The following is a 57,671-nucleotide window of genomic DNA, read 5'->3' on the forward strand; positions in this document are numbered from 1 at the left end:
CTCTGTCATAAAACCTACCATGACACTTTTAAATAGTTCTCGTTCATCAATTCTCATTTTACGCTCCGTTTCTTTCTTCTGAAAGAGTATCGTAAATGAAAATTGCGAACTTTATTTTACACTATCAATCCTGCAAATTTTTCATACGGGTGGTCAAATCTTGAAGAGAATCTTCTGTGTTTATGGCGAGAGATCCAAAGCATTGAGAATGCACCAAGGTTCGTAAACATAAAGAGTGCATAGTAAAGGAAGATCGCTGTGGTACCTTCTGTATTTAGGATTTAATGTAACTTCAAGTTACAATGCTCTATGCTACTATGCTACTGGACTTTGCTAGTCTAGAGCCTTATTTTTTGTTTACTCACATTTTATTCTTACAGGAAGATAGTCTATTGCTGGATATTCATCAAAATTTATATTTTTCTTATCAATGACACTATCCATTTCAACAATATACCTGTTGATTGTTTTCGGAACAGTACGAATATCTTTATCTTCCTCCCAATATGAAAAGTCTAAATATGCTATGCAGTTCTTAATAGCGAGTTTATTTATGGCATCTCCATAGAGTTTAGAATTTTCAATTGTTTTAGCAAGTTTTTTATGATAATTCTTAGAAATCTTTTTCAATTTATTAACTGAAGTATATACAAACATGTTGTTTATTCTTTTAGGTTGCATGTTAAAATATCTTACAAAATTTGGAAAAGGTGTTGTCCCTTGTAAGAATGTCATCTTAATTAAATGTAATTTCTTTAAATATTTTTCTAGTTTAAAATGGTTAATTAAGTTATTTATATCTATGACGGTCTGCTCAATACTTCTATGTTCTAAACAATTTGAATAAACAGCAACAGTCTCATTTCTCTCTTGATTTAAATCTAAAACTATATTGCATTCATTTTTAGGATAAAAAAGCTTATATACTCCAACTTTTTCATCTTTTTGGTATTTTAATTCATGATTACTACATCCACCCAATATAAAAAGGATCAAAATAAGTATTTTCATTTAATTTTCTATTTCCATAAAATATGTAGACGAATGTTCACTCATATATGTATCAACCATTTCTCCGTTTCCAATCATATATAGATAATCAGACCAAAATCCTTCTCTTGTCTCAAGAAGATCAATATGACCTCCTTTGCTATCATGGAAATATACTATTCCTACTTTGTTATTCATATCAGATGCATTATTTACCTTGTTGGCAGAGCTGAAGACACCTAAATACTCTGCCATCTCAAAAGAGCTATAAATATATCTTTCCCCCGTTGGTTTGTATGCCATAGTTCTATATTTTGTATATTTCCAAGCACTTTGCATTATATTAGCATAACCTGCGCGGTTAAAAGCATTAGATAATCTATAGGCACAAGAGCCGCCACTTGATGCCCAAACTAAATCATATTCATATGGTGCATCATAATCACTTCGTTTTCTACCACTAAAAGCTTGACTTCTTGACTGATATGCATTCTTTAACCTATTAAAGGAATAAAGTCCACTCTCATCCACAAACCTAACCGAATTCCCATTCGCATAAAGGAAAGTATTACTACCACCATCAAACCCAATAGGGTCAGATTGTATGTAGCGTCCTGTGATGGGGTTGTAGTCTCTGTTGATATTATAGTGCGTTTTGGTTTCAGCATCAAAGTACTGCCCAGAGAATCTAAGGTTCAGCGTATAGCTACCTGTAGGCTTGTCTTCTCCAAAGGGTTTGCTTTCCCATGACCATACAATGGTGTTTGTGTTGTCTGTTACTCTTCTAGGTGTGTCTAGGTGGTCAGCGTATATCTTGTGGGTGTCTGTATTGGTTGTTATGGCTATAGGGGTGTCATTGTAATAGACATACTCTTTTACTATGTTCCCTTCTTGGTCATACTCTCCTATGAGTTTATGTGCTTCATAGATGTAGTAGGTGATAGTGTCTCCTACTGTTTTAGAGACTCTTTGGTTGTCGTAGTTGTACTGGTAACTGATGTTATCATCTACTTTAGTAAGTCTGTTTCTGCCATCGTAGGTATAGGTGTGGGTACCGTCGTTTATGATGTTTCCAGTTTTATCATAGGTGTAGTGGATCTCTTTTTCAGTTTGGGTAGTGTTCTCATCTACTCTTAGGGTGTGGATGATTTGTTCTAGTGTATTTGTATTTTCTGTATAGAGGTAGCTTTGGCTTTTGTTGACCTCTTGGTTTTGCGTAAGTCTGTTACCATTGGCATCATAGGTAAATCTTTGGTAGTCAGTAACATTGTGGTCATACTTGATGAGTCTGTCTACCAAGTCATAGTCAAACTGTTTTGTACTCTCATCTGCTGTAATGCTTGTGATATTACTTACTTCGTTGTAGTTCACTGTCTCTGTGTAGTCAGGGTAGATGAGTTTGGTGACTCTGCCATTGGTGTCGTACGCTCTTGTGTGGGTAGTGCCGTCTGTGTAAGTATAGCTGACAAGTCCGTTTTGATTGGTTTGTATGTCTGTGATGAATGGTGTGCCGTCTATACTGATGCTGTTTAGTTCACCTTGGGCGTTGTAGTCATAGGTGAGTACTTTACCGCTTGGGTAGGTTTGTGTTTTTAGCTTGTCTTGTTCATTATAAGTGTAGCTTGTAGTAAATGCTGTACCGTTGATGGTTTGGGTTTTACTAGCTATATTTCCTTTGGCATCATAGGTGAAAGATGTACTACCGCTTGCATCACTTATCTTTGTGAGTTTGCCTTTGGCGTGAGTGCCTTGGTCGTATGCTATGGAGAGATTGAGACTCTCATCTTCGCAGAGGATGTCTGCTGTGTTTGGTGTGAGGTCTAGGGTGCAGGGGTTGGCTAGGAGGGTGAGAGTGCTAAAAAATAATGTTATGACGAGTTTTAACACTGTTTTTGGCTCCCTTTTTTAGTTATTTTAGCGTGGGTTGACTTTGGGGTAGAGGGTTATCGTTATCACCAGTCCCCTTTACTTCCTTTACTTTCCCTTTACTTTATGCTTGTCTATGCTCCTCAACGTGGGAGCCATAAAAAACAATTATAGGCACTCTCGCATCAACTCTTTTGCTTTATTTATTGCAGTGAATTTATCTTTTGAATTATCATAATAATAAACGTTTTCCAAAAGTACCCTACAAACTTTTTTATTCATATCCACATTTTTAGTATATCGAGTTTTCACGACAATACTATGCTCAATAGACAAAGAATCAAATGCAACAAACGGGGCATCGACACTAGAACCTAACTCCCCATTTTTTACCTTACGATACTTATTTTCTGATCTTCTTTCTAAAAACGTAATGATATGCGTATGAGCACCTGATAAAGTAAAAATTGCAAGAATCTGTTTCTCCGATGTATGAAAAAAGAAAATATTTTCAAAAATATCACCCTTAATCTTGATTTTTTCATTGGATATTTTTAAATAAATACCCTTATCTTCACAACGTTTACCATAACTTTTAATAATCTGCCTATTATCCTTCTTGAGTAAAACAGATTCTATACAATGTTTTTGGTCAGCTTGTATAGTAACTGTGAACAACAATACTGACGCAACAATAATCCTCTTTACCATATACTATCCAATAATGAAACTGTTTGATAACCCTTTACATACTTATTCCATTTTTCAAGATACTCAGAAGTTGTTCCTGCTCCACCATATGTATTGTAATATTTTTTCCAATATGCTGCTTGTCCATTAATATCATTAGGAATTTTTCCAGGTTTACTATAGTAAATCAATCTAGCAAGTGCTGTTGCAAATTTGTCATTGTATTGCAATGCATGTAATTTAGATTGTCCATTTCTCAGGGCATCAACCTTTGTTCTAACAACTGAACTATATCTATATCTATCATTCATTGTTGCAGGCTCAATTTGATAATAACTTAATGCTGGTCCACTACCTAACTGTTTTCTCCATTTCAATCCACCACTTTCTTGCAATGCAGTCCCCAATAATAATTGTTCTACCGAAACTCCACCATATCTACTTCCTAGATAATCCAAAGTTGGTCTGATAATATTTTTTGCAAAATTACGCGCCGCTGAGTCAGAGATACTATCTATCCAATCAAGACCAAAGAAATCAACTCGAAAAACTGGATTCCCATTAACATACCCAAACGTATTCACCCCACCATCAAACCCAATAGGATCAGGTTGTATGTAGCGTCCTGTGGTTGGGTTGTAGTCTCTGTTGATATTATAGTGCGTATTGGTCTCCGTGTCAAAGTACTGTCCCGGGAAACGTAGGTTTAGTATATACGTTCCTGTAGGTTTGTCTTCTCCAAAGGGCTTGCTTTCCCATGACCATACGATGTTGTTTGCACTGTCTGCTACTCTTCTAGGAGTATCTAGGTGGTCAGCGTATATCTTGTAGGTATCTGTGCTGTCTATGATGGCTATAGGGGTGTCGTTGTAATATACATACTCTTTTGTAGCTGTGCCATCTTCTTGGTATTCCCCTACAAGCTTATGTGCTTCATAGATGTAGTAGGTGGTTTGGTTGTTTATGGTTTTACTTACTCTCTTGTTATCATAGTTGTACTGGTAAGTGACGTTCTCATCTACTTTGACAAGTCTGTTTCTGCCATCGTAGGTGTAGGTGTGGGTACCGTCACTGATGATGTTACCTGTTTTGTCATAGGTGTAGTTGATGTCTTTGGTAATCGTTGTGGTGTTTTCATCTAGAGTGTGATAATACTTTATGCCCTCTAGGGTATTGGTATTATCTAGGTAGCTAAATCTTCTTGTTTTATTGGTCTCTTGGTTTTGTGTAAGTCTGTTACCGTTGGCATCATAGGTAAAGTGTTGATACGCTGTAGCGTTTTGTTCATAGCTTGTGAGTCTGTCTACCAAGTCATAGTCAAACTGTTTGGTTTTTTCATCTGCTGTAATGCTTGTGATGTTACTTACAGCATTGTAGTTTACTACCTCTGTGTAGTTTGGATATATTAGCTTGGTTACTCTACCATTGGTATCATACTCTCTAGTGTGGGTTGTACCATCTGCGTAGGTGTAGCTAACCAGTCCGTTTTGGTTGGTTTGTATGTCGGCAATGAATGGGTTTCCATCTATGCTGATGCTCTCTAGTTCACCTTGGGCATTGTAGTCATAGGTGAGGACTTTACCACTTGGGTAGGTTTGGCTCTCTAATTTATCTTGTTCATTATAAGTGTAGCTTGTAGTAAAGGTTTTATCTGCGATGACTTGTATCTTGCTTGTTATGTTACCTTTGGCATCATAGGTGAAAGATGTACTACCGCTGGCATCTGTGATTTGGGTGAGTTTGCCTTTGGCGTTGTCACCTTTGTCGTACTCATAGGTTTCGTTAAGTGTCGCATCACTGCTGTAGCTGACTGATGTTTTTCGGTTGGCTACATCATAGGTGTAGCTCTTTGTCTCACCTTTTGCGTTGGTCTCACTGGCTATATTGTCTGAGATGTCATAGGTGTAGGTGGTCTCTCCACGGTCTGGGTTTGCTTTTTTGGTGACTCTTTGCAGGGCATCGTAACTAAAGCCGAATTCTGCTTTGTTAGGTGTGACGACTTTGGTCTTTTGTCCTTTAGTGTTGTAGCTGTACTCAGTGGTTTTTCCTTCAGGGTTTGTCTCTTTGATGAGCTGTCCTAAGGCGTTGTACTCGTATGTGGTGACTCTGCCAAGTGCATCTGTTGTTTGACTCTTTTGCCCTTTGGCATTGTAGGTAGTCGTGGTTTTGTTGCCAAAGCTGTCAATGGTTGCGATGACCCTGTTTTTACTGTCGTACTTTGTTTGGCTCTTGTTGGTGAGTGTACCCTCTTTGTAGCTCTCTGTGGCTATGAGATTGTTGTTGGCATCATAGGTGTTGAGGGTTTTGTTACCCTGGTTGTCTCCACTTTCTATGGTGTTACCTGCTGTATCCATACTTGCTGTAGGTCTCTAGTCCGTCTGGGTAGGTGGTCTTGGTGACTCTCCCGTTGCTGTCATACTCGTAAGTAGTGGTTTGTCCATCTACTGTGGCAGTAAGCACTCTGCCCATAGTGTCATAGGTAGTTGTGGTGACTCTACCGTTGATGTCTATGCTCTCTAAGGGGCGTCCTGCTTTGTCAAACTTGGTGGTCTTTGCAGTGAAGCCCAAAGCATTGGTCTGCTCTGTAGGGTTACCCTCTTTGTCGTATGCAGTTTTGTTTGTAGCTCCGTTTGGCAAAGTTGTGCCGTTTGGCAGTCCCTGGTCGTTGTAGCTGTAACTACTTTCTTTAGTTTGTATCTCTCCTGCACTTTTAAGTGACTTTTTAGAGTAGCCAAACATCTTTTTAGCAGAGACTATTTTATAGCTAGGGTTCACTGAGCCTTGTGTTTTTTTAGTGAGTTGTCCTTTGTCATTGTAACTATAGAAAGTCGCTACACCAGCCTTGACCACTTTGGTAGGCTTGTGGAACTTCTCATGGTAAGACTTCAGGGTGATCTCTTCGGAGTCGGTGCCTGCTTTGTCTATACGGCTGACAAGCAGTCCTCTGTCGTTGTAGGTCGTCAGTGTGGTGACACCCAGTTTGTCTGTTTGGCTGAGTGGGTAGCCGTTGGCATCGTAGGTGTAGGAGCTTACTCCTTCATCTTCTGTAACGGTAGCTACTTTGGCAAGGGAGTGCTGGATGAGGAAATCATAGGCACGCGCTACACCGTTTTTGCTCACAGTCGTACCGCTGGCATCATAGCTGAAGCTCTGGGCATTGGCTCCGTTAGTGTCAGCAGTCTCTATAACTTTATCTGCATCGTTGTAGGTGTAGGTTTTTACCGTCGTACCACTGGCATCTTGGATGGCGGTAAGTCTGCCTTTAGCATCATAGCTGTAAGACTGTGTACTGTTGTCAGCATAGGTGACTGTGGTGAGTTGGTGTTTGTCATTATAGGTGTAGAGAAGTTTTGTGTCATCGTAGCTTTTTAGCGCTTTGAGCAACGAGGTGTTGGTATCGTAACTTAGGGTGACACTTTGATTAAAGTTGTTAGTAAGGGTACTTAGTCTGCCTTTGGCATCATACCCAAGGATGAGACTCTGCGCAGCGTTGTCTATCTTGGTGAGTCTGCCCTTGATATCATAGTGTTCTACTGTGTCATTTGGCAGTGTCAGCGTGTAACCAGCATCACTCTCTTTGAGGGTAAGTGGGGCATGGGTGACACTCTGCCATTTCCCTGCTTTATCTTTGTAGAAGAGTGCTTGTGTACCGTCTGCATTTTGCAGAAGTTTCAGATCAGAAGATGCCAAGGCATGGGTCGAGGCATTTTTGATGAGCATCGAGGCTTTGATCTCGCCTGCCTCATAGATGTCACAGACTGTTTTACTCTTGTCATAGACCGCTTTGGCACCACTTAGCTTGCCTAAGTAGACCTTAGAAGATAAAGCGTCCCATCCATGCTCACAGGCTTCCTGTGCCGTTGCATACTTGGCAGAAACAAGGGGCTCTTTGTCGTAGTCGAATGTTGGATTGAGCTGTTTGTTGAAGCTGGAGCTGAAGTTGCCTAAGGTCTGGTTAGCATCTTTGGTGTTGCTATGATAGACTCTGGCAAAGGAGAGCATTTTTTTCGCTGCGATGTCACTTTGGCTTAGCGTAACATCTCCAGTGACAAGGTCTACGCCTGAGACTTTGGTACTGGCTGTTTGCAGGGGTGTGAGGTAGTAGGCTTTGGTGTTGGCTTGTGTAGCACCGTTATGGTTTGAACCACAGCCTGTTAAAAGTGTCAGTGTTAAGAGTGCTGTACTTAGGAGACTAAACGGTTTAATAGCCCCCCCCTATTTGTCTTTTTGTTTTCATTCTTTTTCCCTTAAAATGATGTAATAGATACACTCATTTTAGTGCAGAAGTATTACTGGTATATTACCTCTGTATTTGATAATATGATAAAAGGGTCTGTTGAAGAGTTGGGGAATATTGCTATAAGGTGGGCTGAAAAGCCTACCCTACGTATTAATATCCGCTTGCGCTGATCATGTAGTAAAGATAAGAGATAAGCGGTTGAATGTAGAAGATCGCTCCTATGGTCGCTACTGTTGCCAAACCGATCACTGCCATAAGAGGCTTCGAGAGGTTATAGTAAACCGTATCTACATCTTTTACAGGCTCTTTTAGGAACATATAAACGATCAACTTCAAATAGTAATATGCTGCAATCGCTGAGTTAAGACCCATCACAATCGCCAACCAAATATACCCTGAATTCACCGCTGCCTGCATTACATAAATTTTACCCCAAAATACTGAGAATGGAGGAACACCTGCAAGAGAGAGCATAAAGAGTCCCATGATCACTGCACCTATAGGCATGATATGGATGAATCCTGCAAATTTTTCATACGGGTGGTCAAATCTTTGGTTAAATCTTCTATGCTTGTGACGGGAGATCCACAACATAGAGAATGCGCCAAGGTTCGTGAACATAAAGAGGGCATAGTAAAGGAAAATAGCTGTTGTACCTTCTGTGGTATCAAGTGCTAATGCCGCCATGATGAAACCGGCATGCGAAATAGAAGAATATGCAAGCATACGTTTGACATCTTCCTGTACCAATGCCATAATATTTGCCAATGTCATTGTCAGCACAGCAAGGATCAAGATAATATCTCTTACCCACTCAACACCAAGGTCAATATACATACCAAATATTCTAATAGAGACGACAAATGCCGCTATTTTAGGAACGACTGACATATATCCTGCCAATGGAGCCGAAGCACCCTCATACACATCCGGTGCCCAGGTATGGAAAGGGAAGAGTGAGAGTTTAAATGCAAATGCTGTAAGTAACAGTACAGATGCACCAAAAATAGCGATCATGATCCCTGTTTCATGCATACGTACTGCCAATATCTCAGCTACTTTATAGAGTTCTATACTTCCAGTCAATCCATAGATGACTGCTGAACCCATAGCATAGAAGGCAGCTGCGAGTGCACCCATAGTAAAGTACTTCACTGCTGCTTCATAGGAATTTGCTCTGTTATGCAACGCAATCAGCGTATAAAGAGCAAGTGATGCTGTTTCAATCCCTACAAAGATAAGAATGAGGTTATCACTGGTCACCATGAACTGGAATCCTGCGATCATGAACAGGAAAAGTGCAAAGAATTCAGGATAGGAATATTCATGAAATCTTTTAGAGGTCAATGAAAGTGGAATAAAGAGCATAGAAGCCACAATAATCATAAGCTGGGAAATAATAGAGATCCCATCAATAAGCATGACATCAAAGAAACCGCGTTCATTAACATTAAGTCCAAGTACGGCACCAAAGTCGATCACCAAGATCAATAGTGTCAACATAACATAAAGAGATTTGTGTAATTTGTTATTAACAAGGTCAAGTATTAAAATGATCAAACCTCCTGCAATTGCAACAAGCATTGGCGCAAGCGTGATAAGATTAAGACTTTCTAAACTTACATTAATAGGCTGTAACATTACTTAACCTCCTTACTTGATTTTGCAACTTTTATCATATCTTTTGCCTCTTGTGTAATGGCTTTTTCATTCATAAATGTCAACATTGCTTTGACTGAATGATCGATCGGTGCAAGTACCGGTTTAGGGTAAATACCCAACCAAACCACAATAAGAACCAACGGTACCAATGACCATGTCTCTTTTGCATCTAAGTCTTTAAGTGTTTTATTGGCCTCATTGGTCACGGGACCAAAGAAACTCTTTTTATAAACGGTTAACATATAGATAGCTCCGATGATGATCGACGTACCCGCCAACACAGTCATTACAGGTGAAACTTCATAAAAACCAAGCAATACCAGAAACTCTCCGACAAAACCGATAGTCAACGGCAAACCTACTGCTGCCATAAGCATGATACCGAAGATCACTGCATATTTTGGCATCACAGAAGCCAGACCACCAAACTCACTCATAAGTTTCGTATGTCTCCTATCATAGATCACACCTACAAGCATGAACAGTGCACCTGAGACAATACCATGAGAGAGCATTTGAAAGACTGAACCACTGATACCCTCCGCATTCATTGCAAAAATACCAAGTATAATGATACCCATATGGGATACAGAGGAATAAGCAATTACTTGCTTCATATCTTTTTGTGCATAAGCAACCATTGCTGTATAGATGATCATAACAATAGCGATCACAGCAATAGGAGTGATCATCATGACTGAAGCATCAGGAAACATCGGAAGCGAGAATCTTACAAATCCGTAAGTACCCATTTTAAGTAGTACTGCTGCAAGTATCACTGAACCAATGGTCGGTGCTTGTCCGTGTGCATACGGAAGCCAGGTATGGAACGGGAACATTGGAACTTTGATCGCAAAACCAAGGAAGAATGCTGCAAACAACCATAACTGGTAATTGACAGGCAATACCAACGCATACCAGTCTGTGATCGCAAAACTCCATACCCCTGTCAAATTATGATAAACATAGGCTACAAAAAGCATACCTACCAACATGATAAGTGATCCTGTAAAGGTATAAAGGAAGAATTTAATTGAAGCATACACTCTAAGCGGTCCACCCCATGCACCGATAATATAGAGCATCGGAACCAATGAAAGTTCCCAGAACAGATAAAAGATGATCGCATCCAGTGCAACAAATACACCTACCATTGTCATTTCAAGGAAAAGGAGTGTAATGATCATATTCTTAATGTCTTTGGTAATACTCATACTTATCATACCAATCAGTGTCATAAGTGTTGCCATAATAAGAATAAATAATGAAATACCGTCAACACCCAAATAATAGGTAATACCGAAATCCGGGATAAGAGGGATCATTTCTACAAACTGCATCCCTGCATTGGCACTGTCGAAACTGAACCATAACCATAGCGAAAGCAAGAACTCTATTGCCGCTACCGTGATACCGTAGGCTCTGGCACTATTCTTATCTACAACAAATCCTAACAATCCAGCGATTGCCGGGAAAAATACTAATATACTTAAAATATTATCCATCTCTACTCCTTAACCTAACATCGCTGAGAGGGCTGCGATCACCAAGAGTAATACTCCACCGACAGCCATCCAATTCAGATAGTTTGAAAGGTTACCTGTTTGCATCTTTCTAGAACTGTCACCACTTTTATAAAGAAGGTTTGCAATACCATCCACAGTTGCATCCACCACACTCATATCTATTTTCCACATATTGTCAGAAAGCATTTTATACGGTTTTGTAATAAATGCTTCATACAATTGAGGAATATAATATTGATTGGCAAGAAGCTTATAGATAAAGCTATTTTCCACTTTCTCATCTCTTTTAAGTCCTGCTGCATATTTTTTATATGCCAAAACAATACCGCTAACAGCAAATGCAAGAACGATCAATCCAAGTATCCATGAAAGATGCTCCGTATGTTCACTCATTTCATATTCAGGTAAAAGCTGTGTAATAAAATGTTCAAATATACCCTTAAAAAAACCTGCAATCACAGCAAGTATTGCCAAAGGAGACATTGCAATAAGTACATAGGTTGGCATTTCATGCGGATGAATACCGAATTTTTTATATCTTTCATCACCATCAAATGTCAAGAATACCTGTCTAAAGCTATAAAACGCTGTCATACCTGCTGTAATAACCAATATAGCCCAAAGTATAAATGTACCTTCGTTCCATGCACTTTCAATGATGGCATCTTTTGAAAAGTACCCTGCAAAGAAAGGAATACCTGCAAGCGCCAATGAGGCAAGACCCATATAGATATATGTCCATTTCATTACTTTTTTCAATCCACCCATCTTAAAGATGTCAAGTTCATCATCCATCGCATGCATGACATTACCTGCACCAAGGAAGAGAAGCGCTTTAAAGAATGCGTGTGCGGCCAAGTGGAAAAGTGCGATCCAGTAAGCTCCCAGACCGGCTGCTGCAAACATATATCCTAACTGTGAGAGTGTTGAGAATGCAATGATTCTTTTCAAGTCTCTGTTCACCAATGCCATAGATGCCGCAAAGAATGCAACAAATGTACCAAGTGCTGCAATAAAATAACTTACTTCAGGGGTTACAGAAAACAGAGGATTGGCTCTGATCACCAGAAATACCCCTGCTGTTACCATTGTTGCTGCGTGGATCAATGCAGAAACCGGTGTAGGACCTTCCATTGCATCGGTAAGCCATGTATGAAGTGGGAACTGTGCTGACTTGCCCATTGCACCAATAAAGAGTGCCACTGCAGCGGCATTTAGAACTGTTCCACTTAACTCAGGAAGAGCAGAGAAAACCACGTCATACTGCAAACTACCTACATTCCAATAGAGTATAAAGAGCCCAATCAACATACCAAGGTCAGCAATACGGTTCATAATAAATGCTTCATTTGCTGCCCATGATGGAGAGATAGAAGGATTCTCTTCTCGTGTTACATCTGCTTTATGATACCAGAAACCGATTAGTAGCCAAGAACAGACACCCACACCTTCCCAACCAATAAAGAGTCCTGCAAAGTTATCTGACATGACAAGGATCATCATGGAAAAAACAAATGCTGAAAGATACGAGAAGAATCTGTTAAAGCTCTTATCGTGATCCATATATCCTATAGAATACACATGTACGACGGTTGATACCAGTGTAACAACTGTCATCATGGTTACAGAAACCTGATCTACTACAAAACCAAACGGAATATGAAGATCTCCTGCTGAGATCCAATCCATCATGGTCACATGGATCGTTTCTCCGGTATGATACACATGATATGCCAATGTCGCGGAAGCGATAAAGGATATAAAAAGCAGTGTCGATGCCACAAGCCCTACAAAGAGCTGTTTTGGACTCATAGCAAAAAGAGCTGAGAACAGTGAACTCACAAATGGAGCAAAAAGTGCTATATATACTAAAGTTTCCATTTCTACCCCCTCATATTCGCAAGATCGTCAAGATCTAAACTACCGTGTTTTTTATATAACACGATCAAAATACCAAGTCCGACTGCTACTTCACTTGCTGCAATAGCGATCACAAAAAATGCGAACATTTGACCTGTAAGATCATTATAATAGTGTGAGATCGCTGCAAATGCAATATTGACTGCATTGAGCATCACTTCTGTTGCGAAGAAAAGCATTAAAAGATTTCTTCTTCTCAGTACACCCACCAATCCTACAGAGAAGATCAGTGCTGAGACGATAAGGTAGTGAGTTAAACTTATCATTTTGCATCCTTTGGTGTCAAGATTTCATCATCTGCATGTTCATCTTCAGTCAGACTCTGATCCATTTTTTTACCTGCAAGGATAATCCCTGCGATCATTGCTACAAGCAGCATTACAGCTGCAACTTCAAACGGAATAAGGTACTTTGTAAAAAGTACGATCCCCACATCCTGCGCATTCCCTACACCTTCATGCATAGGATAAAGTGCCTGAATAGCATCAGAATGAATTGGTGCTGCGAACATAAGCACCAGCACCAATGCACTCAGGCCACCAAGTAAAAATACCAAACCTGGATTGGTATTTTTTTCTTTAATATCTTTTGTGGCATCAAAGAACATCATTGCAAATGAGTAAAGTGCCATAACAGCACCTACATAGACAATGAGTTGTACTACACCAAGAAAATCTGCACCCAGGATAAAGAAAAATCCTGAGATCAATACCATCCCTGCTGCAAGTGATGTCATTGCATAGAGTACATTTTTACTCAATACTGTCACAAGAAAAAGTCCTATTGTTAAAGCCGAAAATAGGTAAAAGGCTACTACTTCATACATATTCACTCCTCCTAATACGCTAACGGCGTTGGTTTAATATTGTCATCTGCATTCGGTGATACTGCACCAAATCCTTGATACTCTTGCTGTAAATTCAACTTATCGATAGGCGTTAACATATCTTCAAAGAGTGAAAAGCTTGCTCTCTGCTCAGAAGCTGTTTCATATCTTGGACCATGCACAATAGCAAGTTCAGGACACACTTCTGCACAATACCCACAGAAAATACAGCGACCAAAGTTTATCGTATATTCACTCACCTCTTTACGCTGATTTTCATCATATCTTGTATCCATAGTGATACAGTTGGAGATACAGATCTTTTCACAAAGTCCACATCCTATACATCTGTAATGACCACTCTCAAGCAATCTGAGCATATCATGAATCGCTCTGTATCTCGGAGAAATAGGAAGCTTTTCAAATGGATATTTCACAGTATGCATCTGCCCTTTAAACAAGGCATTGATCATCTCTCTGAGTGTTACCCAAAGCCCTACAAAAAGTTCACCCTTGAAAGTCCTTTTCACAACTTGTTTGAACTGACACCAACCGCTTTGCGGTGTTTCACCAAGATCAAGCATTGTGTAATTCTGTGTTCCTACATTTCTATTTTTAAATTGTTCTAAACCCATATTCTCTCCTTACACCATCATCACAATACCAGTGATCACTACATTGATCACTGCGATCGGCATTAAAACTTTCCAGCACAGCCACATCAATTGATCCGGTCTTACATGCGGCCAAGCTGCCCTTACCCACAACATGAGGAAAAAGAAGAACCCGACTTTCAGTATGATAGTCAGCCATCCAAGTCCCCCTTCACTGTATCCACCAAGGAAAACGATCGCTGCAATGATAGAGATCGTGATCATATTGGCATACTCACCGATAAAGAACATACCCCATCTCATTCCTGAATACTCCGTCGCATACCCTGAGACAACCTCTGCTTCATGTTCAAGAAGATCAAACGGTGTTCTGTTTGTCTCTGCAAATCCTGCGATCAGGAAAAGCACAAAAGCTACAGGCTGTTTCCAGATGATCCATGAACCGATCCCTGCTGCCTGCGCATTGTTGAAATCAACAAAAGAGAGTGAACCAACAAGCATGATAGGAGCCAAGATAGAAAGTCCTGTCACTACCTCATAACTCAAGAACTGTACTGCTGTTCTGGCAGCTCCTATAATACCCCATTTATTTGCCTGAGACATACCTGCAAGCAATGGACCGTAAAGTCCGGATGCCATCATTCCAAGTACGAACAAAATACCGATATTAAGATCTGCGGCAATGGATGGTACAAATGTACCTCCTAATAACGGAATCCAACTTGGGATCGTAAAATCCGGAAAAACAGGAACTGCCGCCAAAGCAATAAATGCTGTGGCTGCTGTAATGACAGGCGCAACCATAAAAATAAATTTATTTGCATTCTGCGGTACAATATCTTCTTTGGTAAAGAGCTTGATACCGTCTGCAATAAGCTGCAGTAATCCGTATGGTCCTACATGCATAGGCCCTAATCTTCTTTGCATAAATGCAAGTACTTTCCTTTCGATAAATGTACCAAAACCTGCAATTGCAGAGATCACTGCCAAGATGATGATCGCCTTGATCAGTACACCTGCTGCAGTAGCTTCCGGTAAATTTTGTACGAGTGTTGTTTCCATATTACACCTTTCTCATTGTTACTGTTTTGTATCTGAACTCACCAAAGAGACCATACACATCCTGAGCACTTTTGAAATCACTAAGCGCAACGATATTACCATCCATTCTCTCATCTGCAATCACATCTACACAGATGTTCCTGTCACCAAAATCAATTTCTACTTTGTTTCCAAGCTCTTCTGCTTTTGCAGGACTTGCATAAAGACCGAATGCTTCAAAGATCTCATGTGCTTTATTACTGAAGTCATTGAATTGTCTTTGCGGATTGCATCTGTAGACGATCTCTCCTTCAAGTACAGCAGATTCATCAATTTTCTCTACCTTGATCTCTTTTGCCTTTCTGTTTTTTACTGTAAGCTTATAGCCTCTGTTTTCTGTACCATCATTCATATAGCCATTTGGAAGTGCATCAAATTCAACTGCTTTGAATCCTTTTTTTGTCGGGAGTGACACTGTCCAGTCAATAGTTTCAGCAGGAGCATAGGTAAGTGCTTTCATAATATCATTTAGTTCATATCCTCTATATTCCAACGCTGCATTGGTAGGTGTTACTCTTTTATGCATATTGGTCAAGGTACCCTCTTGCTGGTTCATTGCCGGCATATCGAGATCACCATCACCAAGAGCAGAGAGTTTAAAATCTCCATTTTCGTTATACCCGATCGTATAACCTGTTGCAGTTTCATCAAGATCACAAATAAGTGCTACACCTAAAGAGTTTGTTTTAGGCGGAATCATCGCTACACGTACTGAGGAGGTCTGTTCAATGAGTGCAATAAGTTTTGCAATATTCTCTGCTTTCTCATGGAAATAGAGGTCTTCCCCCACAATAAGAGAAAAAGACTCTTTCTTTTTCATCATTTTTTCAAAACTCTCTGCAAAGGCATCGCTCTCTTTATCTAGAAGTTCTACAAGTCCATTACGTTGTACTGTGATCTCTTTTTCTACCGTTTCAGGTACTTTTTTTGTTACTTCTTTACTTTCTCCGGTCTCTTCGTCTACTACCGTTTCAGTCACATCTTTCATAACTTTTTCTGTAATGGTTTTGGTCGTTTCAGATTTAAAACTTTCAAGATACTCTTTTACATCTGCAGGTAATTTCTCTCTGTCCGAAAAAAGATCTAGAATGAGATAGAGTGCTGCTTCCTCACGTCCTACTTTATGGGTAAAGAGCTCTACATTCTTACCAAATGTCGGTATAAGTGTGTCTCCAACGGGATGGAAATATAGTCCTGCCCCCTTATTCATCTTTTGGACATTGTTAAAAGCATAACGTGCGTTAGGGTTGTCATTTCTAAGTGCTGCACCGACACTCATTACAAAATCAGTTGCCATCACCTCTTTAAAATCATAACTATAAAGTGATTGACCTGATGCTGCACTGTAGGCATTCAGGAATTTTTGGAAGGCATACGCATCCGGATTCACAAGTTTCACACCCAGTTTCTCTTTCAGGGTTTGAAGCATCAATGCTTCTTCGTTGGTGATCACAGAGTTAAATCGGATACTCTCTGCTTTTTTAAATGCTTCAACAGCGGCAGAAAATGCTTTTTCATCTTTACCTGCCACACGGTTCTCAAAGTCATATCCGAAACGTCCTGCACCGCAAAGCGAAACATAATTCCACTCATTGGTCACACGGTAGATTTTCTCATCTCTATCTTCAATAGAAGCAGGTTTAGTCTCATAATAGATCTGACAACCACTGCTGCAGTGTGCACACGTTGCCGGTGTACGTTTAAGATCCCAGGCATTTGATTTATACTGGAAATCTCTACTGACCAAGGCACCTACCGGACAAACAGCTGTACATTCACCACAATCAGAACAATTTGTATATTCTGTACCGTTACTTGGTGCAATTACTGACTTTTGAAGCTTGTTCCACATGGCATAAGCATCTTTAGGCATGGTCTCTTTGAAACCTTTATCAAGTGCTTCTCCACCCCTTTTTGCTGTAGTGATCGCCGCATCTCCTATCATATCTTTACAGACAGTAGTACATCTTTCACACACAATACAAAGTCCTGCATCATAATGCAGTACCGAAGACCAGTTTTTTGTCTCCCTTTTAGTATCTTGTATCATGAAGGGTTGTGCATCTACTCCCAATTCCAATGTATAGTTTTGCAGTTCACACTCACCGGATTTATCACATACACCACATTGAAGCGGGTGGTTGACATCATATACTTCCATGATCGCACGGCGTTCTTCAAGAATATTAGGCGTATCAACCGTGATCTCCATGCCCTCTTTTACTTTTGCATTACATGCATAAACCTGCTTTCCGTCAGCTTCTACCAGACAGAGGCGGCACGCCAGTGTCGGTGAACATCTCGTCAAGTAACAAATTGCCGGAATAAAAACATCATTGGCACGTGCGGCATTAAGGATATACTCACCCTCTTTCACTGCAAATTCTTTACCATCAATTTTAATATTGACTCTGCTCATATTATTTCCCTGCCCTTTCAAAATCTAACCTGCTAAATCTATAAGAGGATAGCAAAGCCCCACTTAATCCCATATCAAATGTAGGGTTAAGGGCTATGGTTCCCTTCATAGATGTATCAATCTTAAACACACGATCAAACTTTATACCATCCAGCGTAAAGGTGATCTTCTCTCCGTCATGAAGCTTTGTTGCTGTTGCAAACTGCTGTGAACCTAAAAGTACAGCTTCGTCTTTTAACAATTTCGACTTTGCGGTAAACGGCGAGAATTGTTCTGTAGGATTACAATTATAAATGACTGCCCCGTCAAAACCTTCTATCTCTTCCAATGCATTAAAGGCTCTTTTTACAGAAACTTTTTGGGATTTTAAAAGATAACCTCTATGTTCATTACCCATACTGTCAAAATAGTCAGGAAGCGCGTCAAATTCAACTGATTCAAAACCTTTTTCTTTTGGCAACAATTTTGTATATGCAATGGTATATTCTGCATTCAACCCTAAACAGTTGGCAATATCATTTAACACATACCCTCCATAAGGAAGTGCTGCATTTATAGGTACCACACGTTTATCCAGAGTTGTAAGTGTCCCTTCCTGCTGGTTCATTGCCGGCATATCCAGATCACCATCACCTAAAGCAGAGAGCGTGAAATCAGCAGGTACGTTATACCCTACCGTTCTCCCTTCTGTCATCTCATCCAGATCACAAATAAGCGAGATACCCATTGCGTTGCCTGCAGGAGGTACACAAATCACATTGAAGCCTGCATAGACTTCAAGCAGTGCAAGGAGTTTAGCTATCTGCTCTGCTCTTGGATGTGCATACAGATCAGCCCCTGCTACCAAAGAGAATCCTGATTTTTTGATAAGTGACTTTCGTAACGCTTCCAGCTCTTCTTCACCAATGTTACTCTCTGCACTCAAATTACCAATATCCAGATCATCAAGAAATGCACGCAGGGCTTTAGGCAACTCTACTTCTTTGAGTAGTGCATCAGCCAACAGTGCGGCTGCACCTTCTTCACTCCCTGCTTCATATTTAATGAATTGTGTCACGATATTTTGGATCTCCATATCTTCCAAAGGATGCATATAGGCAACTCTGGCACTGTGCCATTTGCTTGCCATATTGATATGGTATTTGACTGTCGGGGAATCATCATTGATCCTTGTCCCCATCACAATAACCGCTCTAGACTCTGCAAGAGCTTTAAGCGAACCGTTATAGAGGCTTTCTCCTGTTACAGAACTGTATGCTTGCATAAATTTCTGATATGCTCCTGCCTCATAAGAAACCAGTTTCACACCCAGCTTCTCTTTGATCTTTTGAAGGATCAATGCCTCTTCATTGGATATCTGACTGGAAAATATAACCGTTTGTGCATTTTTAAATGCTTCTACTGCCTGCTCAAATGCCGTTTTATCTTTTGTGACATTTTCATTCGCATAGTCAAACCCATATCTACCTGCACCGCAAAGGCTTGTAAATTCAAAGGTGTTGGTTACACGGTAAATACGGTCATGTTTCACTTCATAGTTCATTTGGCATCCACCACCGCAATGAGGACAGGCAGATGGAATTTTAGTCAACTCCCATGCATTTGAAGTATATTTGAAATCTGTACTTACCAGTGCACCAACAGGGCAGACAGCTGCTGCTTCACCCAATGAAGCATAATTCTTTTCCTGCTTGGTATTGATAATAGTTGAACCGTATCCGCCGAATTTTACTTTAAGCGCTTCATCACCCGTAATTTCAGTAGAGACCCGTACACATTTCTCACACATGATACACAGAGCGGGGTCATAGGAAACATGTCCCCAGTTTTCTACAGGACGGTGCTGGTCTCTGGCGGTAAACGCCTGCTGAGGAAGTCCAAATTCCAGTGTTTTATTTTGAAGATCACACTCTCCACTCTTATCGCAGACACCACATTCCAACGGATGATTCACGTTATAGAGTTTCATGATATTTTGACGCTCTTGATAAAGTTCTGCATTGTTTGTATGGATCACTGCACCGTCTGTTGCTTTCTCTTGGCAGGAGAGGATCATCCCGTCAACACCTTCAACCTCTACCACACACATACGGCATGAACCGATAGGCTGTACTTTTGTGAGGTAACACATTGTCGGTACATAGATATCATTCTCTCTGGCAATCTCTAAAATCGTCTTCCCGAATGTACTTTGACATGTTTTTCCGTCAATGGTAACCATGATCGTTTTGCCGATATTCATAGAATTATGTCTGCTCATATTACACCGCCACCATTGAGATATAGTAACAACGCATACAACGTTCCGCTTCAGAGATCGCCTCTTCACCGGTAAAGCCTAAATTGACTTCTTTATTGTTCGTTTTACGTTCATCAACATCAAGTTTTTCACTTACTGCACGAGGAAGCCCTGGCATCCAACCTGTGATCTTTTCACCTTTGTCATAGACTCTGAGTTTATTCAAATGATCTTCCATGATCTCATCATCAGTCAGCGTACATTTACCATCATAGATATATCGACTAATGACTGATGCTGCACGTCTTGCCTGACCTACTGCATTGACAATAGTCATAGGTCCATACTCACAGTCACCGGCAGCAAAGAGCCCTTCACGTGAAGTCATAAAATCCTTACCGTTTGTCAAGATAGAGTTCCATGAAGTCATCTCAATATTCCACTCTTCAGGTAATATCTGGGTATCAAGTGCCTGGGAAACTGCCGGAATGAGATAATCACATTCTATCTCAAAATCTTCACCTTCCATTTTGACAAGCTGTGCCCGTCCTCCATCCGGATCGGGAACCAATTCAAAACGATTCACTTTAAGCTTTGTGATGTTTTCACCATTATCAAAGATCTCTTCGATCGCTGAGTGAAAGATAAACTCAACACCCTCTTCTACTGCCTCATGATACTCTTCATAGGTCGTATTTCCGATGATCGTCTTTTCGTCACGACGGTAGAGCATGATCACCTTTTTTGCACCTTCACGTATAGAGCAACGTACCACATCCATGGAGGTAAATCCACCACCGACACAGACAACCACCTTATCTTTGAGTTCATTGGATGCCGGTGCACCTATTTGATACTTATGCCAAAGATTTACTTTGTCAAGCATATCGATCGCACCCCAGTAACCACCCATTTTTGGATCTTCATTCTCAGCACGCACTTTTTTGGAAAGTCTTGCTCCAAATCCAAGCAGTGTTGCATCATACTCAGCCTCAATCTCTTTAAGCTTTTGGGCATCTACCCTACAATTATTGGTAATGCTGACAGCCTCCATTTCAAGTACAAGGTCAATATCTCTTTGATATTTTCCAATAGGCATTCTATACTCAGGAACACCTACAGCAACTTCACCACCATTCACAGGAAGCTCTTCAAAAATATGTGACTCGATTCCTTCAAGTGCCAGATAATATGCTGCCGTAAGCCCTGCGGGTCCTGCACCGATGATCGCTACTTTCTTGCCATCATTTCTCAGTGGTTTAGGCTCATGAGGGTGCAACCATGGAAGTTCATGGTCCGTCTCATAATCAGCCCCTAAACGCTTAAGTTCCATAATAGAAATAGGTTCATCCAAGTTAGTACGGCGACAAGCATCTTCACAAGGATGTGGACAGACACGTCCACAGGTATGTGCTAAAGGCATGGTCTGTCTTGTAGCAGCCAAAGAATCAGTAAAGACCATATCTCTTACCCCTTCAATGTAGGCAGGGATATCTACATGTGCGGGACACATATCAGTACACGGTGCTGTCACTTTGGCAATATAATTCGTATCTCCATTATAATGCTTTGACGGTACCTGTGTATTTATGCAGGTATCAAACTGCTCTTTATAGTACGCCATAAGATCCAAAATAGGTTTTGGCACTGTTTTCCCGATCTCACACTTGGAGGTAGTCATCATTGTTTTGGCAATCTCTTTCAAGTGTGCAATATCATCATGGGTACCTTCCCCCCGTGCAATTTTGTCGAGTAGATCATAGAGGATCCTGCCACCCCATCTCCCTGGAGCACAACGACCACATGCTTCAGAATATTCCTGGTATTGCGCTGCATAACGTGAGGCTAACTCTACAGCATCGATATCTTCATCAAAAATGGCAACACCATCCCACCCAATAAACGCCTTAGAGTTTTTATCTCCATGGTAGGTTTCTGGCAGTTTAAACTCGGATTCACCCCACTCATCAGAAGGTTTACCGCGATTATCGATAAATTCATCCCTCCAAGTAGAGAATACTATTCCTGACATTACTCAGCCTTCTCTTGATTTTCAGATTTTTCTTCTGCAGCTTCTGCCGCCGCCTTCTCAGCCTCTGCTTTTTCGGCAGCTATTCTTGCAGCTTCTATTTTCTCTGCTCTTGTTTTTTGAGTCTCTTCATCTACTTTTTTAACCACAATGGTCCAATCTACTTCATTAAATTTCAATGAATTCATAAGATCATGTCCTGTTGCTCTTACAAAATCTGCAGATTTCTGGATGTGAGAAAAATCGCCTACTTCAAAAAGAAATATACCCACTTCTCCTACTTTGAGACCCTGATCGATAAGCTCTGCCATTCTGTCATAAAAGTCATCTTTCAAATGTCTTAAATCATATCTTTTCATTTATGCTCTCCTTAACGATCAACTTCACCGAATACGATATTGGTAGTACCAATGATCGTAACGACGTCTGCTATATAGGTACCTACAAGTATCTCTTGCAATAATCCTGTGTGAAAGAAGCTTGGCGCTCTACACTTGAGTCTGTAAGCATACGGCTCACCTTCTGACTTGATATAGAAACCAAGTTCACCTTTTGGCGATTCGGTTGGGACATAAACCTCCCCTTTTGGCGGTCTCATTCCCTGAGTGACCAGTACAAAGTGCTGCATCAACGCATAGTTCTGTGTCATGATCTCCTCTTTTGGGGCAGAGATATACTGTGGGGCATGGGCCATGAGCTGCGGCTCTGTTTTGCTATACATAGGGATAAGCTGTCTAAGTATTCGAACTGATTGACCCATCTCTTCCATATAAAGTCTGTAGCGTCCGTAAGAGTCACATCTGTCACTTACGGGAATATCAAAATCAAGTTCAGAGTAAAGCTCATACGGCTCCTCTTTTCTAATATCCCAATTTACACCCGAACCTCTAAGCATAGGTCCTGTACATCCCCAGGAAAGTGCTTCTTCTGCAGAGATCACCCCTACATTTTCCAGACGCATCTTCCAGATACGGTTTTCTTGAAGCAATGCATTATAAGTATGCTCAAGTTCATACTCTACTTTTGAACAGAACGATGCAAGTTTTTCAACCCATCCGCTAGGCAGATCCAAAGGAACCCCACCAATACGTACAGCAGAGTGTGTCAATCTTGCTCCGCAGTAGTCTTCCATCAAATCCATTGCAAACTCACGCTCACGGAAAGCATAGAGGAATACTGACATCGCACCAACATCCAATGCATGTGTTGCAATGAAGAAAAGGTGAGAAATAATACGGTTTAACTCAAGCAGCATGGTTCTGATTACCTGTGCACGTCTTGGTGCTTCAATACCTAGCAGTTTCTCTACTGCCAAAGCATAAGCATAATTATTTGATGTAGAAGCAATGTAGTCCAATCTATCCGTGGTTGGCAAGAACTCATTATAAGTCATATTCTCTGCCATCTTTTCGATCCCTCTGTGAAGGTAACCGATATCAGGATAGGCCTTTACAACCTGCTCACCCTCTAATTCCAGAACAAGTCTTAACTGACCATGTGCCGAAGGGTGCTGAGGACCAAAGTTGATGACCATGGTATTGTCATCACGCTCAAAATTGAGGTTTTCAAAAAACGGGGTTAATTTATTCGGTTGTTGCATATTCGTCCCTACCTTCTCTCATCTAATTGTTTACCGGAATCTTTTGTATAGTCTACAAGAATAGTTTCACTATATTCAATAGGATTCTCTTTCTCCCCCTCGGAGATATCTGCACCGAACGGTACTTCATAACCTACTCTTGAAAAACGCTTGGTATCATATCTGTCAATACGTGAAGGATCTCTGTTCTCCGGACCAATCACATCTCTGTACTCTTTACCGAATATCTTATCTACTTCATACCACGAAGCTGCTTCATCTCCGTGAAGCGGATAGGTTTTAAGAAGCGGATGACCATGCCAGTCATCCGGCATAAGAATACGTTTAAGAAATGGATGATTATTGACATAGATACCGAACATATCGAACATTTCACGCTCTGCAAAATTTGCAGACTTGAAGAGCGGCGTAATACTCTCGATCGCCGCACCTTTTTTAAGACGACATACAACTCTTATTCTTTTAGCTTCCGTAATATTAAGCAGTTGGTAAAAAAGTTCAAATTCACCGTCATTTGCCAGATAATCTACAGCACTTTGCTCAGAACATTGTGTATATCCGCATTTTTCTTTCAGAATTTTAATAATCTCAAGATTTTTCTTTGCATCAATATGTATAACCAGCGTACCGATCTCAATATACGTTTCTTTTGCTTTTTTTCCAAGTGCTTTTAGAACATTGGCAAAATGGCTTCCCTCTTCTACTTCCATTCTTGGTACACGGGGTGCAACCCAAAATCTGTCTGTATAGTAAGATTTCCCTTGAACATTGTCTTTTGGAGTATATTTTCTCATTACACTAACCTCAAGTTGTTTTTTGTATTGTTATTCATATTTGCAGATTCTCGTCTGATCTTCTTTTGAAGCATCATCAATGCATACTGAAGTGTTTCAGGTCTAGGTGCACATCCGGGAAGATAGATATCTACAGGGATGATACGATCCACTCCCTGTACGGTTGCATAGGTATTGAACATTCCGCCGGTATTGGCACATGAACCCATGGATATGACCCATTTAGGTTCTGTCATCTGATCATACAGACGTCTTGCAAATTCTGAGTGTTTTTTAGAAAGTGTTCCTGCAAGAATCATGACATCTGCCTGTCTTGGGGAAGCTCTAAAGATCGTCCCCATACGGTCAAAGTCATAACGTGATGCACCTGAAGCCATCATCTCAATCGCACAACATGCGAGTCCATAGGTAAGCGGCCAAAGTGAATTTGAACGCCCCCAGTTCACGAGTTTGTCTACCGAAGTCAATGCTATCGGCAAGCCTGCTGCTGAGGCGTAATTTACTTGATGCTGTGCCATTCAAGTGCTCCTTTCTTCCATGCATATACGAATCCTATCGTAAGTAGTACTATAAATAATATCATTTCCGCAAAACCGAACCAACCAAGCAGTTTAAAGTCGATCGCCCACGGGAACATAAAGATGATCTCCACATCAAACAAGATGAACAGCAATGCTATGAGGTAGAACTGCGATGAAATAGTGTTCGGCTGCTTTGTAACTTCCGGTCCACACTCATAGATAGTGAGTTTAAGCTTTTCGGTATCGAGTTTAGCCAATTTTCTACTGACAAGTCTTGCCAAGAACAGTGTAGCCGGAAATGCTACCGCTGTCAGTGCAAATAAAACAAATACACCGAAATACGGATGTTCTGTAATTACATGAGTCATATTAATCCCTTAAAGTTTATTCTTAATGACAATCCCCCTCTTTTAACCCCATTTTGGTATGCGTAGAGAATTCTCAGAATATTACCTCTATGTTAACTGAAATAGAGTTAAAGCTATTTTGGGTTGATTTTCTTTCAAAGCTTTGTTAGGAAGAATGTAACTATGTGAAACAGAAAAAAGTGCTACAATGTCACAAAAATTACTTTGGAGTACACATGAAAAAAAAATTTACAAATATACTTTACTGGATAGCCATGATGGGATTGGTACTCTATTTTGCCTATTCAAAGGGCTGGATACTTGCCAATTTTGAATCCATTACCCCCCAACAGGCCCAATCTCTTTTACAAAATGACAATAATGTAACACTTTTGGATGTAAGGACAATAGAAGAGTTCAAACAAGGGCATATAAGAGGGGCAAAACTCATCCCTCTGTCAGTATTGGAGAAAAACCTTGATAAACTTCGTGCAGATCAAAACAAAAAGATCATTGTCTACTGTCGTAGCGGAAACCGAAGCGTTGCTGCTTCACGCATTCTCAATAAGCACGGCTTTGTACCGTTAAATGTTAAAGGCGGGATCATTGGATTCATGGGAGTAAAAATGGAGATCGTAAAATAATCTCTTTCTTCATCACAGCATAGATGAAGAAAGATAATAATTTAAAGCGTTATACCAAGTGCATTCAGTGTTTCATAGGTAATCCCACCTGTAGCCAGAGAACTGTCTCTTTGGAACTTGTCAAGCGCTCGTCTTGTTCCTCGTCCAAGTACACCGTCTGCTTTACCGGCACTATACCCTTTTTCGTTCAATGCCGATTGAAGTTTCGCAATGATATCTTTTGTCATATTCGTCTGGCAAAGAATACGTTTCCACTCAATATGCGTATCTGCCACTTTTTTACGTTTTTTCATCATTTTATATTCAGCTTCTACCGGTGTTTTCACTTCTTTGGCTTCTGAGACAAGCTTCTGTACTTTTACAGATTTTGTCACTGCCGGTACAACCTCTTCTTCTACATGTGCCGGTATATCCAGTACAATCTTCTTGATCTCTTTTGTTTTTGCCGGTGCCTCAGTCAGACAGATCTGATGCCCTGTATATTTAAGTCCTGATTCCACCTCATCTTTAGCATAAACCCAAGAGAAAGTTGCATTGTTTTCAGGTACAGTTTTTTCTATAGTTTCATAAAGCGCCGGCATAGGAATCGTTTTAATCTGTTCATCTGAAATAAGTTTTTTTACTTTAATGACTTTAGTCTTTGCCGGCACTTCTACCACTTTTGTTGTAGCAGGAGATTTAAGTACACGCTTTTTGATCGTTTTGTATTTAGCAGGTACTTTCACTAGACACATGATCTCACCTGTTGCTCCAGAGACTTTTTGTGCCGGATTCTGACCTTTTTTCCATACTGTTTTTTCCGGCTCAACCATAACCTGTTCTTCCGTCTCTTCATAGACAGCAGGTACTTCTATTACCTCTTTGGATGCAGGTTTTACAATAACCGTTTTTTCCACTGTTTCAAACTCCGGAGGGACTACTTCGGTTTCATTGTGTTCATTTCTTACCAAAACATCCTCTGTAACTGTTTTGAATTTTCTTGGAACAAAATACTCTTTGTAACAGTCACCCGGCTGTGCATGCTCTACATCCACACCGGCTGCTTTTGCTGCCGCCAGAAGCTCAGGACTTACAGGCAATGCTTTTTTCTTAAGGCTTGTTTTCCATGTACGGATCGCCGGCTTGACTTCGATCGTCTCTTTGACCTCTTTATATTTAGCAGGAACCGGTACAAGTTTCTTCGTTTCCGGAGTAACCACTACTTCCTCCTCTGTTTCTGTAAATTCCGCAGGGACAATAGAGATCTTTTCAGAGGGCTCCTTGGTGATCACTTTCTCCTCTACCGTTTCGTACTGTGCAGGTAATACAACTCTGGCGTAGCATTCACCCGGTTTTGCATTCGGTGGTGTAAGTGATACATCTTCGGCACTTACATAAGTAAGTGGTAAAAGCATTGCAGCAAGTAGGGTTGAGTATTTGATCTTCATTTTTTCTTCCTTCATATGATAATATTTTTCAACATCATATAGGATGGAAATTACCTAAGTATTACCTTTAGGGAAGTTCTATATTTTAAAACCCATACTTTTGGAGCCGTCAAAGCTGCTTCCAAGCTCTTTTTCTATCTCTTCTATAAAATCCAGGTGCGTAAAGACACTCTCATCACGTACCGCAACCTTATAGGCAGTATTCTTGATAACCAGGCTGATCTGTCCACCTGTGAGTTCAAACTTTGCCAACTCTTTCATATCAAAACTCTCATCATAGTCTGCATTTTCAGGAAGCATGAACTGCCAAAGTCTCAGACGCTGCTTCTTTCCCGGTTTTTTAAACTCTATTTTATAGTTAAATCGTCTGGAGAAAGCTTTGTCAATATTACCCAACAAATTTGTTGTAGCAATGAGTATCCCCTCAAATTTTTCTATCTGCTCCAAAAAAATATTTTGCATCTGGTTATGCATTTTATCAGCCGAACTTCCTGCACCTTCACTTCTGCTGCTTAAAAACTGATCTGCTTCATTGAGAAGTAAAATAGGATCAACTTTTGCCTTTTTGCTCAACTCCCTAAAGTCATCAAAGATACGTCTAACATTCTTTTCACTCTCACCCACATACATAGAGAGTATTTTCGAGCAGTCAAAAGAGAGAATGGGGCGTTTCAATGTTTTGGCCAGACTCATAGCAGTCATCGTCTTCCCGGTTCCTGCAGCACCATAGAAGATAATACGTGCATCCACACCTCGTCTCTCTTTGATCCCCCATTCTTTAAGCTTTTTAAACACTTCTTTGTCAACCTGTTTGACAACATTATTCAATGTCTCTCTTGTCTTGGGATGCAGAACTACATCATCCAGAGTGGTTGTGGGTTTGAGATACTCAAAAAGTTCCTGCTCCTGTACCAGTGCGTCAAGTTTAAGTTTAGTGACTTTTTTCTTTTTTTTAGGATGGATGATCCGCTGCATCACCTCTTCTTGCAAGTAGAAAGAGCGGCTCACTCCACCAAACATATTGAGTATCTCCTCATAGTCAATGATATCTTCAGTAATAAGCTTTGCCCCTTCTTCAAGCAGCGCTCTATTCTTGATCTTCTCATACTCATCAAAAGATATGAGCTCTATGAGGGTATTCATATCTCTGAACTGCCCCTCACCACCACTGTACTCCTCTTTAAGCAATGCCAGGAAAATACGTTTTTCTTTCTCATCAAGCTCTTTTTCTTTGAAGAACTCCTCCACGACAATAGGTGTTTCCGTCATCTTCACACGCTCTTCAATACGTGTTGTCAAAAGTGTCAGCTTGTTCTTAAGCCGTCCAATACTGAGTGAATTGTCTGCAAAGCCCTGTTTAAACGTCGCAATTTTATGTAAAAGTGCCACCATGTCAAACTGATCTTGCAAATACTCCAAATGATCGGTGTAAGGTTTTACTTCAGGAAGAAATATCTCCAATGACCCCTCTTCAAGCAGACGCAAAAGAGAGATACTGGGGGTCACAGAAGTACTCAGCAGTTCAAGCTGCGAGGTCTCATGTGCTTTTACCTGTCCGAAACTCATCTGTATCAACCACCCAAGGTCAAGCAGGTTTTTCACTAAACCAAGCTTTTTAAGGTAGGTGTATCCTTCTTGAGAGAAATTTTCCTGTAGCATCTCCAATATGGGAACTTCTTCAAGTCCTTTTACATAACGGCTACAAACATACTGTATCAGCTGTGCTTCCCCTTTGGTACATTTAAGGTGTTTATAGATCAAGCTTTTGCTGACATCTTTTGCTTCTATGAAATCGATAAGGTGTTTCAATCATTTTCCTAATTTATACTATTTTTTCTTTTGAGTATAACAAATCTTTGATATACTCTTACTAATAGAATTCTATTCTACAAAGGAGAAAGTATGCATAAAATTCTAACTATCCTACTATTCACCCTCTCTGGTCTTATGGCTGAAACGACCATGATAAAAGACTCACGAACCAATCTTATGTGGGAAGATACCCCTCATGTCAAAGAGGCAAAACTAACCAAACCTAAAGCAGAAAAATATTGTAACACTTTAAGGCTTGGAAATTTTGAGGATTGGCGGCTTCCTGACATACATGAACTTTTAACGATCATCGACTACAAACGTACTGAACCTGCTTTGCTTAAAGAATTCTCATATATCGAGCCAGAGTCTTTTTACTGGACAAATACCGTTGTTGCAGATGAGTCCGATGCATTTTGGGGCGTAAATTTCAAAAGAGGTGCCAGCAGTAAAGCTTCAGAATATTATGACCGCTATGCACGCTGCGTAAGGAATATTAAATAATCCATGGGGCTCTTTTCACTATTTTTCTCTAAACCTGTTTCTACAGAACTTACAGTGACTTCCGATAACGGGTTTCATCTTAGACCCATTGCAAAATTCGCAGCTGTGGCTAAACCATACCCTTGCAAAATAGAAGCTTCCTTTAAAGGGAAAACTGTAGATGCCAAAAATGTCAATACCCTGCTTTCACTCTCTTTGGAGAAAGGAAATCATTTTAAAATCACTGCACAAGGCAAGCAGGCACAAGAAGCACTGAAAGTACTTCAGCATACATTTATAACACTTATGCAGGATGATAAAGAAGTAAAAAAAATCCAGAAAGAGCAGATAGCCTATGAAAGTGATTCTGTCATAGAGGGTCAGATTATTTGTAAAGGAATTGCTATTTCCCCTGCATATTATTACCAAGAGAAGAGAATCCAAAAAGAGACAAACATGACATTGGCAGAAGCCATAGAAAAAAGCATGCAGGAACTTGAAACACTCTACCATACACAAAAAGATCATACCGATATCTACCTTGCACAAAAAGAGCTTTTGGCTTCACTTCAAACAGAAGTCAAGACACTCTTAGAATTGGAAAAGCTCATAGAGAAATCCTGTTCAGAACTTTTAGATACAAAACTTGAAGCAAAGATCAGTGATTACCATGATATTTTACAGCGCGTACAAAAACACTTGGGGCTAGAGACAAAAGTATTATTTCCTAAAACACCATTCATACTTTTAGCCAATGATATGCTTCCCAGTCAAATAGAAAAACTCTCACAAACTGCTGTGCAGGGGGTGGTTCTTAGAGAGACATCGGTCAATTCCCATACGGCGATCCTGCTTCGCGGGGCAGGTATCCCATCACTCATAGCAGCACATGACAAGATAGGTGAAGCTACAGAGATCATTTTAGATGCCCATAGCAGCGTACTCATTACAAAACCTACAAACAATGATCTTCAAAGAGCAAACAAACGTTTAGAGGAGGATATAAAACAAACACGGAATGCCTCAAGTAAACGTTTTGATCCGGTCATAACCCAAAGCAGAAAAAAGATCAAAGTCTTAGCCAATGTTACGGATGTCAACTCCGCTACCTTAGCAAAAGAAGAAGGTGCAGAGGGCATAGGGCTTCTACGAACAGAATTTCTTTTTAAAGAAGAAAAGCCTACCTTAGAAGAACAGACAGATGCCTATGAGAAGATCTTTTCTCATTTTGATGAAATCACCGTACGTACACTCGATGTAGGAGGAGACAAAGCACTACCTTACATTGACCTGCCCAAAGAGAATAATCCCTTTTTGGGTATACGCGGTATACGCCTTTTCCAAACCCATCCGCAGATCATGGAGGAACAACTCCATGCTATTTTTAAAGCTTCAAACAACAGGTTCCTAAAGGTCATGTTCCCCATGGTTAGTACAGTCAAAGAATTCAATGAAGCAAAAACATTTGCCAAAAAAGTCGCACAAAAATATCAACTCAACATTGAGCATATTCAATTTGGCATTATGATAGAGGTACCCTCCGTACTCTTTTTGTTGGACGCGTTCAATGAAATAGTAGATTTTTACTCCATCGGTACAAATGATCTTGCCCAGTATCTTTTTGCCATAGAGAGAACACACCCTACACTTTATATAGAGGAAAACTCCTCTGTACTGTTTGATGCCATTGAAACCATTGTCAAAAAAGCGGATAAACCAGTCAGTATCTGCGGAGAGTTGGCAGGAAAAAGTAATGCGATCCCCCAACTTTTGGATCTTGGGATCACCACACTCAGCGTTTCACCCAAACAGATAGCCCAAACAAAAGAGGAGATACGAAATCATGTTTAACCTGCTACAAAAGATCGGTAAAGCACTTATGACCCCTATTGCTGTACTACCAGTTGCCGCACTATTGCTTCGTCTAGGATTTGGAGACATTTTTGATGGAGAGGTGGCACTCATCATGAAGAGTGCAGGGGATGCCATATTTTCAAATCTTGACTTGCTCTTTGGTATCGGCATCGCTTACGGACTTGCCAAGAACAATGATGGAGCAGCCGCTTTAAGCGGAGCGATCGGTGTACTCATTGCAAAAGCTGTTTACACCGGTATTGACAAAAATGTCAATATGGGTGTATTTGTGGGTATTATTATCGGGGTACTTGCAGGATTGCTTTATAATCGCTTTCATGCTATTAAACTACCTGAATTTTTAGGCTTTTTTGGAGGGAAAAGATTTGTACCTATTGTCACTGCCCTTTCTGCCATTCTTGTAGGCGTACTGGCAGGCTATTTCTGGCACTATGCACAAGGCGCCATTGATGCTTTTTCCAATATGATCATAGGACTGGGTGAAGTAGGAACATTTATCTACGGTACCCTCAATCGTCTGCTTATTCCCCTTGGACTGCATCATATACTGAACTCAGTATTTTGGTTCCAACTGGGTGAATATACCCATATCAAAGATGGTGTGGAAGTCGTGGCGAACGGTGACCTGCACCGTTTCTTTGCCGGAGATAAAACTGCGGGAGTCTATATGTCAGGTTTCTATGTAGTCATGATGTTCGGTCTTCCTGCCATGGCATATGCCATCTACCTCAATACACCCAAAAACTATCGTAAAAAAGCCGGTGCCATTTTGCTGGGAGTAGCCTTTACTTCGTTTTTGACCGGTATCACCGAACCGTTGGAATTTCTCTTTTTATTTGTTGCACCACTGCTCTTTGCACTGCATGCTGTACTTACAGGATTAGCACTGGCAGCTGCACAAATGTTGAATATACATGCCGGTTTTGGATTTTCTGCAGGATTTATTGACTATATCATCAACTATAAATTAGCCACGAATCCACTACTTATTTTACCCCTTGGGGCTGTTTTTTCACTGCTCTATTTTTTCCTGAGTTACTACACCATCAAAATATTCAAACTCAAAATACTCGAAACTGAACTACAGGAAGACACAACGGCTTCTGATCCTTCAGATGAAATATTGGCTTTTATAGAAGCGCTTGGCGGTAAAAAGAATATTCTTGATACCGATGCCTGTATTACCAGACTGCGTATGCATGTGAAGCAGAATGATCATTTGAAAGAATCCGATTTTACCAGTTTGGGAGCCAAAGGAGTGATCCGTCCGGACAAAAATACCATTCAGATCGTACTTGGTGCCAAAGCTGAAAAAATTGCAGAAGGTATCAAGGAGACTCTAAAAAATCCTCTTTAAGACATCTCCTGGCTTTATCGATGACAAGGTGAATTATCTATTGTATACTTACTTTTAGACAACCCGCCTTTATCTGTAACTGTTGTAAAGACATCATAGGTATTCCCTACCATAAGGACTGTACTTACTTTTGCCCCATCCTCATCAATAGAGTCATGAATGAGCCGTACCTGATCTCCGTTTTTTACTTTACTCTCTTCTCTGCCCATATAGACACCGTTGAGCATATAGCCGCCCATACCTTTTAACTGTAATCTTTCATCTTTCTTTAATCCGTGAAGCGTAACAAGATTTGATTCAACGGTCTCTTTACCCTTTACTGTATTGTCTTTAAAACAAAACTGTTCTGCTTCTATACTTGCATATATATGTGTAGTGAATAATAGTATAAATAAGCTACCTAATATTATGTTAATGTGTTTCATTTTTATTTCTCCTATCTATTTGAAATGAATTTGAATTATAATTTATGATCATTACCATAATGTTAACTTATGAATTATGCATTCTCTTACCTTGATATATTAATAAATAATTGCTATACTCATATACAGATTTAACAAAACATAAAAAGGCTCATACTGTATGCAAAAAATTCTGTTGCTATTATTCTTTTTTTTACTGAATGGTTGCTCTTTAAATAGTATTTTAGCCCTTAATGAAGTAGATAAGTCACAAGTTGTCAAATACTCTCCTTATGTTAAACACTATAGAGCCTACCTTACAAGAAGCAACCTAAAACCTATTAAAAATGGTAAAAAGTATCTTTATTTTTATAATAAAAAAGAGAAAGATCTTTCCATCCTTGTCCATCGCAGGAACCAATACATACTCTACAGTCTTTACCATCCTAAAAAAAGAGCTATTGTTTTCAATACAACACGAAGGACAAGATATCGTCATATTGCAAGAAAGTTAAGACACAAACATTATCTCCCAACTTCATGTACTCACATAGCCTGTATCCCTCATGTGGCTTTACGACGATATAAAGGTATTAAAACACTCCGCATAGAAGTAAAAGATTACCGCCGGCTTCAAAATATGTATAAAAAAGCAATTCGCACCTATAATGCAAAAGAGATAAGATCTATTCGGGTAAAACTACCCAAGCCATTGATATCTGCCTATTTTAACCGTTATGAGAAACGCGCAAAAACACAAAAACAGTTAGAGCAGCTGCAGATCATAGCAACCAAGCTGCAATTGCCTTCTGCAAAAAGCATTGCAAAAAAAATAAAAAAAGATACAGCAAAAGAGAAAAAAGAAGAAACAAAGAAGGTCATCAAGAAGAAGGGTGCAGAAACTCCTCCAAAAGAGGAAATTAAAGTAGTTGAAGTAGTTATAGAAAAACCTAAGAAAATAACGAAACCCTATTATTACTACTTAGGAAATGCCTCCTATGGCGAACTGAACAGTTATCTTTCCAATGGTGAGGCGAGGAATGACCTTACCTATAATCAGTATAATGCATTACAAAAAAGACGCGACATACTCAAAGAAGAAAAACTTTTACAGGACGGTTCTCTTGAAGAGCTGATCGCTGCCTATAAAAAGAATAAAGATCCAAGATACAAAACAAGGATCATGCGACTCATGAAAGAAGTTCAGGAGAATAAAAAGTAGTTATTCAATGATCTTTGTAAGATTTAATATGATTGTTGTACCTTTGGTTTCTTTACTTTTTATTTTTAGAGGTATATGCAGTTCATCACACAGCTTTTTAACAATATGTAATCCTATTCCAATGCCTCTATCCTGTTCTTTGTAGTATCTGTTAAATACTTTTGAAGGATTTTTGATCCCTTTTCCTGTATCTCGAATAGAAAGTTTCTCTCCTTCCATTGTAATGAATACATGACCGTTGGAAATATTGTATTTGCCTGCATTACTCAAGAGATTGTCCAAGATGCGCGTCAGTGCATCTTTGTTGGTTTGCAGTATTATTTTGTCTAAAGATATTTTATAGTCAACATCCGGATAGAGTATCCTAAAATAATTAACACGGTTTTCTACCAACTCTTTCAAATTAAAAGCTTCTGACTGCGTGGGAATTCCTTTTAAAAATATCTGAAGATTGTCTTGTAATGACAATATCGTTTCAATATTGTTTTCAAGTCTTTGGATCTTTTGATTGTCACCTATTTCTCTTTTAAACAGCTTTAAATTGATACGCATAGAGCTGATAGGCGTATTGAAATCATGTAGAATATCTTTTACAAATTCTTCATTGAGACGAAGTGCCTTTCGAAGAGGCATAATGGCATACAGAGCAAACAAGAAAGAGACAAGTGCTGCAAAAAGGGAGTAGAAGAGAAACTTACTGTATATCTCCTCTTTAAGGTTTTCAACTCTTGGGAGATAACTTGTTTTAGGATACGTCACTTCCATAAGAAATTTCTTAACTGTAGGAACTTTAAAGTAACTGTAAAAGTCTTTACTGTTCTGATAAAGAATATTCTCCTCTTTATCTTCAGCTTTTTCCACAAAGTCTGTTTTTAGTCCTTCACATTGTAAGGTATAGGCACAGAGCTTCATTTCTATTTGTATTTTCTCTTTTATTTCAGCCTTTTTTTCTTGAAATTCATGCCAAAAATTAATTGCTAGCAGTACTTCCAAAAGAATTAAGAAAATCAAAAAACTTTTAAGAAGTGATTCTAACTCATATGTTTTCAATCATATACCCTTGCCCTCTGATATTTTTTATCTCTATACCCAATTTATTTTTCAGTTTTGCAAGATTGACCCTTAAAGCATTTGCACTGGGCTGCTCTAGAAAGTCCATAAGTGTATAACTGTCAACAATCTTATTTTGCTGTACCATCAATGCATGAAAAATATTTTGCTGTACTTCACCCAAACCGATAGTCTGTGACTCTTTTTGCAATACTTTTGTAATAGGATTGTAACATATATCTTTGTAGTAAAGAAGTGTATCTTCCTGTTGGTATTTACTTTTGATGCGTATCACAAGTTCCTCCGGATCAAAAGGTTTCTTGACATAATCCTCTGCTCCTAATTCAAATCCTTTTGAAATGGAGTTTATATCTGTCAGTGCAGTAATATAGATAGCCGGCGTTTCATCCCCTGCCTCTTTGAGAGAAGAGAGTACATCAAAACCATTAATTTCCGGAACATTGACATCTAAAATATAAAGATCATAGCTTTTTTTAAATGTCAGATCAAAAACATCAGGACCCCGATGTGCTACATCTACACAATAACCCTCAAGTTCTAAAAATTCTTTAAGAGAATCACACAGTATCTGGTCGTCTTCAAGTAATAGTATTTTCATCATATATTTAGTATACATAGGAACCATTAACAAAGTGTTACCTATGTCTGTCTACTTCTTTTTTTTAGGTGCTTTTAGTACAATGAAGAATACAACTAATATGATTGCATACACGATATAATAGTATATATTGTCATTTTGTGGCATCATTTTACCTCCATGATCACATCACCGCTTTTAACGATCTTGAATTTTTTTTCTATCTGCTTTACATCACTGCTGTCTGAGATGATCACCGGTGTGATCGTATCTTTTGCCTTTTTTAGAGCCTCCATATCCACTTTTATGATCGCATCACCACAGGCAACTTGTTCTCCCTCTTTCACCAGACGTTCAAACCCTGCCCCGTTCAATGCTACTGTATCCAAACCTATATGTACCATTACTTCCAGGTCTTTATCACTTTTGATACTATAGGCATGATTTGTAGAGAATATCTTACTGACTTTTCCGCTAATAGGTGCAGTAAACACATTAGATAGCGGCTTTATAGCAACACCGTCTCCTACAAGTTTTTGTGAGAAAACCTCATCATCCACACGCTCTAAAGCAATCACTTCACCATCAACCGGCGCTTTTATCTCCCGTACTTTTCTTTTTAAAAATCCGAACATTCGTATCTCCTCTTACCTGAAACTATGGTTGATATGATACTGAAATCTTCATCAAAGATCACTATATCAGCATCATATCCAACTTTCAGTTCACCTTTTTTGACACCTAACTTTTGTGCCGGTATTTTTGTGACACTATTCATTACTTCAACCAATGATATAGAAGTATGTTGTAACATATTTTTTAAAGCTTCATTCATTTTAAGAACAGAACCTGCGAGCGTACCATCTTCAAGTATTGCTTTCCCCTCTGAAACCAATACTTTCTGTCCACCAAGATCATAGCTACCGCATTTCATACAACCTGCACGCATAGCATCTGTAATCAATACAAGCTTCTCTTTTTTCATACGATAAACAAGATCCAGTACACTGGCATGGGTATGTACCAGATCTGCAATAATATCACAGGTCACATCACTGTCAAATACTGCCCCAACAATACCAGGTTTCCTGTGATGATAAGGGCTCATCGCATTGAACAGATGTGTAGCATGTGATACACCCCATTCAAAACTCTTTTTTGTCTCTTTGTAACTTGCCTCTGAGTGTCCTATACTCAGTATTATATGAGGATAATTTTTTGACAACTGCTTTACAAACGCTTCATTCCCCTCTATTTCAGGAGCCAAAGTGATCATTTTAATCTCATTTATATATTTTTCTATCAATGATATATTTGGAGGTTGAATATACTTTTTATCCTGTGCACCATGTTTGGAAGCATTGATAAAAGGTCCCTCCAAATGAATCCCCAGAATATGTGCTCCATTGACTCTGGAAATACTGTTTTGAATATTTTGTAAAGCATTGTCAATCTTTAAAGGAGACATTGTCATAGTAGTTGCCAAAAAAGAGGTTGTTCCCGTTTGCAGGATAGTTTGTGAAATGTTTTCCAGACTTTCATACGTTGCATCCATCACATCTGATCCGCCACTTCCATGAATATGCAGATCTATAAACCCTGCACTGACGTAACTGCCTTTGGCATCAATCACCTCAATCTTGTCATGGTCTATACTATCCGATATTTCAATGATCTGTTCATTAAAAAGAATATCCTTCCCTTCTATGATCGTATCGTTAAGGATCAATTTGGCATTCGTGATGCATTTCATAGGTCACCCTTTAAGATGTTGCTTCACTTCTAAGTTTTTCTTTTAATACCCGTTTGAGTACTTTGCCTGTTGCATTCTTTGGAAGTTCACCAATTACGTGAATATGTTTAGGTATCTTATAATTTGCCAGATGTTCTCTCATATGTTTTTTTAACGCTGTCTCATCACAGTGATCAACATTATCTTCAAGTTCAACATAAACAATTGGTACTTCTCCACTCTTCTCATCTGCAATACCGATGACCGCCGAAGCAGCAATACCATCAAAAGTATCGATCACTTCTTCTATCTCACGGGGATAGATATTGATCCCTTTTGAAATGATGAGATCTTTTTTTCTATCCACAATAAAGAGAAATCCTTCATCATCCATATATCCCATATCACCGGTAAGAAGCCATTCATTGACGATCGTCTCATCTGTCGCTTCAGGACGGCCAAGGTAGCCCTGCATCACATTATCACCTTTGACAATAATATCACCTATAGCACCTCTTGGAAGCTCTTCAAGATTTTCATCCACAATCTTCATTGCATAACCATAGAGTGCCGTTCCGACAGATCCCACTTTTTGTTTTTTAAAGGTATTCATACATACTGCCGGGCTAGCTTCACTCAAACCATATCCTTCAAGCAATGTGGCTCTTTTAAACTTATTTGCCATGGCATCAAGTGTTTTAGGCTGTAACGGAGCAGCTCCTGAAATGAATGCACGAATACGGTTGAACCACATGAAATACCACGGCAGTTTTGCTTTTGCCAGAGCATTATAAACATCCGGTATACCGAAAAAGACCGTAACCCGTTTTTTCAGTACCTGTTTGAAAATATTTGAAAACGGTTTAAGCGATTTGATGATTACAATACTTCCACCAACATATAGTGGTAACATCACCCCTATGGAGAAGGTAAAAGAATGGAACATAGGTAAAAAGACGATGGCTCTGTCTTTTGCCTTTACATTAATGGTTCTTCGTCCAGAATCTGCATTGGAGAGGATATTCCTGTTGCTTAGCATTGCCCCTTTGGGTTTTCCTGTCGTTCCTGAGGTATATACGATCACTGCTGTATCTTCAAGTCCTCTTTTTACAGCAGGAGTACTGTTTTGTGACTGTAATGCTTTATTAAAATGTAAATGCTTCTCACCAACAGCAGCCTCTTCCCCTTCCCATAAAATAAAGTCACAAAGTTGACTTGCCCTTGAATTGTTAACTACCTTATCATGTATTGAAGAAGCTACCAATACAGAGCTTCCACTGTCTTCAAGAATATAACTAAGCTCTTCTTCTTTTAAAAAAGTATTGACAGGTACAAGGATCGCACCCAGTTTGGACACAGCAAATATCATATAGATAAACTCTGGAGAATTGCGTAAAAAGAGTGCGACCCTGTCACCCTCCTTTACCCCTTTTTCAGTCAAAAAACCTGCTAACCTATCTACTGTTTGAAGTATCTCACGATAGGTGATCTTTTCATCATCTACAAAAAGTGCTGTTTTCTTTTTACGTTTCTTGGCATGAAAGCTTATAAGTTCATAAAAATTATTGAATGTATACTCCATTTTAAAACTCGTATGATAACCCTATGGTTGTTAAGAATGCTCCACCCTCTTCAAAATTACCACCATTGGCTATAACTTGATTTTCTGCCACACCTCTTGTAATGCTGCGTGCTTCCTTGCTGTCATACAGGAATGCTGCACCCCAGGATAGATTCTCTGTCTGCTGATAACGGAATCCCATGGAAAATATCTTTGCATCGCTGTCAGGAAGTTCAAATCCTATTGTTCTTTCCGGCACCGGTGTCTCATCAAGTGCAAATCCCATCATCATAGTCAACTTATTATCCATTTTTATGGTTGCACCAAGTCTGAAAGTATTGGTGTCTTTCCAACTTCTATCCAACGGTGCATTAAAAGCACTATCCAAGATCGGATTCAGTATTGGACGGTCATAATTGAAATCCAACGCTTTATAGCTTGACCAGTAGGTTCTTTCATAATTGAATTCCAAAGTAAATTTATCCTGCCATGTTTTACTGATCGCAATATTGAGTGCTGCAGGGATCGGAATAGTCACATTTGCCTTATACTGTTGCCCTACTCCGCCAAAATAAAGATTTGCCTGCCCCTCTTCTTTCAGATCAACATTTGACCTGTAGGTTACGGCAACATTGATGTCGGAAGCAGGCTTATAGAGTAACGCTACATTGTATCCGAATTCAAAGGTATCCCCTTCCATCTCTCTTTTTATCGGTGCTCCGGCATCTGCTCCATCACTGTTGACTACACCTTCACTATAGATAAAACGTAATCCTGCACCTACTGAAAACTGATCATTCACTTTATAGGAAACAACAGGATTGAGTTCAAGATTTTTTAACGTAAACTCCTCTGCAAAAAGTTTTTGAAATGCACTGTCCCATTTCTTGGTAAGTCCTGCAGGAGCAACCAAACTCATACCCCACCTGAAATCTCCTATAGGGTTTGCCACATAATGCAAATTGGGAATAGCAATATTCTCAACATTGGATGCCCCGGAGTAAGGAGTGATCAGATTATATTTATTGGAAAAAAGGTGTGCTAACGTAATCCCACCTTCAATATACTGTTTATCTTCCATAAATGCCATGGCTGCCGGATTATAATACGCTGTATCTGCACCGGATGTATGTGCTACATAAGCAGCACCCAAAGCCATGCCATTAAGTGACTGCTCAGGGATCTTGTATGCTCCCGCCATTAACAAACTGCTTGCGGCAACACTTAATAACGTTATATTTACTATTTTTTTCATGACCTTCCTCCTAATATCCGATCGTTGCTTTTCTTACATCTGAAAAGATGTGACTTGCCAAACCATATCCCAGCTGACCACAGGCAGCATGTCCTATCTGTGCCCCTGTCATACCCAAGGTATCTTCTATAGGCAACAAAGCAACATCTTTGGCGCCAAGGTGCTTCATCGTCCCTTCTGTTATTTGTGAAATACCATAAGGGATCACATCATCACTTTTACAATGTAACAACCTTACTGTAGTTTGCGGTGCCCAGGCATGCACACTGTTCTGCACCACAGCTTCTCTGAACCAATTATGAGGATTTTGGAAAAAATCCCCTACAAATTGAGGATTGAAGAGACCATCTGCTCCTGTTGTTTTATTTGTAAGTTCCGGGTCGATCAGCGTACGATCAATGGAACCGTTAAACAGTGTCGGCAATTTGGAAGCATAGGGTTCATTGATGATAGAAGAGAGTGCTTTATCATACGCTTTTGCATAGGCATACCCTACATCTGCCATAAATGAAGGTACACTTAATGCTGGTTGACTCAATACGCCAAAAGCCGTGCTGTTTAAATCATACGGACCAGCCATCGGTGCAGCCATAGTCACAGGCAATTCAGCCAAAAGCCCCTCCTGCTCTATCTTTTGTAAAGTAGCCATTGCTGCATAACCACCTTCACTATATCCCGTAATAAACAGCTGCCCGTTTAAATGAATATCATTTTCCAGAGCAAAATCTTTAGCTGCTCTAATAAAATCCACTGTAGCATTTGCCAAAGATTTTTTCAACACAAAAGGATGGTAGTGTGCATTAGAATCACCGAATCCGATATAATCCGGCTGAAGTGTTACAAAACCTGCCATAGAAGTCAATATAATAGAAGCACCTGCGGGCATATTGGTCAATTGTGGTAACACTGTAGGTGCATCATTGTTTGCAAAAATCGTTCCATGATCATCACTCACCATAGAGTAGCCTTTTGCTGCTACCAATGCTTCAGGCAACCCTTTTGGTACAACCATATAACCCGATGCCTCTACTTCATTACCCTCTTCATCTGTTGTAGTATACGCTATCTTGTACGCTTTTTGTCCATAGATCGTTGTATTTTCATCTACTCCCGGTACTTTCGCATCCAAAAGTGATTTCTTGATACTTGCACCATCCAGATCAACAACGATCTTTCCACCAACGACGGTGTCATTGGTTGGCTGATGCAGATCTCCACATCCAATTATAAAAAATACTGAAAGTCCTACAATACCATTTAACAATTTTCCCATACTTACTTCCTCCATATATAAGTTTTACACTTTAATCAATGCATACAATGCTTTGATCTCCTCTGCCCAGATCGACTCGTCAATTGTTTCCAAGACAAGGGGTATATCATCCATACGCGAGTCATTCATAATGAATCTGAAAGCATCCCAGCCTATTTCCCCCTGACCTAAAGAGGCATGCCTGTCAACCCTTGAGCCAAGTTTCGGCTTGGAATCATTAATGTGCATCCCCATAAGAAATTCTCTACCTACGATACGATCAAAACTTTCCCACGTTTTATCATATGCTTCTTTGGTGCGTATATCATATCCGGCAGTGAACATATGACAGGTATCAATGCAGACACCTACACGACTTTTATCTTCTATTCTATCAATAATATATGCAAGATGTTCAAACTTGTATCCCAAGTTTGAACCTTGTCCCGCTGTATTTTCAATAACCAGGTTCACATTGGAATTTTCCGTTGATGCAATAGCAAGATTCATGGATTCTGCAATCACATCAAGACAGTGCAATTCTGCTTCCATCAGTTGATCTGCATAGTCAGGATCCTTTTTTGAGATCTTTACAAGATGAGAGCCGGGATGAAAATTGAGTTTTTCAAGCCCCAGCTGTTCGCACCGACTTAACTCATCTATAAATGCTTCTCTGGACTTTTCAAGCTTTTCTATTTCAGGATGTCCAAGATTGATGAGATATGAGTCATGAGGAAGGACGTGTTTTGGTTGAATACCGCTCTTTTCGAGGTTGGCTTTGAACGCATCAATGGTTTTTTGCTCTAAAGGTTTAGCAACCCACTGTCTTTGATTTTTAGTAAAAAAAGCAAAAGCCTTTGCTCCTATGGCCATAGCATTAAGTGGCGCATTGTCTACACCACCGCTTGCACTGACATGTGCTCCTACAAACTTCATATTTCCCTCATTGCTTCTTGATTTTTATAAGTATTGTATTGATTGTATCACGAAAAACAGTCTCACCCTTTAAAACAGTATAATGTATGTTATATTTGCCTGCTTTTGCAATCGTTTGTGTAAAGCCGTTACGATTTTTTTGCAAATTTTTACTGCCAAAGAGAGGTTTCCCTCTAAAAATAGCATCCAATATCCCTGCAGGATATGCACTGCTTAATACTTTTTGGTTAAAACGTTCTTTACTCATACATTCCAAAAGGCTCATACAGACACTGTTTTGTGAAATACTTAATGACATAACAGCTTGTCCATTTCCATAGATCTCTACTTTGACTTTATCCTGATTCTCATACACAAATCCCATATCTGCATACCTGAATGTAGGGGTTTTAAAGACGATCAGAGCAGCATCTTGTTTAAGGTAAGGTTGGTTTGAGCATGCCTGCAAAAAGAGTAAAAAGGGGATTACTAAAATAAAAATTCTCTTATTCACAAAAAAATCCTTGACAAAATTTTTTAATTATACCCAACTTAAGAGTTATTTAAGCACCCAATATATATAATTCCGTCCACAAGTTGTGAATGGCCCCATCGTCTAACGGTTAGGATCCATGGTTTTCATCCATGTTATAGGAGTTCGAGTCTCCTTGGGGTCACCATTTATATCTTGTAAACTTTTAAAATTTTGTTGGCCCCATCGTCTAACGGTTAGGATCCATGGTTTTCATCCATGTTATAGGAGTTCGAGTCTCCTTGGGGTCACCAACTTTCAAAAAAAATCCCATTTTTACCATAAATATTTCTTTTAGCATTATAATAAAAACTAAAAATTTAATAGAGTGTGTGTTTAGCGGTATCTAGATTTTGCGTGATTTGAATGAAATGTGCATGTAGTACATTGAACGAAAACGTGTGTAAGATAGATGCAAATTCATTAAATTTGGTGGAGCATAACGGGATCGAACCGATGACCTCTTCGCTGCCAGCGAAGCGCTCTCCCAGCTGAGCTAATGCCCCAAGTAAAGTAGAAAAAGATTCTAACATAAGGTAAGTTAAACTTACCTCATATTTATGAACGTTCTGTCACCTCAAGTAAATGGTAACCAAACTGGGTTTTCACGGGACCATGAACCACACCTACCTCATCATTAAATACCACTTTGTCAAACTCCGGTACCATTTGACCTTGTCCGAATGTACCAAGCTCTCCACCTTTTACACCGGATGGACAGGTAGAGTGATCACGTGCTGCTTCTTCAAAAGAGACTTCTCCTGCATTGATCTTCTCTTTAAGTTCTTTACAGAACGCTTCATCACTTACTAAAATATGTCTTGCACTTGCTGTCATAGTTATACCTTTGTTTAAATTTTTTCTTCGACCACTTCCACATACCTCAACAATCGAAGCTCAGGGAACGAAATTCCGATGGCTGAGCCTGTCAAAGCCTACTTTGCATTAAAAAAGTAGGCTTGTGCCTCTTTTTTCTCTTTAAATGGAGAGACCGTTACGCTCTCATCACCAACCTCAACATCATAACAATCTTGGGCTGAACTTTTCGCATAGGTGATGGCCAATTTTGCTGCAAGCTCTCTGTCTGCCAGGCTTGCATCGGCACTCAAAAGTGAAAAAGGTCCGGCTACAGGAAGTGTGATCGCTATATACTTATCACTTTCAATAGCCTGCAGACCTTCGTTGTCCTCTTTGTTGCGCCCTACTGCGAGTTTGGCTCCTTCAGGCAGTCTGAAGTGTCGACCAAACTTCAACAGTTCAATATCTTCTACTTCAAATGTATCAAAAGAGATAAACTCTTTGATACGCTCCGCGTAATGTGATTCTGTCAATAGACAACCACCCCCCGGAGACTCATAATCTTCCCAACCGTACGCTTGAGCCAATGCCAACTGTCTTTCACGGCTTCGTCCGGAAATGTCAAGTAATTTCTCTCTGTCAACCCAGCCTTCAAGCTCCGGAGTTGTCTCTTCCATCAGTTTGGCAGACATAGGACGCAAGATAAGTTTGTCTTCTTTGTCATTGGCTAGTTTACTCACCTGCTTCATCGCATCATGCCTTTGACTCATAGGGCGTTGCCCTATCACTTCACCTGTGACTAAAAATGAAGCACCCAGTTCATCCATCATTTTTTTTGCGATCTTGAACATATAGCCGTGACAATCAATGCAGGGATTAAAATTTTTTCCATACCCATACACAGGATCAAAGAGAATATTTTGAATATATTCATCCCGTACATCTACGATCTTAAACTCGGCACCTGCCAACTTGGCACGCTCTTGCATGATCTTGCTGACATCTTTGGTTCCGGAGAATCCTATCTTGATATGCAAAGCGATCACTTCAATCCCCTGGTCAGCCATCAGTTTGATGGCGATCATACTGTCAAGCCCTCCGCTAAAGAGTGCAATTGCACGTCTTTTATTCTGTTTCATAGGTTACCAACTCTCCTCTTTCTAATCTTGGAATAATATCTGTTCTTAACTTGCGTATAAGAAACATCTTTTTGTCGGAGGACAAAGAGGTGTCTCGGGGAAGAATCTTTAATTTTTGTTTATAATGTCGAATCAATATTTTTCTTAATGCATACAGCAATTTCTCCTCGTCCAATGTATGTATCTCTTCATTGATCTGCACTCCCATAAGCAGTGGATGATCCATCTCAGCTTTCAAAAGAAGATCAAAATACTCCCTGTAGGCTCCAAAAATACCAATATCAACAGTATCCAATACCGTATCAACAAGATTTGGACTCTCTATCAGTGTTTTAATAATACCCAACAGTTCCGTATCATCTTTTTTTTGTGAAAAATTCTCTTTTGCTCTGCTAAAATCTGTCTGTTTCCCGAACAGTGCCGGAGCCACACCGAGCAGTGTAGCTGCCATAGGAATATAGGAGTCTTTAATAATCTGGCTTAAGCTTTCTAAAAACTGTTTTGCTGCTCCAAATGCTGCCTCTTTTGCTCTGGGGTCATTCAGGTCATAGGCATAGATCGTTTTTTCTAATACAAATGGGATGAGCGGTTTAGCTTCACGTAGCAGTTTTGCCACTGCTTCACTCTGTCCTTTTGCTATAAGATCTGCAGGATCCTGTCCGTCAGGAAAAAGTACAACCCCTCCGTCAAAATTCGCTGTTGAGAGCATTTGTGCCGCCTTGAGTGCCGCAGCCACACCTGCCTTGTCTCCATCATACGCCAAAATGATCTTCGGATCGCCCTTTCTTAGCAATGGCAGATGCTCTGAGGTCAGTGCTGTTCCCATACTTGCCACTGCTTCGGTAAATCCTGCCTGATGGAACATGACTACGTCCAAATACCCCTCACAAACGATCAGCTTTCTATTTTTATAAATACTCTCTTTGGCAAGATCATACCCGTAAAGCAAACGGGATTTGTTAAACAGTTTAGTTTGTGGTGAGTTTATATATTTGGCAGGGTGGTTGGTGATCGTGCGCCCTCCAAACCCAACAGCTGCCCCACTGGTCGAGTAGATAGGAAAAGTGATACGCTCTACCAAACGTGCATAGTACCTGCCTCCTTCACCCTGTGCAAGCACACCTGCTTCCACTGCTTTAGGCAGAGGTAATAGTGTAGCATTCAGGAAATTCATTACTGAATTGCCATCAGGTACATACCCTATACCAAATCTCTGTATGGAACTCTGGGCGATGCCTCTATCCAAAAGGTACTGTTTGGCTGTAGTATTATTCTCCAGATTTTTCACATACCAGGTCTGTATGGACTCCAGTACACGTTTGGCATCAGAGTAGTCACTGCTTCCTTTGGTATAGCTCAAAGAGAAGTTGAACATACTTGCCAGTTTTTCTATGGCTTCGGGGTAGGTGAGTTTCTCCATTTCCATCACGAACTTGATGCTGTCTCCCCCGACACCACAGCCAAAACAGTGGTATATCTGTTTGGAGGGGCTGACTACAAAACTTGGGGTTTTTTCTCCATGAAAAGGGCAGTTCGCTTTGTAATTGGCACCGGCTTTTCGAAGCTCTACAAAGTTACCTATCACATCAACAATATCAATACTGTTTTTCAAAGATTCGATGGAGGCGTTATCAATCATTCTGTGTACTTTCTCCAATGGCTCCATCTCTCGTTAAAGACATAGCTTTAATGAGAGGAATTAAAGTAGAGTTTTGTTTTACTTTAAGGAGAGCAAATATATATGCGTTATCTATCATAGAAGAATTATATCTAATTTGATATAATCTAAGCATCTATTTCTTAAGATATATTCAGGGAACAAAAAATATCGGTTGCCAAGTCTGCCGAAGCAAGGACAATTTTGGAAAATATTCTACCTTCCTACAGTGATCCGCTTTTCAGTATTCTGCTCATTGTTGTGATCGCACTGATCATTGCACTGGTCTCTTACGGCTGGGGTATGTATAAACAACAAAAAGAAGAGGGGAAACTTTTAAAATTTTTAGAAAAATTTGACTCTGCAGAATGTACTTTGGACACAGATGATATGCCTTATGAACCACATATGTTCAAACCGCTGACCCTGCTTGCCAAAGCATTTGAGAATTCAGGGGAATATCATAAAGCGATCAGTATCTATCTTTATCTCATTAAACATATTGACAATGATCGAGGAGAGCTGGAACTCATGGAACGTTTGGCAAATACCTATCTGCATGCCGGTTTTCTCGAACGTTCCCGTTCTTTGTATACCGAGATCCTGCGACGTATGCCCCGCAATGCGAAAGTACTGCATGAATTAGGCATAGTCTATGAGAATATGCACCGTTTTGACAAAGCGCATGAGATCATTGAGCCGCTTCAACTCCTGGGGGAGGAGACAAATGAATTGGAAAATTTTCTTGCATTTTCAAAACTTAAAACAGATAAATCCCTCGCTATAGAAGAAAAAATAGAACAGCTAAAAGTACTTTTAGCCAAAGAGCCGAAACTCTATAGAGAGGGGGTATCCATGATGTTAAAACTGGATACTTCGGAAGCATGGAAACTTATAGAAACAGAGCATATCCATGAGATACTTGACATCCTCTGGTTCTTACCCAATTCACAACTCGATTTAGATATAATCGCTCATGATAAAATACTCCGTACGCTCTATTATGCGAAAGGATATTTGAACACGCCACATACACAGAGTGGTCTGTTCACACTGGATATGTTAGCTGTTGCAAGACAAAGTGGTTTTGAAGAAGGTGACCTGCACTTCTCTTTTCTTTGTACACAATGCAAGCAGAGCTTTCCCGTGAGTTTCAAACGTTGCCCGAACTGTATGGCGATATACTCTGTAAAAGTTGAGGAAGAAATTGCAAGAACAAGCCCGAAAACAGATTACTCTCTACTCTGACGGTTCCAGCCTCGGCAACCCAGGACCTGGCGGATACGGGGGGATTTTAGAGTTCAAAGGTAAACGCAAAGAGTACTTTGGCGGAGATACACATACCACCAACAACCGCATGGAACTACAAGGCGTTATTGAGGGGCTAAAACTACTAAAAGAACCTTGTGATGTAGAAGTCATTTCAGACAGCTCATATGTAGTAAAAGCAATCAACGAATGGTTGGAAGGTTGGATACGAAAGAACTTTGCCAAAGTAAAAAACGTTGACCTCTGGAAAGCATATCTGGAGGCTGCTGCACCACACAATGTACATGGTACCTGGGTACGTGGGCATAACGGACATCCGGAAAATGAACGTTGTGACGAACTTGCACGTAATGAAGCAGAACGTATCAAGGCAACTCTGTAGAGGCAGACCTGTGTGTCTGTCCTTCAATGAAAAAATGGGTAAACACAGGGGTTTACCCCTACAAACCAAATATAGGAGAACAAAATGAACGATTACAGTCAACTGGAAACTAGACTGAACTACACATTTAAAGACAAGCAATTGATTATTGAGGCTTTGACGCACAAAAGTCATAAAAAGCCTTACAATAATGAGCGGCTTGAGTTTTTAGGAGATGCTGTACTTGACTTGATTGTCGGAGAGTATCTCTTTAAAAAATTCCCCAATTCAAATGAGGGGATACTCTCAAAAATACGTGCTTCCCTTGTCAATGAAAGCGGGTTTACACTTTTAGCACGTGCCATTCATTTGGGAGAGTATATCTATCTCTCTATGGCAGAGGAGAACAACAACGGAAGAAACAAACCTTCTCTGCTTTCCAATGCTTTTGAAGCAGTTATCGGTGCCATCTATTTGGAAGCTGGGCTGACTACAGCAAAAGAGATCTCCATTAAACTGCTTGAAGAGTGTCATCCCAAAATTGATCTGAAATCTCTCTCAAAAGACTACAAAACCGCACTGCAGGAGTTGACACAGGCAACACACGGTGTGACACCGCATTACGAGATGCTGGGCTCTTCGGGACCCGACCACAAAAAAGAGTTTGAGATCGCTATTATCTTAGATGACAAGACCATTGCCACGGCAAAGGGTAAAAGCAAAAAAGATGCCCAGCAAAAAGCGGCACAGATCGCATTAGAAAAATTAAAGGCTTAACATGAACAGCTTTGGCAAAAAACTGACACTGACAACCTTCGGCGAATCACACGGTAAAGCTCTGGGATGCATCCTTGACGGGGTACCCGCAGGACTGAAGATAGATGAGTCATTCATCCAATCGGAACTTGACAGACGAAAACCCGGAAAAAGCAAACTGGAGACTGGACGCAAAGAAGATGACAAAGTAGAGATACTCTCAGGCACGTTTGAAGGGATAAGCACCGGGACACCCATAGCCATGATCATTTTCAACACAAACCAAAAGAGTAAGGATTATGACAATGTCAAAGACCTTTTCCGTCCCGGACATGCAGACTTTACCTACTTTCATAAATATGGATTGAGAGACTACCGTGGCGGTGGACGCTCTTCAGCACGCGAGACAGCAGCAAGAGTAGCAGGCGGTGCTATAGCCAAACTCATGCTCAAAGAACTGGGTATTGAGATTCAAAGCGGGCTGTGTGAAGTTGATGGTATCAAAGGAGAAACACAGGATTTTGAGTATGCCAAAACCTCTAAACTCTATGCACTTGACCCTCAGGTTGAAGCAGCACAGGAAGCGGCCATTCTAACAGCCAAAGAGAACCATGACTCAGTAGGCGGCGTGGTACTCACAACCGCCACAGGAGTGCCTGTAGGTCTAGGTGAACCGCTTTACTATAAACTTGATGCCATTCTGGCTGAAGCAATGATGGGTATCAATGCAGCCAAAGCCGTAGAGATCGGTGACGGGGTAGCAAGCACGCACCTCAAAGGCAGCCAAAACAATGATGAGATCACACCAAACGGTTTTAAAAGCAACCATGCAGGAGGTATCTTAGGTGGTATCAGCAACGGTGACACGATCATTGTCAAAACCCATTTCAAACCGACACCTTCCATTTTTCAGGAGCAGGAGACTGTCACTACACACAATGAAACGGTCAAATGCAACCTTAAAGGCAGACATGACCCCTGTGTCGCTATTCGGGGATCTGTGGTCTGTGAAGCGATGATGGCACTTACTTTGGCAGACATGACCCTGTTGAACATGGGCAAAAAGATGGCACATCTGACCACCATCTATAAAGGATAACTGATGCGTAAAATAGGATTCGGACTCATAGGCATTCTTGCACTTGCTGCGATCTACTATTTCACCTCAGGCTCAACACGTGTCACAGAAGAGATGAAGAAACAAGTCAACCATGAGCTGACAACATTGCAGCAGAACGGTTTTGGCATAGAGAACAGGGAGGTTGGGAAAACCCAAGAGCATTTCATCCTTGACTTTTCTGAGCCTGAGAAGATCATTGCCTACCTGAATCATCAAGGTGTGCAGATAAACACCAAAAACCTCTCTTCGCTTAAAGGCATGAAGTTTGCCGTAGATGCAAAATACCTGAAAGATGCCTACAGTGCACTCAGTACAGACATCTCTGTGAAAGCACTTCCGGATGAAGTAGTGGCAGCACTGCAAAAAAAAGATCCCGGACTGCTGGCACACATCAACAAAATGATAGATAACAAAAGCCTGCTTCTGCATGTAGATTTTAACAAACTGCTCAACGGGTTTAAGGGCTATGTCAAAGACATCAATGAGACTTTTCCCGATGATGTTTCTGTAAACCTGCTTGCGCAAGGCATGACCTTTGAAGGAAGCCTTGTCAATGAAAAGCTTAAAACACTGAAACAGCACATCGCACAACTCTCACTGCATGCGGACAAAGCTGTAGAAGTGGTGCTTAAGAATCTTACTGCAACATACACCCTTACAGGAGCAACCAACTATGATGCACAGACGACGTACAGCGTGGAAAACCTCAAAGCGTATGCAGCAGACGATTTTCAGATGGAGGGGGTAAACATCAAAGGTACCTCAACCACAGCGCTGCACAACAAACTTTTAAAAAGCAGTGCAAGCAGTACCATTGAAAAGATCACTCTTCAAGAGAAACAAAACCGCTATGCCTTGACTGAGACTTCACTGGATGTCACACTTGACAACCTTGACATAGAAGCCTTTGAAAAGCTTCAAAAAACAGATCCTCGGGATCGTCTTGCCATTAACAAACTCTCAGAGCAGATCCTCACCCAGGGAATTGAACTCAACATCAGTAACCTCTCTTCCAAAGAGGTAAACATACAACATCAGCCTATGGGCAGTTTTCATCTGAATGCCTACGGAAAAATAGATAGTTCTCTTGACCTGACAGCAGCACAGCAGAATCCACTGATCTTGTTACAGGCTCTCAGTGCTAAAACACATATTGAAGCCTCACCCGCACTCTTTTCACATCTCATGCAAGACCCAAGAGCCATGATGGTCATGATGCTCATTCCTCCACAAGAGAAGAATGGTCAAAAAGTGTATGATCTGAAGTACCTCAAGGGGAAACTGACTGTCAACGGGGTCTCTTTCTAAAAAAGCGTTGGTTCATCCAGACTTTTTACCCTGAATGTTTTACGGTGGATCTCACATCTGTCATATTTTGCCAGAGCCTCTATGTGGGCTTTGGTACCATACCCTTTATGTTTCTCAAACCCGTACTCTGGGTACAACTTAGCCTGCTCTACTATCTCTCTGTCTCGTGTCACCTTAGCCAAGATACTCGCGGCACTCACCTCTTGCACTTTGTCATCTGCCTTGATCATGGTCGTAATGTTGTCAACCCCGAAAGTACTGTTGCCGTCAAACAGGTACCGGGCATTCTGCAAGACTTTCTGTATAGTGCGTAAACCTTGCTGTAAACATTTGGAGATACCTAATTCATCTACCTCAGCAGCAGAAAAACAGACAATATGATGATCGGAATTCTCAATGATCAAACAATACAATGCCTCCCTCTTCTTCTGGGTCAACTTCTTGGAGTCCATCAACCCGTCAATAGGATTTTTAAGGATCACCCCGGCTATCACAAGTGAACCCGCCAAAGGACCTCGTCCTGCTTCGTCTATGCCGCAGAGAGGTTTGTTCTGTTCTTTCATTTTTTCTCCGAATTGTTTTTATTTTGTATACCCATCTTCGGTGTTGTAAGGGTACAACACCCTACAGGATTTTCACTATATTAAATTAATTTATATTCCAACCGTAGGGTGTTGTCCCATGACAACACCTTCTAAATTCGCATATCATACCAATCCTAACTCCTTGGCAATATCTCTTGTCAATTTGGATAATGGACGTTTGTGTAAATCATCTTCTTGACTATAGTTTGAAAACAGATATCTAAATATCTCATCTTTACTAAAACCAAATTTTGAAAGTTCTGTAATGTAGCTATCGGGATAATATGCTTTTTTAATAAGTAATTCAAGTACAACATCCTTATGTTGTTTATATAGTTCTTCCAATTTGAAAAGTTCTATATTACTCTGATTACCACTTATTCCTATTTCAAAACTATCAAAATTGTACTTTTCTTTTTCTACGGCTACAAAATCAACATTTTTAGGTTTATATGTAAATCTACAAGAGTTATCTACGACATCATATGGATTTTCCAAATCTTCCTTTTCTGTATCACTCTTTGTATGATTACATATAGAGCAAGAAGGGATAAGATTATAAAAACTCATTGCTAAAAATGGATATATTGATTTTGGATAAAAATGGTCTATTTCAGGTCGTAGTTTTCCATTATCGCTATCTATAACAAAAGTATAGTTACGGTTACAGTAAGGGCAACTGTTTAACCCTAATGCTTTCACAAAATAATATGCCCCATAAGTCGTTCTTGTACTCCAGTTTGTATATTCTCTCTCAAATATTCTCTTACGAAGTATTGTATTTAACGCACTACCATTATTTGTACTATCGGGATAATTTTCACGAAAATAGGAGATAATCGTTTTAAGTTCTCTTGTATCTGCTTTTAATATTTTTTCTATATTAGTGTCTATGAGTAAATACTCCAAACAAGATACTATATTTTCATCTAATCCCTCTCTATCAACATTATTTACATTATTTCTAATCTTGACAGATATTTTAGATGTATGCTTGTCTAAAAGCTCTTGATTAAGTCTAATCCCAATCATCAGATTTAAGCCTCTCTATTTTAGCTTCATATTCTGCGATTTGTTCTTCTTTTGTTTTGGGGAACCTTTCGCTATACATAAAAAGTAATTTTTCTTTTAAAAATGGTTCACCTATGGTATTTATTATTTGATAGAGTCTCTCTTTGTCTGCTGTATATAGTTCGTTTTTATCATCAAAAAACTCTATAATCTCATTTAGTTTCCCCTTAGCAAACTCCCCCATAAGACCATCTTCCATGAAGAAACTGTCACTTAGTAGAGTGTGGATATTTGCTCCGAAGGTTTGTTGTTTTAAACCTATATCTTTTTGACCATCTCTCAAAAAATAGATATTTTCATTGGGTATATCAGAAAGTATAAAAGGTGAATGTGTTGCACAAATAATATTAAAAGTATAATCTTTCTTTTTCTCTAAAACCTGTATTAAAATATTTAAAAATCTTCTTTGCCATTCTGGGTGCAAACCTTGTTCTACCTCATCTAGTAAAAGATTTATATGTTTATATTCAGGATGTGACTTTAAATTTTCTAATTGATTTAATAAACTATAAATAAATTTAATTATAAATTTCTGTCCATAACTTAAAGAATAAAAAGAAACATTATTTTTATCAAAAAAATCAATATCTACATAAGGAGGAAGATTTAATAAAAGCTCCTTATTTTCAATAATATTTTTTTTACCATGTAATAAATCCCATGTTATTGACTCTATCTCGCAATTTTCTATATACTCTAAAAAATTAAAAGTATCTTCAATTTTTCGTATTTTATAAATATATGAATTATCATACAATGTATCAAATTTATGCTTTTTAATATAACTTATTAGACTATCAAAATTTTCATCTAAATTATCTTTTTCTAGTAAACTTTTAAAGTGAGGGTCGTTTATAAATGTATAATTATCATCCTTTCCTTTATCAATTGTTTTTCTTAGGATATAGTAATATGATTTCAAAGAATACTTCTTTTTATCGGAATACGATGAAGATATATCTTCAACTTTTTTAAGAATAAATGAATTGTTTTTTGAAATATTATCTGAACTATTCGAAAGTTCGCAGGATACAGGAATAAAAAAATCTTTGATAAAATCAAATTCTATATTATTCTTAATAGTAAAGTATAAGATATCTTTTGTAGCCAAATAGTCTATGTTCGATAAGGATATTTTTCTATTTGCCTTATTGGGTTGTAATAAAATTGGTGTAGCATAATCATCATTCTTATGATAAAGTTTGTCAAAATCTAAATTGTTTTCATTGTTGTTTATCCAATCTAAACTATAGTTATAATGGAATGTAAAAAGTGAATTATCATCTTTTTCATATTTTCTAAAATTTCCTATAGTAGTTATATCTTCTTTATTAAATATATTTAAATTTACTCCACCAAGTTTACTATAACAATATTTCTTTTTGTCATCACTATAAAATACTGCTAGTACTTGATAGGGTTCATCAATAGGAATCACATTATTATGCATCAAATTACTGAGTAATGCCTCAAATAAATTACTCTTCCCACTCCCATTCTTCCCAACAATAGCAGTCACATTAATATTGTCACCAAAAAAGTTTTCTATGTAGTCATCGTTTTCATCAATGGTCAATTCATTTTTAACATCATCATAGTTGCAAGTAAATCGAGGAGAAAAATTAAACCCCTGCTTCTGAATGTTTTTATAATCCTTCACCCATAAATAGACCAATTCCATACTTTCCCTTTGTAATCAATGCAATAATTATAGCCAAATTTATGGTGTTGTGAGGGCACAACACCCTACAGCCCTCATGCTATTTAAATTTTACCAACCGTAGGGTGTTGTACCCTTACAACACCGATAATTTGAACGGCAATAAAATTATATTTGCATTACGTATTCAAATTCCAATTGAATACAAAAATATGACAATTTGCCATATTTTTTATATCTCATATCTATCTATGCTACTATTGAATATGTCAAATTATAAACGAATATATCTTGATGGGTATAGCTACTTTATCACCATGGTTACCCAAGGAAGAAACCCTATACTCATTGACAACATTACACTCTTACGTGACAGCTTCAAACGGAGCAAACAACGGTATGATTATCAACTAAATGCTATTGTCATTTTACCTGACCATATACATATGATACTCACACCCAAAAACCCTGAGGAATACTCCAAAATCATCACCCACATCAAACGAAGCTTTGTTTATGGACTAGATACATCATTCAAAGAAAAAGCCAAACTACACCTAAGTACCTCTAGCTACCAACGTAAACTCTCAGGCATCTGGCAAAAAAGATTTTATGAACATACCATAAGAGATGAAAAAGACTGGCTTGAAAAGATACATTATATACAACACAATGCTGTCAAACATGCCTACGTTGACACATGGGAAGCATGGGAATATTCATCATTCACAAAAAACCCGTAGGGTGTTGTACCGCTACAACACCGATAATTTAAACAACAAACATACCCGTGAATGCATAATATTATACAATTCAAATTTGTGGTGTTGTGAGGGCACAACACCCTACATCTTTATGAAATTTAAACTTTATTTATAATTCAGCAATAAACTTATTTTCAATCTACTAAGCAGCACTTATATCAATTCTATAATCCAATAACTTGGGTTCTCTCTGCAACAACTCTAAGAGTACCATTGTAGAGCCACTTGGTTGTCGGATACCTTGTTCCCACTGTCTCACAGAAGATAGGCTTACATTGAGCAATTTGGCAAATACGGACTGACTTACATTTAATGCCTTGCGTATCTTTTGTATATCTTTTGCAGATACAAATGCTTTTGGCACATCTATACCTAAACTATCTAACTCTTTTTTAGTAAATGATACAGGTAAATCAGCTTTTATCATGTCATTTACTGTGGATGATATGGCATCTTTTATGCTATCTCTCATTTGCATCTCCTATCTCTAAAAATACTTCATTTTTAATGGCAATTTTCATCTCTTTTTCTGTCAAGTTCAAGATATCTTTTGACATTTTCTTAAAACTTTTTAGTTCACTTTTATCTAAGTTGTCTTTCTCTTTTTTAGTAAAGCCATACACTATGACTGCTCTATCATTTTCACGGTAAACTATAATCGTTCTGTATCCAGAACTTTTACCACCATCTAAAGAGGCAACACGTACTTTAAACAAACCGCTTCCAAGACTAACACTTGAAAGATTTTGTTTCATATCTTCGATTACATCCAAAAGATGTCCATCAGATATGTGATGTTTCTTAGCCCATTTAGAAAACCATTTCGTTTTTAAACTAACCATATTATATCTCATTGTAGTATAGTTGTCAAATTATACATCTTGCAAGACTCCCAAAAACGCCTCCCCATACCTCTCAAACTTCACCTCTCCTATGCCATGTACTTCCAACATCTCTTCTTTGTTTTGTGGTACTTTGCTTGAGAGGTCTTTAAGTGTTTTATCTGAAAATACGATGTAAGGCGGAATGCCTTTTTCGGAGGCGATCTGTGTGCGTAATGTACGGAGTTTGTCGTACATCTCCACATCGTAGTCGTCAAAGTAAGTCACTTTCTTTTTCGCTTCTGCTTTTTGTATGGTAAGTCTCTCTTTTTTGAGGTCTATGGTGTGAGCACCTTTGATGACCTCTACCCCAAACTCTGTCAACTTGTAAACTTTAAATTCACCTATGGCAACGGCACCAAGCTCTAAAAGCTTGTCACCTATGGTAAGCCATTGACTCTTGCTGTATTCGTCTCCTATGCCATACACTGACAAGCTGTCGTGTCCATTTTGCAAGAGGCGCTGTTCTTTACTGCCTTTGAGTACATCTACGATGTAGTGAAGCCCGAAGTTCTGCTCTGTTCTAAGAATGGCAGAGAGCATCATGCGTGCAGCTGTGGTAATGTCAACTTTTTCAGACGCTGGGGCTGTACAGTTGTCACATTTGTTTCCACATGACTCTATACGGTCATCAAAGTAGGCGGCAATACTTTGGTGTCTGCAGTTTTCAGAGTTGGCAAAGCGTACCATGCTGTCAAGCTTGTTGAAGGCATGTTCTTTGTAAGGTGTCTCGGGTAAGTCTTCTATGAACATCTTTTGCTGCACGATATCTGCTGCCGAGTAAAGCAGCAGGGTTTCAG

52 protein-coding genes and 3 tRNA genes (1 of these 55 running past the window's edge) are annotated in these 57,671 nt (G+C 39.5%); 13 read left to right on the forward strand and 42 right to left on the reverse strand.

All coding sequences use genetic code 11. The features are described from left to right. Positions 1-357: 357 nt before the first annotated feature. The 20 genes from MVE01_RS10275 to MVE01_RS10370 form a co-directional block, all read right to left on the reverse strand. On the reverse strand, positions 358-1,011 hold the full coding sequence (locus MVE01_RS10275; protein ID WP_472562097.1) for a hypothetical protein: 654 nt from the start codon (positions 1,009-1,011) through the stop codon (positions 358-360). Next, complete coding sequence (locus tag MVE01_RS10280; RefSeq protein WP_472562098.1) at positions 1,012-2,877, reverse strand: T6SS effector amidase Tae4 family protein; 1,866 nt, start codon at positions 2,875-2,877, stop codon at positions 1,012-1,014. Positions 2,878-3,024: 147 nt separating this feature from the next. Further along, positions 3,025-3,567 (reverse strand): hypothetical protein, encoded by a 543-nt coding sequence (locus MVE01_RS10285; RefSeq protein ID WP_472562099.1) that lies wholly within the window; start codon positions 3,565-3,567, stop codon positions 3,025-3,027. Next, positions 3,561-5,900, reverse strand: a complete 2,340-nt coding sequence (locus tag MVE01_RS10290) for an RHS repeat-associated core domain-containing protein (RefSeq protein ID WP_472562100.1) — start codon at positions 5,898-5,900, stop codon at positions 3,561-3,563. The genes MVE01_RS10285 and MVE01_RS10290 overlap by 7 nt, the downstream gene beginning before the upstream one ends. Continuing rightward, positions 5,884-7,548 carry a hypothetical protein gene (locus MVE01_RS10295; protein WP_472562101.1) on the reverse strand — a complete coding sequence of 555 codons (1,665 nt, stop codon included), beginning with the start codon at positions 7,546-7,548 and terminating at the stop codon, positions 5,884-5,886. Before MVE01_RS10295 ends, MVE01_RS10290 begins: the two co-directional genes overlap by 17 nt. Before the next feature lie 388 nt (positions 7,549-7,936). After that, entirely contained in the window at positions 7,937-9,427 is a 1,491-nt protein-coding gene (gene nuoN, locus MVE01_RS10300; protein WP_472562102.1) for an NADH-quinone oxidoreductase subunit NuoN, read from the reverse strand. Next, a complete protein-coding gene (locus MVE01_RS10305) occupies positions 9,427-10,953 on the reverse strand; it encodes an NADH-quinone oxidoreductase subunit M (RefSeq protein ID WP_472562103.1) in 1,527 nt (508 codons plus the stop codon). Before MVE01_RS10305 ends, nuoN begins: the two co-directional genes overlap by 1 nt. Before the next feature lie 9 nt (positions 10,954-10,962). Continuing rightward, on the reverse strand, positions 10,963-12,855 hold the full coding sequence (nuoL, locus tag MVE01_RS10310; protein ID WP_472562104.1) for an NADH-quinone oxidoreductase subunit L: 1,893 nt from the start codon (positions 12,853-12,855) through the stop codon (positions 10,963-10,965). A gap of 2 nt (positions 12,856-12,857) precedes the next feature. After that, the gene (nuoK, locus tag MVE01_RS10315) at positions 12,858-13,160 is read right to left on the reverse strand and encodes an NADH-quinone oxidoreductase subunit NuoK (protein WP_472562105.1); all 303 of its coding nucleotides are present in this window, start codon (positions 13,158-13,160) and stop codon (positions 12,858-12,860) included. Continuing rightward, entirely contained in the window at positions 13,157-13,720 is a 564-nt protein-coding gene (locus tag MVE01_RS10320) for an NADH-quinone oxidoreductase subunit J (RefSeq protein ID WP_472562106.1), read from the reverse strand. Before MVE01_RS10320 ends, nuoK begins: the two co-directional genes overlap by 4 nt. An 11-nt stretch (positions 13,721-13,731) precedes the next feature. Next, complete coding sequence (gene nuoI / locus MVE01_RS10325; RefSeq protein WP_472562107.1) at positions 13,732-14,355, reverse strand: NADH-quinone oxidoreductase subunit NuoI; 624 nt, start codon at positions 14,353-14,355, stop codon at positions 13,732-13,734. 9 nt (positions 14,356-14,364) lie between these two features. Next, on the reverse strand, positions 14,365-15,396 hold the full coding sequence (nuoH, locus tag MVE01_RS10330; protein WP_472562108.1) for an NADH-quinone oxidoreductase subunit NuoH: 1,032 nt from the start codon (positions 15,394-15,396) through the stop codon (positions 14,365-14,367). 1 nt (position 15,397) lies between these two features. Further along, positions 15,398-17,854 carry an NADH-quinone oxidoreductase subunit G gene (locus MVE01_RS10335; protein ID WP_472562109.1) on the reverse strand — a complete coding sequence of 819 codons (2,457 nt, stop codon included), beginning with the start codon at positions 17,852-17,854 and terminating at the stop codon, positions 15,398-15,400. A gap of 1 nt (position 17,855) precedes the next feature. Beyond that, entirely contained in the window at positions 17,856-20,114 is a 2,259-nt protein-coding gene (locus tag MVE01_RS10340; RefSeq protein WP_472562110.1) for a 2Fe-2S iron-sulfur cluster-binding protein, read from the reverse strand. Position 20,115: 1 nt separating this feature from the next. Then, positions 20,116-22,125 (reverse strand): FAD-dependent oxidoreductase, encoded by a 2,010-nt coding sequence (locus MVE01_RS10345; RefSeq protein ID WP_472562111.1) that lies wholly within the window; start codon positions 22,123-22,125, stop codon positions 20,116-20,118. Further along, positions 22,125-22,481 carry an NADH-ubiquinone oxidoreductase subunit E family protein gene (locus MVE01_RS10350; RefSeq protein WP_472562112.1) on the reverse strand — a complete coding sequence of 119 codons (357 nt, stop codon included), beginning with the start codon at positions 22,479-22,481 and terminating at the stop codon, positions 22,125-22,127. The genes MVE01_RS10345 and MVE01_RS10350 overlap by 1 nt, the downstream gene beginning before the upstream one ends. Before the next feature lie 11 nt (positions 22,482-22,492). After that, positions 22,493-23,722, reverse strand: a complete 1,230-nt coding sequence (gene nuoD / locus MVE01_RS10355) for an NADH dehydrogenase (quinone) subunit D (RefSeq protein ID WP_472562113.1) — start codon at positions 23,720-23,722, stop codon at positions 22,493-22,495. Between the two features lie 8 nt (positions 23,723-23,730). After that, entirely contained in the window at positions 23,731-24,516 is a 786-nt protein-coding gene (locus MVE01_RS10360) for an NADH-quinone oxidoreductase subunit C (protein WP_472562114.1), read from the reverse strand. Beyond that, positions 24,516-25,034, reverse strand: a complete 519-nt coding sequence (locus MVE01_RS10365) for a NuoB/complex I 20 kDa subunit family protein (protein ID WP_472562115.1) — start codon at positions 25,032-25,034, stop codon at positions 24,516-24,518. Before MVE01_RS10365 ends, MVE01_RS10360 begins: the two co-directional genes overlap by 1 nt. Next, positions 25,016-25,405 (reverse strand): NAD(P)H-quinone oxidoreductase subunit 3, encoded by a 390-nt coding sequence (locus MVE01_RS10370; RefSeq protein ID WP_472562116.1) that lies wholly within the window; start codon positions 25,403-25,405, stop codon positions 25,016-25,018. Before MVE01_RS10370 ends, MVE01_RS10365 begins: the two co-directional genes overlap by 19 nt. 215 nt (positions 25,406-25,620) lie before the next feature. Between MVE01_RS10370 and MVE01_RS10375 the strand changes: the two genes are divergently transcribed. Beyond that, a complete protein-coding gene (locus tag MVE01_RS10375) occupies positions 25,621-26,028 on the forward strand; it encodes a rhodanese-like domain-containing protein (protein ID WP_472562117.1) in 408 nt (135 codons plus the stop codon). 41 nt (positions 26,029-26,069) lie between these two features. On the opposite strand, the gene MVE01_RS10380 is transcribed toward MVE01_RS10375, so the two are convergent. Together MVE01_RS10380 and MVE01_RS10385 are read right to left on the reverse strand one after the other, a co-directional pair. Then, complete coding sequence (locus MVE01_RS10380) at positions 26,070-27,455, reverse strand: peptidoglycan-binding domain-containing protein (RefSeq protein ID WP_472562118.1); 1,386 nt, start codon at positions 27,453-27,455, stop codon at positions 26,070-26,072. Between the two features lie 78 nt (positions 27,456-27,533). Continuing rightward, positions 27,534-29,264: an ATP-binding protein gene (locus MVE01_RS10385; protein ID WP_472562119.1), complete on the reverse strand. Its 1,731-nt coding sequence runs from the start codon at positions 29,262-29,264 to the stop codon at positions 27,534-27,536. Between the two features lie 93 nt (positions 29,265-29,357). On the opposite strand from MVE01_RS10385, the gene MVE01_RS10390 reads away from it, so the two are divergent. From MVE01_RS10390 to MVE01_RS10400, 3 genes are read left to right on the forward strand one after another with little or no spacing between them, the layout of a single operon-like run. Continuing rightward, positions 29,358-29,771: an Lcl C-terminal domain-containing protein gene (locus MVE01_RS10390; RefSeq protein WP_472562120.1), complete on the forward strand. Its 414-nt coding sequence runs from the start codon at positions 29,358-29,360 to the stop codon at positions 29,769-29,771. 3 nt (positions 29,772-29,774) lie between these two features. Then, positions 29,775-31,601, forward strand: a complete 1,827-nt coding sequence (locus MVE01_RS10395) for an HPr family phosphocarrier protein (RefSeq protein ID WP_472562121.1) — start codon at positions 29,775-29,777, stop codon at positions 31,599-31,601. Then, the gene (locus MVE01_RS10400; RefSeq protein ID WP_472562122.1) at positions 31,594-32,982 is read left to right on the forward strand and encodes a PTS transporter subunit EIIC; all 1,389 of its coding nucleotides are present in this window, start codon (positions 31,594-31,596) and stop codon (positions 32,980-32,982) included. The genes MVE01_RS10395 and MVE01_RS10400 overlap by 8 nt, the downstream gene beginning before the upstream one ends. A 14-nt stretch (positions 32,983-32,996) precedes the next feature. Here the strand turns inward: MVE01_RS10400 and MVE01_RS10405 are convergent, their stop codons facing one another. Continuing rightward, a complete protein-coding gene (locus MVE01_RS10405) occupies positions 32,997-33,407 on the reverse strand; it encodes a hypothetical protein (protein WP_472562123.1) in 411 nt (136 codons plus the stop codon). Between the two features lie 160 nt (positions 33,408-33,567). Between MVE01_RS10405 and MVE01_RS10410 the strand changes: the two genes are divergently transcribed. Then, positions 33,568-34,608: a hypothetical protein gene (locus MVE01_RS10410; RefSeq protein WP_472562124.1), complete on the forward strand. Its 1,041-nt coding sequence runs from the start codon at positions 33,568-33,570 to the stop codon at positions 34,606-34,608. On the opposite strand, the gene MVE01_RS10415 is transcribed toward MVE01_RS10410, so the two are convergent. The 9 genes from MVE01_RS10415 to MVE01_RS10455 all read right to left on the reverse strand — a co-directional run bounded on the left by MVE01_RS10415 (position 34,609) and on the right by MVE01_RS10455 (position 43,485). After that, positions 34,609-35,658 carry a sensor histidine kinase gene (locus MVE01_RS10415; RefSeq protein WP_472562125.1) on the reverse strand — a complete coding sequence of 350 codons (1,050 nt, stop codon included), beginning with the start codon at positions 35,656-35,658 and terminating at the stop codon, positions 34,609-34,611. Then, positions 35,645-36,295, reverse strand: a complete 651-nt coding sequence (locus MVE01_RS10420; protein WP_472562126.1) for a response regulator transcription factor — start codon at positions 36,293-36,295, stop codon at positions 35,645-35,647. The genes MVE01_RS10415 and MVE01_RS10420 overlap by 14 nt, the downstream gene beginning before the upstream one ends. 128 nt (positions 36,296-36,423) lie before the next feature. Further along, a complete protein-coding gene (locus MVE01_RS10425; protein ID WP_472562127.1) occupies positions 36,424-36,891 on the reverse strand; it encodes a PTS sugar transporter subunit IIA in 468 nt (155 codons plus the stop codon). Then, positions 36,876-38,009 carry an N-acetylglucosamine-6-phosphate deacetylase gene (nagA, locus tag MVE01_RS10430; protein ID WP_472562128.1) on the reverse strand — a complete coding sequence of 378 codons (1,134 nt, stop codon included), beginning with the start codon at positions 38,007-38,009 and terminating at the stop codon, positions 36,876-36,878. Before nagA ends, MVE01_RS10425 begins: the two co-directional genes overlap by 16 nt. Positions 38,010-38,019: 10 nt before the next feature. Next, positions 38,020-39,570 (reverse strand): long-chain-fatty-acid--CoA ligase, encoded by a 1,551-nt coding sequence (locus MVE01_RS10435; RefSeq protein WP_472562129.1) that lies wholly within the window; start codon positions 39,568-39,570, stop codon positions 38,020-38,022. Between the two features lies 1 nt (position 39,571). Beyond that, positions 39,572-40,804 carry an OmpP1/FadL family transporter gene (locus tag MVE01_RS10440; protein ID WP_472562130.1) on the reverse strand — a complete coding sequence of 411 codons (1,233 nt, stop codon included), beginning with the start codon at positions 40,802-40,804 and terminating at the stop codon, positions 39,572-39,574. 10 nt (positions 40,805-40,814) lie between these two features. Beyond that, the gene (locus MVE01_RS10445) at positions 40,815-42,077 is read right to left on the reverse strand and encodes an alpha/beta hydrolase family protein (RefSeq protein WP_472562131.1); all 1,263 of its coding nucleotides are present in this window, start codon (positions 42,075-42,077) and stop codon (positions 40,815-40,817) included. A 24-nt stretch (positions 42,078-42,101) separates the two neighbouring features. After that, the gene (gene nfo, locus MVE01_RS10450) at positions 42,102-42,992 is read right to left on the reverse strand and encodes a deoxyribonuclease IV (RefSeq protein ID WP_472562132.1); all 891 of its coding nucleotides are present in this window, start codon (positions 42,990-42,992) and stop codon (positions 42,102-42,104) included. 7 nt (positions 42,993-42,999) lie between these two features. Then, the gene (locus tag MVE01_RS10455; RefSeq protein WP_472562133.1) at positions 43,000-43,485 is read right to left on the reverse strand and encodes a hypothetical protein; all 486 of its coding nucleotides are present in this window, start codon (positions 43,483-43,485) and stop codon (positions 43,000-43,002) included. 91 nt (positions 43,486-43,576) lie between these two features. Here MVE01_RS10455 and MVE01_RS10460 point away from each other — a divergent pair. Together MVE01_RS10460 and MVE01_RS10465 are read left to right on the forward strand one after the other, a co-directional pair. Continuing rightward, positions 43,577-43,651 (forward strand) — tRNA-Glu (locus MVE01_RS10460). A 31-nt stretch (positions 43,652-43,682) separates the two neighbouring features. Then, positions 43,683-43,757, forward strand: a tRNA-Glu gene (locus MVE01_RS10465). A gap of 176 nt (positions 43,758-43,933) precedes the next feature. Here MVE01_RS10465 and MVE01_RS10470 read toward each other — a convergent pair. The 4 genes from MVE01_RS10470 to dnaG all read right to left on the reverse strand — a co-directional run bounded on the left by MVE01_RS10470 (position 43,934) and on the right by dnaG (position 47,079). After that, positions 43,934-44,009: transfer RNA gene (locus MVE01_RS10470), tRNA-Ala, on the reverse strand. 52 nt (positions 44,010-44,061) lie between these two features. Continuing rightward, positions 44,062-44,340: a peptidylprolyl isomerase gene (locus tag MVE01_RS10475; protein WP_472562134.1), complete on the reverse strand. Its 279-nt coding sequence runs from the start codon at positions 44,338-44,340 to the stop codon at positions 44,062-44,064. 98 nt (positions 44,341-44,438) lie between these two features. Beyond that, entirely contained in the window at positions 44,439-45,440 is a 1,002-nt protein-coding gene (locus MVE01_RS10480) for an argininosuccinate synthase domain-containing protein (protein WP_472562135.1), read from the reverse strand. After that, positions 45,427-47,079 (reverse strand): DNA primase, encoded by a 1,653-nt coding sequence (gene dnaG, locus MVE01_RS10485; protein ID WP_472562136.1) that lies wholly within the window; start codon positions 47,077-47,079, stop codon positions 45,427-45,429. Before dnaG ends, MVE01_RS10480 begins: the two co-directional genes overlap by 14 nt. Before the next feature lie 222 nt (positions 47,080-47,301). Here dnaG and MVE01_RS10490 point away from each other — a divergent pair, with 222 nt between their 5' ends. The 5 genes from MVE01_RS10490 (at position 47,302) to MVE01_RS10510 (ending at position 51,911) form a co-directional block, all read left to right on the forward strand. Continuing rightward, the gene (locus MVE01_RS10490; RefSeq protein ID WP_472562137.1) at positions 47,302-48,345 is read left to right on the forward strand and encodes a tetratricopeptide repeat protein; all 1,044 of its coding nucleotides are present in this window, start codon (positions 47,302-47,304) and stop codon (positions 48,343-48,345) included. Further along, positions 48,305-48,748 (forward strand): ribonuclease HI, encoded by a 444-nt coding sequence (gene rnhA, locus MVE01_RS10495; RefSeq protein WP_472562138.1) that lies wholly within the window; start codon positions 48,305-48,307, stop codon positions 48,746-48,748. Before MVE01_RS10490 ends, rnhA begins: the two co-directional genes overlap by 41 nt. An 84-nt stretch (positions 48,749-48,832) precedes the next feature. Then, complete coding sequence (gene rnc, locus MVE01_RS10500; RefSeq protein WP_472562139.1) at positions 48,833-49,504, forward strand: ribonuclease III; 672 nt, start codon at positions 48,833-48,835, stop codon at positions 49,502-49,504. 1 nt (position 49,505) lies between these two features. Then, the gene (gene aroC, locus MVE01_RS10505; RefSeq protein WP_472562140.1) at positions 49,506-50,582 is read left to right on the forward strand and encodes a chorismate synthase; all 1,077 of its coding nucleotides are present in this window, start codon (positions 49,506-49,508) and stop codon (positions 50,580-50,582) included. A 3-nt stretch (positions 50,583-50,585) separates the two neighbouring features. Then, positions 50,586-51,911 carry a YdgA family protein gene (locus MVE01_RS10510; protein WP_472562141.1) on the forward strand — a complete coding sequence of 442 codons (1,326 nt, stop codon included), beginning with the start codon at positions 50,586-50,588 and terminating at the stop codon, positions 51,909-51,911. Here the strand turns inward: MVE01_RS10510 and MVE01_RS10515 are convergent. The 3 genes from MVE01_RS10515 to MVE01_RS10525 all read right to left on the reverse strand — a co-directional run bounded on the left by MVE01_RS10515 (position 51,908) and on the right by MVE01_RS10525 (position 55,247). Continuing rightward, a complete protein-coding gene (locus MVE01_RS10515) occupies positions 51,908-52,474 on the reverse strand; it encodes a ribonuclease HII (RefSeq protein WP_472562142.1) in 567 nt (188 codons plus the stop codon). The genes MVE01_RS10510 and MVE01_RS10515 overlap by 4 nt on opposite strands. A gap of 144 nt (positions 52,475-52,618) precedes the next feature. Continuing rightward, positions 52,619-53,527: a hypothetical protein gene (locus MVE01_RS10520; protein WP_472562143.1), complete on the reverse strand. Its 909-nt coding sequence runs from the start codon at positions 53,525-53,527 to the stop codon at positions 52,619-52,621. After that, positions 53,514-55,247 carry an AAA family ATPase gene (locus tag MVE01_RS10525; protein WP_472562144.1) on the reverse strand — a complete coding sequence of 578 codons (1,734 nt, stop codon included), beginning with the start codon at positions 55,245-55,247 and terminating at the stop codon, positions 53,514-53,516. The genes MVE01_RS10520 and MVE01_RS10525 overlap by 14 nt, the downstream gene beginning before the upstream one ends. A gap of 245 nt (positions 55,248-55,492) precedes the next feature. On the opposite strand from MVE01_RS10525, the gene MVE01_RS10530 reads away from it, so the two are divergent. Further along, on the forward strand, positions 55,493-55,969 hold the full coding sequence (locus tag MVE01_RS10530) for an REP-associated tyrosine transposase (RefSeq protein WP_472562145.1): 477 nt from the start codon (positions 55,493-55,495) through the stop codon (positions 55,967-55,969). 163 nt (positions 55,970-56,132) lie between these two features. Here the strand turns inward: MVE01_RS10530 and MVE01_RS10535 are convergent, their stop codons facing one another. The 3 genes in view from MVE01_RS10535 to recQ are tightly spaced (at most 18 nt apart) and all read right to left on the reverse strand, a layout consistent with a single transcriptional unit that may run on beyond the window. Then, a complete protein-coding gene (locus tag MVE01_RS10535) occupies positions 56,133-56,462 on the reverse strand; it encodes a helix-turn-helix domain-containing protein (protein ID WP_472562146.1) in 330 nt (109 codons plus the stop codon). Next, the gene (locus MVE01_RS10540) at positions 56,452-56,844 is read right to left on the reverse strand and encodes a type II toxin-antitoxin system RelE/ParE family toxin (protein WP_472562147.1); all 393 of its coding nucleotides are present in this window, start codon (positions 56,842-56,844) and stop codon (positions 56,452-56,454) included. The genes MVE01_RS10535 and MVE01_RS10540 overlap by 11 nt, the downstream gene beginning before the upstream one ends. Positions 56,845-56,862: 18 nt before the next feature. Continuing rightward, a protein-coding gene (gene recQ, locus MVE01_RS10545; RefSeq protein WP_472562148.1) for a DNA helicase RecQ crosses the window boundary here: on the reverse strand, positions 56,863-57,671 show its 3' portion. The gene runs 973 nt beyond the window's last position; 809 of the gene's 1,782 nt are visible here — the last part of the coding sequence; the start codon falls outside the window, past its right edge; the stop codon is at positions 56,863-56,865.

Source organism: Sulfurovum sp., assembly GCA_026990595.1.
Lineage (GTDB): Bacteria > Campylobacterota > Campylobacteria > Campylobacterales > Sulfurovaceae > Sulfurovum.

Coding starts and splice junctions, on each gene's coding strand:
- MVE01_RS10515 (WP_472562142.1), bottom strand. CDS start 52,474: ATGAAAGAACAGAACAAACCTCTCTGCGGCATAGACGAAGCAGGACGA.
- MVE01_RS10400 (WP_472562122.1), top strand. CDS start 31,594: ATGTTTAACCTGCTACAAAAGATCGGTAAAGCACTTATGACCCCTATT.
- MVE01_RS10290 (WP_472562100.1), bottom strand. CDS start 5,900: ATGGATACAGCAGGTAACACCATAGAAAGTGGAGACAACCAGGGTAAC.
- MVE01_RS10375 (WP_472562117.1), top strand. CDS start 25,621: ATGAAAAAAAAATTTACAAATATACTTTACTGGATAGCCATGATGGGA.
- MVE01_RS10540 (WP_472562147.1), bottom strand. CDS start 56,844: ATGAGATATAATATGGTTAGTTTAAAAACGAAATGGTTTTCTAAATGG.
- nuoH (WP_472562108.1), bottom strand. CDS start 15,396: ATGGAAACAACACTCGTACAAAATTTACCGGAAGCTACTGCAGCAGGT.
- MVE01_RS10530 (WP_472562145.1), top strand. CDS start 55,493: ATGTCAAATTATAAACGAATATATCTTGATGGGTATAGCTACTTTATC.
- MVE01_RS10285 (WP_472562099.1), bottom strand. CDS start 3,567: ATGGTAAAGAGGATTATTGTTGCGTCAGTATTGTTGTTCACAGTTACT.
- dnaG (WP_472562136.1), bottom strand. CDS start 47,079: ATGATTGATAACGCCTCCATCGAATCTTTGAAAAACAGTATTGATATT.
- MVE01_RS10510 (WP_472562141.1), top strand. CDS start 50,586: ATGCGTAAAATAGGATTCGGACTCATAGGCATTCTTGCACTTGCTGCG.
- nuoD (WP_472562113.1), bottom strand. CDS start 23,722: ATGCAACAACCGAATAAATTAACCCCGTTTTTTGAAAACCTCAATTTT.
- MVE01_RS10435 (WP_472562129.1), bottom strand. CDS start 39,570: ATGGAGTATACATTCAATAATTTTTATGAACTTATAAGCTTTCATGCC.
- MVE01_RS10405 (WP_472562123.1), bottom strand. CDS start 33,407: ATGAAACACATTAACATAATATTAGGTAGCTTATTTATACTATTATTC.
- MVE01_RS10320 (WP_472562106.1), bottom strand. CDS start 13,720: ATGTATGAAGTAGTAGCCTTTTACCTATTTTCGGCTTTAACAATAGGA.
- MVE01_RS10410 (WP_472562124.1), top strand. CDS start 33,568: ATGCAAAAAATTCTGTTGCTATTATTCTTTTTTTTACTGAATGGTTGC.
- MVE01_RS10370 (WP_472562116.1), bottom strand. CDS start 25,405: ATGACTCATGTAATTACAGAACATCCGTATTTCGGTGTATTTGTTTTA.
- nuoK (WP_472562105.1), bottom strand. CDS start 13,160: ATGATAAGTTTAACTCACTACCTTATCGTCTCAGCACTGATCTTCTCT.
- MVE01_RS10475 (WP_472562134.1), bottom strand. CDS start 44,340: ATGACAGCAAGTGCAAGACATATTTTAGTAAGTGATGAAGCGTTCTGT.
- MVE01_RS10420 (WP_472562126.1), bottom strand. CDS start 36,295: ATGTATACTAAATATATGATGAAAATACTATTACTTGAAGACGACCAG.
- MVE01_RS10295 (WP_472562101.1), bottom strand. CDS start 7,548: ATGCTCTCCTTTGCCAGAGTCTATCATAGCAACACCAAAGATGCTAAC.
- MVE01_RS10380 (WP_472562118.1), bottom strand. CDS start 27,455: ATGAAGATCAAATACTCAACCCTACTTGCTGCAATGCTTTTACCACTT.
- nuoN (WP_472562102.1), bottom strand. CDS start 9,427: ATGTTACAGCCTATTAATGTAAGTTTAGAAAGTCTTAATCTTATCACG.
- MVE01_RS10335 (WP_472562109.1), bottom strand. CDS start 17,854: ATGAGCAGAGTCAATATTAAAATTGATGGTAAAGAATTTGCAGTGAAA.
- nagA (WP_472562128.1), bottom strand. CDS start 38,009: ATGAAATGCATCACGAATGCCAAATTGATCCTTAACGATACGATCATA.
- MVE01_RS10535 (WP_472562146.1), bottom strand. CDS start 56,462: ATGAGAGATAGCATAAAAGATGCCATATCATCCACAGTAAATGACATG.
- MVE01_RS10350 (WP_472562112.1), bottom strand. CDS start 22,481: ATGAAAAGATATGATTTAAGACATTTGAAAGATGACTTTTATGACAGA.
- MVE01_RS10345 (WP_472562111.1), bottom strand. CDS start 22,125: ATGTCAGGAATAGTATTCTCTACTTGGAGGGATGAATTTATCGATAAT.
- aroC (WP_472562140.1), top strand. CDS start 49,506: ATGAACAGCTTTGGCAAAAAACTGACACTGACAACCTTCGGCGAATCA.
- MVE01_RS10440 (WP_472562130.1), bottom strand. CDS start 40,804: ATGAAAAAAATAGTAAATATAACGTTATTAAGTGTTGCCGCAAGCAGT.
- nuoL (WP_472562104.1), bottom strand. CDS start 12,855: ATGGAAACTTTAGTATATATAGCACTTTTTGCTCCATTTGTGAGTTCA.
- MVE01_RS10520 (WP_472562143.1), bottom strand. CDS start 53,527: ATGATTGGGATTAGACTTAATCAAGAGCTTTTAGACAAGCATACATCT.
- MVE01_RS10480 (WP_472562135.1), bottom strand. CDS start 45,440: ATGAAACAGAATAAAAGACGTGCAATTGCACTCTTTAGCGGAGGGCTT.
- MVE01_RS10340 (WP_472562110.1), bottom strand. CDS start 20,114: ATGAGCAGACATAATTCTATGAATATCGGCAAAACGATCATGGTTACC.
- MVE01_RS10525 (WP_472562144.1), bottom strand. CDS start 55,247: ATGGAATTGGTCTATTTATGGGTGAAGGATTATAAAAACATTCAGAAG.
- MVE01_RS10425 (WP_472562127.1), bottom strand. CDS start 36,891: ATGTTCGGATTTTTAAAAAGAAAAGTACGGGAGATAAAAGCGCCGGTT.
- MVE01_RS10305 (WP_472562103.1), bottom strand. CDS start 10,953: ATGGATAATATTTTAAGTATATTAGTATTTTTCCCGGCAATCGCTGGA.
- MVE01_RS10390 (WP_472562120.1), top strand. CDS start 29,358: ATGCATAAAATTCTAACTATCCTACTATTCACCCTCTCTGGTCTTATG.
- MVE01_RS10275 (WP_472562097.1), bottom strand. CDS start 1,011: ATGAAAATACTTATTTTGATCCTTTTTATATTGGGTGGATGTAGTAAT.
- MVE01_RS10445 (WP_472562131.1), bottom strand. CDS start 42,077: ATGGGAAAATTGTTAAATGGTATTGTAGGACTTTCAGTATTTTTTATA.
- nfo (WP_472562132.1), bottom strand. CDS start 42,992: ATGAAGTTTGTAGGAGCACATGTCAGTGCAAGCGGTGGTGTAGACAAT.
- MVE01_RS10365 (WP_472562115.1), bottom strand. CDS start 25,034: ATGGCACAGCATCAAGTAAATTACGCCTCAGCAGCAGGCTTGCCGATA.
- MVE01_RS10395 (WP_472562121.1), top strand. CDS start 29,775: ATGGGGCTCTTTTCACTATTTTTCTCTAAACCTGTTTCTACAGAACTT.
- MVE01_RS10360 (WP_472562114.1), bottom strand. CDS start 24,516: ATGAGAAAATATACTCCAAAAGACAATGTTCAAGGGAAATCTTACTAT.
- nuoI (WP_472562107.1), bottom strand. CDS start 14,355: ATGGGTTTAGAACAATTTAAAAATAGAAATGTAGGAACACAGAATTAC.
- rnc (WP_472562139.1), top strand. CDS start 48,833: ATGAACGATTACAGTCAACTGGAAACTAGACTGAACTACACATTTAAA.